The sequence below is a fragment of the Candidatus Nitrospira bockiana genome (assembly GCF_965152565.1).
On the sequence record NZ_OZ224215.1, the window covers coordinates 110,188 to 163,869 of the forward strand.

Annotated in this window: 59 protein-coding genes and 2 tRNA genes (2 of these 61 cut by a window edge); 21 read left to right on the plus strand and 40 right to left on the minus strand. The window is 65.1% G+C overall.

Annotation, left to right across the window (positions count from 1 at the left end; translation table 11 throughout):
* The 8 genes from ACWHYV_RS00580 to ACWHYV_RS00615 form a co-directional block, all read right to left on the minus strand.
* Window positions 1-624, minus strand: the 5' portion of a protein-coding gene (locus tag ACWHYV_RS00580; protein WP_447978723.1) for a prephenate dehydrogenase. The gene continues 288 nt to the left of window position 1, outside the view; only the first 624 of its 912 coding nucleotides appear in the window; it begins with the start codon at window positions 622-624; the stop codon falls past the left edge of the window.
* A gap of 92 nt (window positions 625-716) precedes the next feature.
* Entirely contained in the window at window positions 717-1,730 is a 1,014-nt protein-coding gene (gene aroF, locus ACWHYV_RS00585; RefSeq protein WP_447978724.1) for a 3-deoxy-7-phosphoheptulonate synthase, read from the minus strand.
* A gap of 18 nt (window positions 1,731-1,748) precedes the next feature.
* A complete protein-coding gene (gene hisC, locus ACWHYV_RS00590) occupies window positions 1,749-2,828 on the minus strand; it encodes a histidinol-phosphate transaminase (RefSeq protein ID WP_447978725.1) in 1,080 nt (359 codons plus the stop codon).
* 3 nt (window positions 2,829-2,831) lie between these two features.
* Window positions 2,832-3,914: a prephenate dehydratase gene (gene pheA, locus ACWHYV_RS00595; protein WP_447978726.1), complete on the minus strand. Its 1,083-nt coding sequence runs from the start codon at window positions 3,912-3,914 to the stop codon at window positions 2,832-2,834.
* Between the two features lie 172 nt (window positions 3,915-4,086).
* Complete coding sequence (gene ruvB / locus ACWHYV_RS00600; protein ID WP_447978727.1) at window positions 4,087-5,091, minus strand: Holliday junction branch migration DNA helicase RuvB; 1,005 nt, start codon at window positions 5,089-5,091, stop codon at window positions 4,087-4,089.
* An 11-nt stretch (window positions 5,092-5,102) separates the two neighbouring features.
* On the minus strand, window positions 5,103-5,621 hold the full coding sequence (locus ACWHYV_RS00605) for a hypothetical protein (RefSeq protein WP_447978728.1): 519 nt from the start codon (window positions 5,619-5,621) through the stop codon (window positions 5,103-5,105).
* A 2-nt stretch (window positions 5,622-5,623) separates the two neighbouring features.
* A complete protein-coding gene (ruvA, locus tag ACWHYV_RS00610) occupies window positions 5,624-6,229 on the minus strand; it encodes a Holliday junction branch migration protein RuvA (RefSeq protein WP_447978729.1) in 606 nt (201 codons plus the stop codon).
* 95 nt (window positions 6,230-6,324) lie between these two features.
* Complete coding sequence (locus ACWHYV_RS00615) at window positions 6,325-7,077, minus strand: YebC/PmpR family DNA-binding transcriptional regulator (protein WP_447978730.1); 753 nt, start codon at window positions 7,075-7,077, stop codon at window positions 6,325-6,327.
* A gap of 208 nt (window positions 7,078-7,285) precedes the next feature.
* On the opposite strand from ACWHYV_RS00615, the gene ACWHYV_RS00620 reads away from it, so the two are divergent.
* Window positions 7,286-7,423, plus strand: coding sequence for a hypothetical protein (locus tag ACWHYV_RS00620; RefSeq protein ID WP_447978731.1), 138 nt, complete (start codon window positions 7,286-7,288; stop codon window positions 7,421-7,423).
* A 19-nt stretch (window positions 7,424-7,442) separates the two neighbouring features.
* On the opposite strand, the gene ACWHYV_RS00625 is transcribed toward ACWHYV_RS00620, so the two are convergent.
* From ACWHYV_RS00625 to ACWHYV_RS00675, 11 genes are all read right to left on the minus strand, one after another.
* On the minus strand, window positions 7,443-7,580 hold the full coding sequence (locus ACWHYV_RS00625; protein WP_447978732.1) for a hypothetical protein: 138 nt from the start codon (window positions 7,578-7,580) through the stop codon (window positions 7,443-7,445).
* On the minus strand, window positions 7,580-8,338 hold the full coding sequence (locus ACWHYV_RS00630; RefSeq protein WP_447978733.1) for a hypothetical protein: 759 nt from the start codon (window positions 8,336-8,338) through the stop codon (window positions 7,580-7,582). The genes ACWHYV_RS00625 and ACWHYV_RS00630 overlap by 1 nt, the downstream gene beginning before the upstream one ends.
* 81 nt (window positions 8,339-8,419) lie before the next feature.
* Window positions 8,420-9,163, minus strand: coding sequence for a PCP reductase family protein (locus ACWHYV_RS00635; RefSeq protein ID WP_447978734.1), 744 nt, complete (start codon window positions 9,161-9,163; stop codon window positions 8,420-8,422).
* A gap of 21 nt (window positions 9,164-9,184) precedes the next feature.
* A complete protein-coding gene (locus ACWHYV_RS00640) occupies window positions 9,185-10,105 on the minus strand; it encodes an Mrp/NBP35 family ATP-binding protein (protein ID WP_447978735.1) in 921 nt (306 codons plus the stop codon).
* A 111-nt stretch (window positions 10,106-10,216) separates the two neighbouring features.
* Window positions 10,217-12,061 carry a GTP-binding protein gene (locus tag ACWHYV_RS00645; RefSeq protein ID WP_447978736.1) on the minus strand — a complete coding sequence of 615 codons (1,845 nt, stop codon included), beginning with the start codon at window positions 12,059-12,061 and terminating at the stop codon, window positions 10,217-10,219.
* Between the two features lie 141 nt (window positions 12,062-12,202).
* Window positions 12,203-13,000 (minus strand): sulfate adenylyltransferase subunit CysD, encoded by a 798-nt coding sequence (cysD, locus tag ACWHYV_RS00650; RefSeq protein ID WP_447978737.1) that lies wholly within the window; start codon window positions 12,998-13,000, stop codon window positions 12,203-12,205.
* Window positions 12,997-14,103: an anthranilate phosphoribosyltransferase gene (gene trpD, locus ACWHYV_RS00655; protein WP_447978738.1), complete on the minus strand. Its 1,107-nt coding sequence runs from the start codon at window positions 14,101-14,103 to the stop codon at window positions 12,997-12,999. Before trpD ends, cysD begins: the two co-directional genes overlap by 4 nt.
* Before the next feature lie 32 nt (window positions 14,104-14,135).
* Complete coding sequence (locus ACWHYV_RS00660) at window positions 14,136-14,549, minus strand: DsrE family protein (protein WP_447978739.1); 414 nt, start codon at window positions 14,547-14,549, stop codon at window positions 14,136-14,138.
* A 58-nt stretch (window positions 14,550-14,607) separates the two neighbouring features.
* Complete coding sequence (locus ACWHYV_RS00665) at window positions 14,608-15,354, minus strand: phosphoadenylyl-sulfate reductase (protein WP_447978740.1); 747 nt, start codon at window positions 15,352-15,354, stop codon at window positions 14,608-14,610.
* 14 nt (window positions 15,355-15,368) lie between these two features.
* On the minus strand, window positions 15,369-17,849 hold the full coding sequence (locus ACWHYV_RS00670; RefSeq protein ID WP_447978741.1) for a sulfurtransferase TusA family protein: 2,481 nt from the start codon (window positions 17,847-17,849) through the stop codon (window positions 15,369-15,371).
* Between the two features lie 26 nt (window positions 17,850-17,875).
* A complete protein-coding gene (locus ACWHYV_RS00675) occupies window positions 17,876-18,328 on the minus strand; it encodes an RrF2 family transcriptional regulator (RefSeq protein WP_447978742.1) in 453 nt (150 codons plus the stop codon).
* A 165-nt stretch (window positions 18,329-18,493) separates the two neighbouring features.
* Between ACWHYV_RS00675 and ACWHYV_RS00680 the strand changes: the two genes are divergently transcribed.
* The 6 genes from ACWHYV_RS00680 (at window position 18,494) to rplT (ending at window position 22,535) form a co-directional block, all read left to right on the plus strand.
* Window positions 18,494-19,069: a helix-turn-helix domain-containing protein gene (locus ACWHYV_RS00680; RefSeq protein WP_447978743.1), complete on the plus strand. Its 576-nt coding sequence runs from the start codon at window positions 18,494-18,496 to the stop codon at window positions 19,067-19,069.
* A 110-nt stretch (window positions 19,070-19,179) separates the two neighbouring features.
* Window positions 19,180-19,254: transfer RNA gene (locus ACWHYV_RS00685), tRNA-Val, on the plus strand.
* A gap of 121 nt (window positions 19,255-19,375) precedes the next feature.
* Window positions 19,376-21,316 carry a threonine--tRNA ligase gene (gene thrS / locus ACWHYV_RS00690; protein WP_447978744.1) on the plus strand — a complete coding sequence of 647 codons (1,941 nt, stop codon included), beginning with the start codon at window positions 19,376-19,378 and terminating at the stop codon, window positions 21,314-21,316.
* Between the two features lie 39 nt (window positions 21,317-21,355).
* Complete coding sequence (gene infC, locus ACWHYV_RS00695) at window positions 21,356-21,847, plus strand: translation initiation factor IF-3 (protein WP_447978745.1); 492 nt, start codon at window positions 21,356-21,358, stop codon at window positions 21,845-21,847.
* 46 nt (window positions 21,848-21,893) lie between these two features.
* A complete protein-coding gene (gene rpmI, locus ACWHYV_RS00700) occupies window positions 21,894-22,100 on the plus strand; it encodes a 50S ribosomal protein L35 (RefSeq protein ID WP_447978746.1) in 207 nt (68 codons plus the stop codon).
* 81 nt (window positions 22,101-22,181) lie between these two features.
* On the plus strand, window positions 22,182-22,535 hold the full coding sequence (gene rplT, locus ACWHYV_RS00705) for a 50S ribosomal protein L20 (RefSeq protein WP_447978747.1): 354 nt from the start codon (window positions 22,182-22,184) through the stop codon (window positions 22,533-22,535).
* A gap of 52 nt (window positions 22,536-22,587) precedes the next feature.
* Here the strand turns inward: rplT and pheT are convergent, their stop codons facing one another.
* The 5 genes from pheT to fmt all read right to left on the minus strand — a co-directional run bounded on the left by pheT (window position 22,588) and on the right by fmt (window position 29,043).
* Window positions 22,588-24,324 (minus strand): phenylalanine--tRNA ligase subunit beta, encoded by a 1,737-nt coding sequence (gene pheT / locus ACWHYV_RS00710; RefSeq protein ID WP_447978748.1) that lies wholly within the window; start codon window positions 24,322-24,324, stop codon window positions 22,588-22,590.
* A 75-nt stretch (window positions 24,325-24,399) separates the two neighbouring features.
* Window positions 24,400-25,965: a phenylalanine--tRNA ligase subunit alpha gene (gene pheS, locus ACWHYV_RS00715; protein ID WP_447978749.1), complete on the minus strand. Its 1,566-nt coding sequence runs from the start codon at window positions 25,963-25,965 to the stop codon at window positions 24,400-24,402.
* A gap of 2 nt (window positions 25,966-25,967) precedes the next feature.
* Complete coding sequence (gene rpe, locus ACWHYV_RS00720) at window positions 25,968-26,681, minus strand: ribulose-phosphate 3-epimerase (RefSeq protein ID WP_447978750.1); 714 nt, start codon at window positions 26,679-26,681, stop codon at window positions 25,968-25,970.
* Between the two features lie 4 nt (window positions 26,682-26,685).
* Window positions 26,686-28,089 carry a 16S rRNA (cytosine(967)-C(5))-methyltransferase RsmB gene (gene rsmB / locus ACWHYV_RS00725; RefSeq protein ID WP_447978751.1) on the minus strand — a complete coding sequence of 468 codons (1,404 nt, stop codon included), beginning with the start codon at window positions 28,087-28,089 and terminating at the stop codon, window positions 26,686-26,688.
* A gap of 3 nt (window positions 28,090-28,092) precedes the next feature.
* Window positions 28,093-29,043, minus strand: a complete 951-nt coding sequence (gene fmt, locus ACWHYV_RS00730) for a methionyl-tRNA formyltransferase (protein WP_447978752.1) — start codon at window positions 29,041-29,043, stop codon at window positions 28,093-28,095.
* Window positions 29,044-29,129: 86 nt separating this feature from the next.
* Between fmt and ACWHYV_RS00735 the strand changes: the two genes are divergently transcribed.
* A tRNA-Met gene (locus ACWHYV_RS00735) sits at window positions 29,130-29,206 on the plus strand.
* A 113-nt stretch (window positions 29,207-29,319) separates the two neighbouring features.
* Here the strand turns inward: ACWHYV_RS00735 and ACWHYV_RS00740 are convergent.
* The 6 genes from ACWHYV_RS00740 to ACWHYV_RS00765 all read right to left on the minus strand — a co-directional run bounded on the left by ACWHYV_RS00740 (window position 29,320) and on the right by ACWHYV_RS00765 (window position 32,518).
* Complete coding sequence (locus ACWHYV_RS00740) at window positions 29,320-29,991, minus strand: MEDS domain-containing protein (RefSeq protein WP_447978753.1); 672 nt, start codon at window positions 29,989-29,991, stop codon at window positions 29,320-29,322.
* Complete coding sequence (locus tag ACWHYV_RS00745; protein ID WP_447978754.1) at window positions 29,972-31,036, minus strand: response regulator; 1,065 nt, start codon at window positions 31,034-31,036, stop codon at window positions 29,972-29,974. The genes ACWHYV_RS00740 and ACWHYV_RS00745 overlap by 20 nt, the downstream gene beginning before the upstream one ends.
* A 437-nt stretch (window positions 31,037-31,473) precedes the next feature.
* Window positions 31,474-31,698: a hypothetical protein gene (locus ACWHYV_RS00750; protein WP_447978755.1), complete on the minus strand. Its 225-nt coding sequence runs from the start codon at window positions 31,696-31,698 to the stop codon at window positions 31,474-31,476.
* Between the two features lie 49 nt (window positions 31,699-31,747).
* Window positions 31,748-32,113 carry a response regulator gene (locus ACWHYV_RS00755; protein ID WP_447978756.1) on the minus strand — a complete coding sequence of 122 codons (366 nt, stop codon included), beginning with the start codon at window positions 32,111-32,113 and terminating at the stop codon, window positions 31,748-31,750.
* Between the two features lie 23 nt (window positions 32,114-32,136).
* Entirely contained in the window at window positions 32,137-32,304 is a 168-nt protein-coding gene (locus tag ACWHYV_RS00760) for a hypothetical protein (RefSeq protein WP_447978757.1), read from the minus strand.
* Window positions 32,291-32,518: a hypothetical protein gene (locus ACWHYV_RS00765; RefSeq protein ID WP_447978758.1), complete on the minus strand. Its 228-nt coding sequence runs from the start codon at window positions 32,516-32,518 to the stop codon at window positions 32,291-32,293. The genes ACWHYV_RS00760 and ACWHYV_RS00765 overlap by 14 nt, the downstream gene beginning before the upstream one ends.
* 215 nt (window positions 32,519-32,733) lie before the next feature.
* Between ACWHYV_RS00765 and ACWHYV_RS00770 the strand changes: the two genes are divergently transcribed.
* Window positions 32,734-33,126, plus strand: coding sequence for a hypothetical protein (locus ACWHYV_RS00770; protein ID WP_447978759.1), 393 nt, complete (start codon window positions 32,734-32,736; stop codon window positions 33,124-33,126).
* Window positions 33,127-33,312: 186 nt separating this feature from the next.
* On the opposite strand, the gene ACWHYV_RS00775 is transcribed toward ACWHYV_RS00770, so the two are convergent.
* Together ACWHYV_RS00775 and ACWHYV_RS00780 are read right to left on the minus strand one after the other, a co-directional pair.
* A complete protein-coding gene (locus tag ACWHYV_RS00775) occupies window positions 33,313-33,546 on the minus strand; it encodes a hypothetical protein (RefSeq protein ID WP_447978760.1) in 234 nt (77 codons plus the stop codon).
* Between the two features lie 118 nt (window positions 33,547-33,664).
* Window positions 33,665-34,222 carry a hypothetical protein gene (locus tag ACWHYV_RS00780; protein ID WP_447978761.1) on the minus strand — a complete coding sequence of 186 codons (558 nt, stop codon included), beginning with the start codon at window positions 34,220-34,222 and terminating at the stop codon, window positions 33,665-33,667.
* Window positions 34,223-34,475: 253 nt separating this feature from the next.
* On the opposite strand from ACWHYV_RS00780, the gene ACWHYV_RS00785 reads away from it, so the two are divergent.
* The 8 genes from ACWHYV_RS00785 (at window position 34,476) to ACWHYV_RS00820 (ending at window position 43,977) form a co-directional block, all read left to right on the plus strand.
* Window positions 34,476-34,736, plus strand: a complete 261-nt coding sequence (locus tag ACWHYV_RS00785; protein ID WP_447978762.1) for a hypothetical protein — start codon at window positions 34,476-34,478, stop codon at window positions 34,734-34,736.
* 184 nt (window positions 34,737-34,920) lie between these two features.
* Entirely contained in the window at window positions 34,921-35,865 is a 945-nt protein-coding gene (locus ACWHYV_RS00790; RefSeq protein ID WP_447976880.1) for an IS110 family transposase, read from the plus strand.
* Window positions 35,866-35,886: 21 nt separating this feature from the next.
* Window positions 35,887-36,834: an outer membrane beta-barrel protein gene (locus ACWHYV_RS00795; protein ID WP_447978763.1), complete on the plus strand. Its 948-nt coding sequence runs from the start codon at window positions 35,887-35,889 to the stop codon at window positions 36,832-36,834.
* Between the two features lie 165 nt (window positions 36,835-36,999).
* The gene (locus tag ACWHYV_RS00800) at window positions 37,000-37,692 is read left to right on the plus strand and encodes a tetratricopeptide repeat protein (protein WP_447978764.1); all 693 of its coding nucleotides are present in this window, start codon (window positions 37,000-37,002) and stop codon (window positions 37,690-37,692) included.
* A 395-nt stretch (window positions 37,693-38,087) separates the two neighbouring features.
* The gene (locus ACWHYV_RS00805) at window positions 38,088-39,746 is read left to right on the plus strand and encodes a tetratricopeptide repeat protein (protein WP_447978765.1); all 1,659 of its coding nucleotides are present in this window, start codon (window positions 38,088-38,090) and stop codon (window positions 39,744-39,746) included.
* Window positions 39,746-41,143, plus strand: a complete 1,398-nt coding sequence (locus tag ACWHYV_RS00810) for a FecR domain-containing protein (protein WP_447978766.1) — start codon at window positions 39,746-39,748, stop codon at window positions 41,141-41,143. Before ACWHYV_RS00805 ends, ACWHYV_RS00810 begins: the two co-directional genes overlap by 1 nt.
* Before the next feature lie 95 nt (window positions 41,144-41,238).
* Window positions 41,239-42,516: a hypothetical protein gene (locus ACWHYV_RS00815; RefSeq protein ID WP_447978767.1), complete on the plus strand. Its 1,278-nt coding sequence runs from the start codon at window positions 41,239-41,241 to the stop codon at window positions 42,514-42,516.
* A gap of 39 nt (window positions 42,517-42,555) precedes the next feature.
* Entirely contained in the window at window positions 42,556-43,977 is a 1,422-nt protein-coding gene (locus tag ACWHYV_RS00820) for a S1 family peptidase (RefSeq protein ID WP_447978768.1), read from the plus strand.
* On the opposite strand, the gene ACWHYV_RS00825 is transcribed toward ACWHYV_RS00820, so the two are convergent.
* Window positions 43,978-44,523, minus strand: a complete 546-nt coding sequence (locus tag ACWHYV_RS00825) for a hypothetical protein (protein WP_447978769.1) — start codon at window positions 44,521-44,523, stop codon at window positions 43,978-43,980.
* Between the two features lie 128 nt (window positions 44,524-44,651).
* On the opposite strand from ACWHYV_RS00825, the gene ACWHYV_RS00830 reads away from it, so the two are divergent.
* On the plus strand, window positions 44,652-45,113 hold the full coding sequence (locus ACWHYV_RS00830; RefSeq protein ID WP_447978770.1) for a DUF4112 domain-containing protein: 462 nt from the start codon (window positions 44,652-44,654) through the stop codon (window positions 45,111-45,113).
* Between the two features lie 9 nt (window positions 45,114-45,122).
* Here ACWHYV_RS00830 and ACWHYV_RS00835 read toward each other — a convergent pair whose 3' ends face one another.
* From ACWHYV_RS00835 to ACWHYV_RS00855, 5 genes are all read right to left on the minus strand, one after another.
* Window positions 45,123-46,274, minus strand: coding sequence for an outer membrane beta-barrel protein (locus tag ACWHYV_RS00835; protein ID WP_447978771.1), 1,152 nt, complete (start codon window positions 46,272-46,274; stop codon window positions 45,123-45,125).
* Between the two features lie 50 nt (window positions 46,275-46,324).
* A complete protein-coding gene (locus ACWHYV_RS00840) occupies window positions 46,325-46,582 on the minus strand; it encodes a BON domain-containing protein (RefSeq protein WP_447978772.1) in 258 nt (85 codons plus the stop codon).
* Between the two features lie 184 nt (window positions 46,583-46,766).
* Window positions 46,767-47,213 carry a DUF421 domain-containing protein gene (locus tag ACWHYV_RS00845; RefSeq protein WP_447978773.1) on the minus strand — a complete coding sequence of 149 codons (447 nt, stop codon included), beginning with the start codon at window positions 47,211-47,213 and terminating at the stop codon, window positions 46,767-46,769.
* Between the two features lie 73 nt (window positions 47,214-47,286).
* A complete protein-coding gene (locus ACWHYV_RS00850) occupies window positions 47,287-47,820 on the minus strand; it encodes a hypothetical protein (RefSeq protein WP_447978774.1) in 534 nt (177 codons plus the stop codon).
* Between the two features lie 238 nt (window positions 47,821-48,058).
* Window positions 48,059-49,015: a hypothetical protein gene (locus ACWHYV_RS00855; protein WP_447978775.1), complete on the minus strand. Its 957-nt coding sequence runs from the start codon at window positions 49,013-49,015 to the stop codon at window positions 48,059-48,061.
* Window positions 49,016-49,389: 374 nt separating this feature from the next.
* On the opposite strand from ACWHYV_RS00855, the gene corA reads away from it, so the two are divergent.
* The 3 genes from corA to ACWHYV_RS00870 all read left to right on the plus strand — a co-directional run bounded on the left by corA (window position 49,390) and on the right by ACWHYV_RS00870 (window position 52,032).
* Window positions 49,390-50,490, plus strand: coding sequence for a magnesium/cobalt transporter CorA (corA, locus tag ACWHYV_RS00860; protein ID WP_447978776.1), 1,101 nt, complete (start codon window positions 49,390-49,392; stop codon window positions 50,488-50,490).
* A gap of 310 nt (window positions 50,491-50,800) precedes the next feature.
* The gene (locus ACWHYV_RS00865; protein ID WP_447978777.1) at window positions 50,801-51,400 is read left to right on the plus strand and encodes an outer membrane protein; all 600 of its coding nucleotides are present in this window, start codon (window positions 50,801-50,803) and stop codon (window positions 51,398-51,400) included.
* A gap of 38 nt (window positions 51,401-51,438) precedes the next feature.
* The gene (locus ACWHYV_RS00870; RefSeq protein WP_447978778.1) at window positions 51,439-52,032 is read left to right on the plus strand and encodes a tetratricopeptide repeat protein; all 594 of its coding nucleotides are present in this window, start codon (window positions 51,439-51,441) and stop codon (window positions 52,030-52,032) included.
* Between the two features lie 91 nt (window positions 52,033-52,123).
* On the opposite strand, the gene ACWHYV_RS00875 is transcribed toward ACWHYV_RS00870, so the two are convergent.
* Both ACWHYV_RS00875 and ACWHYV_RS00880 read right to left on the minus strand, forming a co-directional pair.
* A complete protein-coding gene (locus ACWHYV_RS00875; RefSeq protein WP_447978779.1) occupies window positions 52,124-52,660 on the minus strand; it encodes a DUF2726 domain-containing protein in 537 nt (178 codons plus the stop codon).
* Window positions 52,657-53,682 carry the 3' portion of an anhydro-N-acetylmuramic acid kinase gene (locus ACWHYV_RS00880; protein ID WP_447978780.1) on the minus strand. It continues 141 nt past the right edge of the window, so only the last 1,026 of its 1,167 coding nucleotides appear in the window; its start codon lies off the right edge, out of view — the gene reads right to left on this strand; its stop codon occupies window positions 52,657-52,659. Before ACWHYV_RS00880 ends, ACWHYV_RS00875 begins: the two co-directional genes overlap by 4 nt.

A 53,682-nucleotide genomic window follows, 5' to 3' on the forward strand; every position in this document is an offset into this window, starting at 1 on the left:
ATCGACGAGCGCGTTGATCAAAGCGAAGGCCGCCACGTGCGGGAGATGGCTGACCGCCCCCAACACGCGGTCGTGCAGGTAGGGATCCATCGAAAAGACGCTCGAGCCGGCCGCTTCCCAGAGGGCGCGGACCTTCCCGGCGGCGTTCGCATCGGTGCGGCTGGTCGGCGTGATGATGCACCGGGCGCCTTGGAAGAGATCCACCGAGCCGGCGGCCACACCGGTCTTCTCGCGGCCTGCGATGGGATGAGCCCCGACGAACCGCACGCGTGCCGGAAGGAGCTGTTCCGCTTGCTCGACGAGCGCTCCTTTGACGCTGCCGACGTCGGTCACGATCGCCCCCGAGGCGAGTCGCGGACCCCATTCCTTGAGGTGCCGCTCGTACGTGTCGACCGGCGTGGCGAGCACGATCAGGTCCGCGTCGGTCACCGCGTCCCTGGCGTCACCGACATACGCGTCGATCGCGCCGAGCTCGACGGCCGTCCGCAGGTTTTCGATCCGCCGCCCGACTCCGATGATCGAATCCGCGAGACGGTGGCGCTTCATCACCATGCCGAGGGAGCCGCCGATGAGGCCCACCCCGATGATGACGACGCGGTTGAAATGAAGACGGGATGCAGTCATGCGGGTCGGTATGGCTCAGGCGGCGGAGCGGCGTGGGGTGATGACGGGCGCATCGGCGGGCGCGATCGCCGCAAAGCGCCGGTTGGCTGCTCTCATACTTCCCGCCCGACCGCCTCGGCGATTTTTTTCACGTCGTGCATCAATTCCTTGAACTTCGCCGGCTTGATCGATTCCTCCCCGTCGCAGAGGGCACATTCGGGGTTGGAATGGACCTCGATGAGCAATCCGTCGGCCCCCGCCGCGATCGCGGCTTTGGCCATCGGCGCCACCAGGTGCCACTTGCCCGTCGCGTGGCTCGGATCGACGATGACCGGCAGATGCGAAAGCTCCTTGAGCGAGGGAATGGCGGCCAAATCGAGCGTGTTCCGATATTGGGTCTCGAAGGTGCGGATGCCGCGCTCGCACAGCAGCACATTGCGGTTTCCGCGCGACATGATGTATTCGGCCGACAGCAAGAATTCCTTGATCGTCGAGCTCAGACCTCGCTTGAGCAGCACGGGCTTGTCGTAGGCGCCCACCTCCTTGAGCAGCTCGAAGTTCTGCATGTTCCGTGCACCGATCTGAATGATGTCCACCTTCTGGAGGAAGAGCTCGATGTCGCGGGTATCGAGAATCTCGCTCACGACGGGCAGGCCCGTCTGGCGCTTGGCTTCCAACAAATAATCCAAGCCTTCCCGGCCGACGCCCTGGAAGGAATACGGCGAGGTGCGGGGCTTGTAGGCGCCGCCCCGGAGAATGCTGGCCCCTCCGGCCTTGACCTCATGGGCGATCCCCACGGTCAATTCGAGTTTCTCGACCGCGCAGGGCCCCGCCATGATCGTCAATTTCTTGCCGCCGATCTTCACGCCGCCGACATCGATCACGGTGTTCTCCCGGCGGAACTCCCGGCTGACGAGTTTCCATGGCGCCAGGATCGGGGTGACGCTCTCGACACCGGGGAAGGCGGTGAGCGGCTGGTTTTGAAGGATGCGATCGTCGCCGATGACCCCAATGATCGTCCGTTCCTCTCCGGTGGAGATGTGCGACTTCAGGCCCAGCTCGCGAAGCCGGTCCAGGATGTGATCGATCTCGCGTTCCGTGGCGTCAGGCTTTAAGACAATAATCATAATTGCCCTCTCGGTACTTCAGCCCAAGACGACCTTCTTGAGCGCATCTAAAAAGTGACGATTCTCGTCCGGCAGGCCGATCGTCGCCCGCAACAGAGAGCCTTCGATGTGGCGTACGATGACGCCCTGACGGAGCAGGGCCTCGAAGACCCGCCGGCCGTCGCGGCGCACGTCGAAGAAAAGGAAATTGGCTTCGCTCGGCACCGGATCGAATCCCAGAGCCCGCAGCCCGTCTCGCACGACGGTCATTTCCGAGGCATTCAAGGCGCGGCTCCGCGCCACGTGATCGTCATCCGACAACGCCGCTTCCGCGGCGCGCTGTGCCATGCTGTTCGCATTGAATGGGGGGCGGATGCGGTTGAGATAGCCGGTGATCTCGGGCGTGGTCACGCCGTATCCGATCCGCAGCCCCGCGAGCCCATAGATCTTGGAAAAGGTACGGAGGACGATGACGTTGCGACCCTGGGCGAGGAGGCCGAGACTGTCCGGGTACCGGCTGTCCCGGACGTACTCGACGTAGGCTTCGTCGAACACCGCGATGACGTCGTGCGGGACCCGGGCCATGAACTCGTCGACCTCCGCCGCGGTCACGATCGTCCCGGTGGGATTGTTGGGATTGCAGACGAACACGAGCCGGGTCCGGGGCGTCACCGCTTCGGCCATCGCGGGCAAGTCGTGACGCCAGCCGTTCAGCGGGACGACGACAGGAACGCCGTGGGCCGCGGTGACTTCCATGCGGTAGATGACAAAGGTCTGGTCGGCCATGACCGCCTCGTCGCCCGGGGCGAGGAAGGCGCGGGCCAAGAGACCGAGGAGCTCATCCGATCCATTGCCCAAGATGACCTGCTCGGGCGCCACCTTGTGGCGCTCGGCCAACTTCTGTCTCAACCGGTATGCCCCGCCGTCCGGGTAACGGTTCAAGGTCGCCGCCGTGTCGCTCAATACGGCGAGCGCCTTGGGTGAGGGCCCCAGCGGGTTCTCGTTGGAGGCGAGCTTGATGGCGCGCGGGATGCCCAATTCCCGCTCGAGCTCGTCGATCGGCTTCCCGGGGACGTACGGGGAAAGGCCGGCGATGTCTGGATGAACGCGCAAGCTCATAGGCTAGGAGTGGATCGGGTACGATCCGAGAATCTTGAGAAAGAGACAGCGGCCCTTGATTTCCTCGATCGCCTTCCTGATGCGATCCTCTTCCGTGTGCCCTTCGATGTCGACGAAGAAAATATATTCCCACGCCTTGCGGCGAGACGGCCGGGACTCGATCTTCGTCATGTTGATGCCGTAGGACGCGAAGGGGCGGAGAAGCTCATACAGCGCGCCGACCTTGTCTTTGACGGACAACATGATCGACGTTTTGTCCTTGCCGGTTCGTTCGGGAGCTTTCTGGGAGAGCACCAGAAAGCGCGTGAAGTTGTTGACATTGTCTTCGATCCGGGACCGGACCACCTTGAGCCCGTACAACTCGGCCGCCAATTCCGAGGCAATGGCGCCGGCGGTCGGATCTTCCGCACATCGCTCGGCCGCCCGGGCCGTGCTCGGCACTTCCGCCACGGGGATCTTCGGCACGTTCACCTCGAGCCAATTGCGACATTGGGCGATGGCGTGCGGATGGGAGTAGATGGTCGTGATGTCTTCCAGACGCCCGCTTTTCGACAAGAGATGATGCGAGACCTCCTGGAGCACCTCGCCGTAGATGACGAGGTTCGAATCGATGAACATGTCCAAGGTATGGTTGACCACCCCCTCGGTGGAGTTCTCGATCGGCACGATCCCGAAATGCGCCCGCCCGCGCTCGACCTCATTGAAGACGTCCTTGATGCTGTTCACCGGCACGTATTGGGCCGAGGTGCCGAATTTCTGGATGCAGGCGAGATGCGTGAACGTCGCGCGCGGGCCGAGGTACGCCACCTTCTGCGGTCCCTCCAGCGACAGCGAAGCCGACATGATCTCGCGATAGACGGATCGGATCGCCTCGTTCGGGAACGGGCCCGTGTTGGCGTGCATGAGGCGCTCGACGATCTCCGCCTCACGACGCGGCGTGTGGAGATTTGCCTCAGTGTCGCTTTGTTTCTTGAGCTTGCCGATCTCGATGACGTTGCGGGACCGCTCATTGAGCAGTGCGAGAATTTCGTCGTCGATGCGGTCGATGGCCTTGCGATAGGCCGCGATATCTTTTCCGTCCGCCATGGGTTGCGACTCAGGTAATGGCTGCCTGATGACGACGTAAGAGGATGAGGAAAGTCAGATCATACAGAAGAGACGCTTGAACTTTCAAGGATATGAAGAGGATAGCGACGATCCACCCGAAGGGAATCTGCCCGGGCGCCGACCGGACAGGCGAGGCCACGCTGATCGGCCGTCATCCGAGCAAATCCTTCATGATTCCAAAATGTTGAAACGCGAGCCGGGTCGCCTGCCGTCCACGGGCCGTGCGCTCCATGTAGCCGGCTTGGATGAGAAAGGGCTCGTAGACGTCTTCGAGGGTCGCCTTCTCTTCGTTCACCGCGGCCGCCAGCGACTCCACCCCGACCGGTCCCCCTTTGAACTTGTCGATCATCGTCCGCAAGATCTTCCGGTCCATGTCGTCGAACCCGGCCGCATCGACCCCCAACCACGTCAGCGCTTCCTGGGCGACCGCCCGCGTGATCTGCCCTTCGGCCTTGATTTCCGCAAAGTCCCGCACGCGTTTGACCAGGCGGTTGGCGATCCGCGGCGTGCCCCGCGCGCGCGTGGCGATTTCAGCCGCTCCGTCGGCCTCGATCGGGATGTTGAGCAGCCCGGCCGAGCGGACGATGATCATCTGAAGATCGGAGGCGGAATAGAAGTCGAGCCGATGCACGATGCCGAATCGTTCGCGCAATGGAGAGGTCAAGGCGCCCGCCCGCGTCGTCGCCCCGACCAGTGTGAACCTCGGAAGGTCGAGCTTGATCGTCCGGGTCGAGGGTCCCTGCCCGACGACGAGATCGAGTTGATAGTCCTCCATGGCGGGATACAACGCCTCTTCGACCGTCGCCGGGAGCCGGTGGATCTCATCGATGAACAGGACGTCGCCCTCCTGCAGGTTCGTCAGAATGGCCGCCAGGTCGCCGGCGTGGGCCAGCACGAGACCGGAGGTCGAACGAATCGCCACGCCCATTTCCTTGGCGATGATGTGGGCGATCGTGGTCTTGCCGAGGCCGGGCGGCCCATAGAAGATCGCGTGGTCCAAGGCTTCGCCCCGGCGTTTCGCGGCGTCGATGCAGACACGCAGCGCCTCTTTCATCCGGTCCTGCCCGATGTACTGTTCGAGGCGTTGCGGCCGCAAGGCGGCCTCGAGGCTGCGATCGTCGTCGGAAACCTGTTGGCTGACCACGCGTTCGGGCATGGGGACCATAGCTACTCGGGCTTCTTTTCCAAATGGCGCCGATACGTCGGGGGCGGCGGAAGCGCACCTTGCCCGGGAGCCGCCGTCGTTCCACAGTCGGGAGGACAGGTCACACCGCCCTGCTTCGGATCCGGAAGGGCGGACTCCATCTTCTGCAACTGGCACTGGCTCAGGCGACCGCCTTCGAGGGTCCCGCAGCGAGCCGGCAGAAGCGAACTGCCGACCTCTCGATATCCTTCCGGGCAGGAGCCACAAACGGCCAGGATGTTGGCGCCGAGCGGGACGCACTGGACGAGGGTCGGGTCGCCCTCTTTACAGATCTTCGGGTCCGCCGTCACCCCTGTCGTCGCGTAGCCCTCGGGGCACGACCCGCAGGTCAACCGCTGACTCTTGGGCTCCGCGGTCTCCTCCGCCTGCCCGATCAAAGGCGTGCTGATGAGGAGCGCGAGCGCGACCGCGAGCAGCGACGCCCCCGAAGACCGCACGAGCGGACGAACGGATCTTCGAATCAACGCGGGCCTCCATCCCATGGCTACCCCCTTGCCAAGTCCTTCAGCGCTTCACGGATCAGGTCTTTGAGCGGCATCGAGGCATGCGACTGTGCGATGCGCCGAAGGGCTTCCTTTGCCTCCGGCCCCTTGTATCCTAGGTTCACGAGCGCGGAGAGCGCATCGTCGTGGATCTTCCCCCCATGGTCGTCGGTGCGCGGGGTGGCGGCTGAGGGAAGCGCAGCAAGCTTGTCGACCTTGTCCTTCAACTCGAGCGCGATACGCCCCGCCGATTTCTTGCCGATCCCCGGCACCGTCGCCAGCTTCGCGACGTCCCCTGACTCCACTGCGGAGACGAGGTCACCGACGGTCAGCGTAGACAGGACGCTGAGCGCAAGCTTGGGCCCGATGCCGGAAATGCTTGTCAGCAGGACGAACGCTTCTTTCTCCGCCCCGCTGAGAAACCCGAAGAGCTGGATGGCATCCTCGCGCAGGTGGGTGTGCACGCGGAGGGACACGGATTCGTTCAGCTCGGGAAGGGAATAAAACGTGCTCAGGGGGATCGCCACTTCATACCCGACGCCGTGCACATCGAGCACGACCGACGAGGGGGATTTTGCGGCGAGCCGGCCCGTCAACGCCGCGATCATTGAGCCCCGAACGATGAGGGAGCGGTGCTGGGCGATGAGTGAACAGCGGTGTTCGGCAAGATCTCACCGGGAAGTGGTCACATGGTCCGCATGGCTCAGCCGGCTGCGGCGACTTTCTCCATGATCGCCTCGGGGATGTCGAAATTGGCATGGACCTTCTGAACGTCGTCGTGCTCGTCGAGGATCTCCATCAGCTTGAGCATTTGTTCGGCCGCCTTCTCTTCGAGCCGAACATAGTTTTGGGGGACGAACGTGACCTCGGCGACCGTCGTCTCGATATGCGCGTCCGCAAGGGCCTTCTTGACGGATTCGAAGTCATGGGGTGATGTGATCACCTCGAACGTCTTCTCATCGCTCTTCACGTCTTCCGCACCGGCTTCGAGCGCCAGCGACAAGAGCTTGTCTTCATCCACCTTCCCCTTCTCGACCGTCAGCAGGCCCTTCTTGTGGAACTGCCAGGCGACGGCGCCAGCTTCAGCCATGTTCCCGCCGTTCTTCGTCAGGAGGCTGCGAATCTCCGCGACGGTCCGGTTACGGTTGTCCGTCGTGATCTCCAAGAGGAGGGCGGTTCCACCCGGCCCGTACCCCTCCAAGGTGAACTCCTCATAGCTCACACCCGGGAGCTCTCCGGTCCCGCGCTGGATCGCCTTCTTCAGCGTGTCGCCCGGCATGTTGGCGTCCTTGGCCTTGGCGATGGCCAGCCGGAGCCGCGGGTTGCCATCGGGGTCCCCACCGCTGCGTGCGGCAATCGTCAGCTCGCGAATCAACCGCGTGAAGATTTTGCCTCGTTTGGCGTCCTGTGCGGCCTTGTGCCGCTTGACGGTGGCCCAGTGACTATGGCCGCCCATGTCTCCCTCCTCTACCAGCTGCTGTCGGTCTTCAGCGGATCGACCTGGAAGCCCCGCCTATGCCTATGGTACTGGGCCTCGCTGGCGTGTCGCCTTCAGCCGCCCTACCGGGCGGCGTCTTTGAGCAGCCTGGACGTGCACGAGATGTGTAGTTTGACGGTGGTCTAACACAGTCAGAAGAGGGGTGTCAACGCGACGGCGCCGTGCGGTGAGGACGCGAGGGCGAGTCGCCGCGGATGGCGTCCGCGGCGCTCCAGAGGGCAAGGGCGCCAAGCGGAACGACCTGGAGGAGCAGGGAGCCGATCGGCGGACGGCCCCGGCCGGCAAGCACGTGTGTCTGGCCTGAAGGGTCTCCGCGCTGGATCCTAGTGAAACGTCGAGGCCATGGCGGTGCTCAAAAACGCCGCTCCCTTGAGCCATTGCCTTCGGTCGAGCCGCCCCAGGCCGGGTACCAATGCCGAGGGGAAGCCGGCGATCCTGGACGAGCCGCTCGCACGCGCCATCAGGACTCCGAATAGACGAGCAGTTGGATTCCGATGAGCAAGACGAACGCGGCCCAAGCGAGGTCTCCGGCCGGCCGTATTGTAGGGGTGGTCGGGGACCTTCGCCCGGACATCAGCTTGCTCGACCCGGCTGTGACGGCCATGGCCCCCATGATGGCATGGTGCATGGCGATCGCATGGGCCGCGGGATGCGCCCCGTGGCTATGAAAGAAGAGCGAGAGTCCGCCGAGGATCGCAAAGATGGGAAGAGGGAACCGGGTCCATGGCCGCGTCGCCTTGCCGCTCCGGCGGATCCCTTCGACGACGGCAATCGCCAGGAGCAGGATGCCAAACCACTTGTGCTGGACGGTTTCCCACTCGCCGGTGAGAAACGTGTCGCGGACGCTCATCGCTCCGATCGGCCAGGCGTTGTGATCGCTCCAGATCAACAGGAAGATGCCGGCCCCCGCCATCGAGGCGGGCAGGAGAACACGCAGCCAGCCCAATGAACGCGGGTGCCACCAGGTCCCCGCCTCGCTGAGGCCGATCACGATGACGAAGACGCCGGCCAAGTGGTGATTGAACTCCGAGTACGCGGTGCCTGCCGGGCTCCCCTCCCACTGGTCATGCCGGTCAGGAGTGCCATGGCCATGGGCGGCGTCGTGCCCGTGACCGGCCGTCTGATCCATCCCGTCATGGGCGTCGAGATAGGAAGCCGGGAGCAGCAACAGGGCGCTCGCCAACGCGAAGCGGAGCGCGGTTCTCGTAAGGGATGTCATCCAGGAGCCGCTCTGACCAGTAAAAAGCCCATCCGGCTTTATACCGGATGGGCCTGTGGTAGGCAAGGGAGTCAGCGGTGGTTACATGAACTTCATGAACTTCTCTTTGGCTTCATCCATGACGTCGGCGGTAATCGTCGCCGCACCGCGTTCCTTCGCGAGGCGTTCGATTTCACGTCGGGCCATCGGGCGAATGAAGTCCGGAATGTTCTCCAACCGCTTTTCGGCCTCGGGCGTCCACGCGACCCCATTGGAGTCGTTCTTGGAGTCGTCCATGACCTGGAGGTTGATGGTCTTGTACCCGTGTTTGCGCGCGTAGGCTTCGACGCTGCTCTGGACCATCGGCCGGACGAACGACGGCAAGGCATCGAGCTTTTCCTTGGCGTCCGGTGTCCAGATGAGGTCGGAGGCTGCCGCGTGCCCGGGCTTGCTTCCGGTCGTCAGCCCCATTTGGGCGACCATGGCGGAAAACGGGCAACCGCCGGAAGATTTTTCGCCTTCTTTGGGTGTCGCCGTCTTCCCCGTCGGCGCCGCTTGACCGGCTTGAATCTTCTCATTGAGGTAGGCCGCCATCTGACCGGAACCCGCCAGCGCTTCGTCTTTCAGCGTGCCCCGGGTCATTTCGAAGGGTTCCGCGGCGGTGGTTCGTCCGCCGAGCTGGACCCCAAGGGAGCTGACCATCTGGGTCTCACCGGGGTTGGTGACCATGGAAAATTTCGCTCCACACGACGGGCAGCCGAAGAAGACGCCCAAGGAGCCTTCTGCCGGCTTCTCGACCTTCTCGAAGCTCATGTAGGTTTCACAGTTGAGACATACGAATTTCATGGCGTCTCCTCTTGGACCGGCTCACAGTTGTTCGGCGAGGACCTTCTTGTAATCCAGCAGCGCGCGGATCCGTCCGGCGATCTCCTGGTAACGCTGAATCGTCGGGTAGTCGGCATCGAGCAGCGGCGCACCCTTGTCGAAGGTCCGGGCAAGCGTGCGGTCGAAAGGAATCCGGCCCAACAATGGCAAATCCAGCGCCTCGCACAGCGCCTCGGTATTGCCGTCGAACAGCTCGTGTTCGGCCCCGCACGATGGGCATCGGTACTGACTCATGTTCTCGACCATCCCCAGCACACGGATGCCCATGTCCCGCGCGTAGGTCACGGACTTTTGGACGACGTCCGAGGCCACTTCCGATGGGGTGGTGACCACGATGGCCCCGGCGAGATCGGGAATGAAGCCGGCGATGACCGGCGGCTTGTCGGCGGCGGCGCCCGGCGGGAGATCGGTGAGCAGGTAGTCGAGCTGGCCCCAGGCGACATCCGCCAGGAACTCCCGGATGACGTTCATTTCCATCACGCCGAGCCAGACGGGACTGACATCCATGGGCCCCTTCCACCGGACGGGGGAGGCCGGGTCGAGGAAAAAATCCATCGAGGCCACCTTGACGCCGAGCGGACCGACCGGCGGGATGGCGCCCTCGGACGTCAGGGTCATCGATTGCCCCGTCATGCCCAGCATCCGGGGCACGCAGGGGCCGTTCAGGTCGACGTCGAGCAGGCCCACGGCGGCGCCCTGGCGCGCAAATGCCAAGGCCAGGTTCACGGTCGTCATGCTCTTTCCGACGCCGCCTTTCCCGCTCATGACGACCAGTTTGTGCTGAATCCCGGCCATGCGAGCCTGCACCTGGCGCATCTGCTCGGTGATCTGCTGAACCACCTTGGCGTCGTCGGAATATTGCAGCTTGCTGAGGATGGCCTTCAGGTCTTTTTCAGGTGCCATGGCGAGTCACCGTAGCATAGCGATTTCGACCGACGCAAGCGCGGGCCCGGCGCCGGCGTGGTTCCGCGTCCGCCGCCCTCACGGCGGGGCCGTAGGCCGCCGGGGCCGAGGCTAGATCGAGTATTGAAAGGTCGGCTTGGCCCCGATCGCGTGGGCGAGGACCCCTTTCCGCTTCAGCTCTTCCAGAATCCGTCGGGCGGACTCGTCGAAGTCCTTGGGACCCGCGAAATGGAGATCAGTCTTGGGCGGCGGATCCTCGTCGGTCTTGCTCATATGGACGGCGATGACGGGCGTCGGGTGGACGAGGGTGCGGATCGATTCCACCACCTGATCGATGGGGAGCCCGAAGGGGTTGGTGGTCGAGACTACGATGAGGCCCGTGTCTACGAGCAGCCGGGCGACTTCTCCGTAGCGCCGGACCATTTCAAGGGCATGCGCGGTGTCCGTCTGGGACAAATCCGCGTCCAGGCCGCGCCGGAGATTTTCCGCGTCGAGCAAGTAGGCGTGGCGCCCCTCCGCCACGAGCATGGCTTCGAGCTTCCGCGCCAGGAAGGACTTGCCCGTATGCCGGCCGCCGGTCAACAGGACGATGGCCGCGCGATGCCCGTAGTGCTGCGCGCGGTCCTCCAGCCCGACTTCTCCTTTGATCCATGCAAAATCCCGGCGGCGCGCCTCGTCCCGCAGGACCTCCTGCTCGTCACGCACGAGCTCCGTGACGATCCCGCCACCCGCGATGTCGTACTCATCGACGATCACGAACCGTCCGGTGACTTCGAAGGCCCGCGAGAGGTCAAACGCGATCGGCGCCTTCAGACGCAGCGTCACCTCCGCCACCTGGTTCTTCTCGACCGTCTGGCCGCCTTGGAGCTGGTTGAGGTCGGCGGTATCGACGATGCGGTGGACCGCCGCCACTTCGCACCCGACCTCCCGAGTCGCCAATCGCATGAGGTATTTCTTCCCCCGCTCGAGCGGCCGGCGTCCGAGCCAAAACAGATTGCCGCGAAAGGCCGTCGAGACCAGCGGAATATCGTCCGGATGGGAGGCCACCTCTCCACGTTCGATGAAAATCTGCTCGTCGAGCGTGATGCCGATCGACTGGCCGGCGTGGGCCTCCACGGGGGGCGGCTCGACGTTGAAGGCTTCGATCGTCTTGATGTTGGCGGTCTTGTTGGAAGGAGAGAAGACCAGCTTGTCCCCGACCTTCAGGCGCCCGGCCGTGAGCCGGCCCGCGATGATGCGGCGGGCGTCGAATTTGTAGACGTCCTGAACCGGGAAACGCAGCGCCTGCTCCGCGCGTGCCGTCTCCTTGGTGAAGAGCCCAAGGGTCTCCAGGACCGTGGGGCCCGTGTACCAGGGCATGGACCGGCTCCGGGTCGCGATATTGTCGCCGAGCTTCGCGCTGACCGGAATGATCCGCTCCGGCGTGACCTTCACCTGGGCCAGGAACTCCCGGTACTCTTTTTCGATCCCGTCGAAGACGTCCTGACGATAACCGACGAGATCCATCTTGTTGACGACGACCGCGACCTGCTTCACGCCCAGCATCGAAAGGAGGTACCCATGCTTCTGGGACTGCTCTTTGACGCCTTCCAATGCATCGATGACGAGGAGGGCCGCCTCCGCCCGCGCCGCCCCCGACACCATGTTCTTGAGGAACTCCTTGTGCCCCGGCGCATCGATGATGATGTACTGCCGGCCGTTCCAGCTGAAGAACGTCCGAGCGGTGTCGATCGTGATGCCTTGCTCCTGCTCTTCCAAGAAGGCGTCGAACAGGAACGCGTATTCGAATTCCTTCCCCTGTTGCCGGCAGATGGCCCGGACTTTCTCGATCTTGCCCTCGGGCAGCGAGCCGGTGTCGGCGTACAGCCGTCCCAACAAGGTGGACTTCCCGTGATCCACATGCCCGACGATCACGATCTGCATGGTCTCGGAGGCTTTGGTGTCTATTGTTCCCATGCCGTTCTCATACGGAAGAATGCTCAAACGGGCAGGCAGCGAGGCCGCAGGGGAGAAAAAACCGGAGGCGTAGCCTCTGGGCTACGTTGAGGATTTTTTCGACCCGAGAACGAAGCTGGATGCCCGTTTCAGCATTCTTCGTCACATGTAGCCTTCTTTGCGCAATAACTCCATGCCCCGCCCTTCGTCCTGGGCTCGCCCGGCCCGTTCCGCGACGGTGGTATGGCGCAATTCCTCGATGATGTCGTCGACCGTTTTCGCCGTCGATCGGATCGGGGTCGTGCACGGTGCACAGCCCAGACTGCGATACCGGGTGCCCTCGCCCTTGTCGAGGTAGAGATCGATGAACGGGATGTTCTCGAGCTTGATGTATTCCCAAATGTTGATCTCGGTCCAGTCGAGCAAGGGATGAATCCGAATATGCGTGCCCTCAGGGAACGTGGTCTTGAACTGGTCCCATAACTCGGGCGGCTGATCCCGGAAGTCCCAATCGCCATGCTTGTCACGAGGCGAGAAGTAGCGCTCCTTGGCGCGCGTCCCTTCCTCGTCGGCCCGGACGCCGAGGATGATCCCCGTGTAGCCCTTCTCCTCGATCAACTGCTTGAGCGCGTTCGTCTTCAAGGCGGTGCAGCAGGTCACGCGCCCCATCGTGTGATTCATCCCCGCCGCGAGGGCTTCCTTGTTCTGTCCGACGACGAGGTTCAAGCGCCATTCGCGCGCGAGACGGTCCCGGTACTCGATCATCGCGGGAATCTTGTAGCTTGTGTCGACGTGCAGCAATGGGAACGGGACGTGCCCGAAAAAGGCCTTTCGTGCGAGCCAGAGCAGGACCGTCGAGTCCTTGCCCATGGACCACAGCATCGCCAGATTGTCGAAGTGCTTGTAGGCTTCGCGAAAGATATAGACGCTCTGATCTTCCAGTTGGCGTAAGTGTTTCATGCCGCGGACTCCTTCGCTGAAGACGACCCGCTCAGGAGCGACAAGGTGCGGCCGGCCGCGCCGGTCTCGATCGTCTGCTGCGCCGTGGGGACGGCGGCCGAGATGGAGGCGCTGAGCCCGGCGGCGTAGATGAGCAACGCGGCGTTGGCGACGACCCAATCGCGTTGAGGACCACGAAGTTGGTTGGTGAGGATCTTGCGGAGCAATCCCGCCTCTTGGTCGAGATGCGCCGGGGAACACCCCGCCATGTCGCGAAAGGCGCCGGCGGGGAGGCCGATGTCCCTGGGCCCGAGCGACAGCGGGAGGATCCGTTCGTCCTTGAGCTCCAACAGCCGGGTGGCGCCGGTAAGCGACAGCTCGGGGTCGCCCTCCACCCCCCGCAGCACCAATGCCCGTCGGCTACCCAACATGCGGAGCGCTTCGGCCGTCTTCTCGAAGTACGGGGGATGGGTGACGCCGATCAGTTGGACGGCGGCCCGCGCCGGGTTCAGCATCTTGGCAACCGGGTGAAAGAAGCTGCGCACGCCGAGCTCCTGGCGGAGCTGAAGAAAGCGTGACACCGGCGGGTGATACAGCGCGACATCCAAGTAAGCGAAGCCGTTGGCGGCGAGGTCCTGCGCCACCCGGTCGGGCGCGCGATCCGTCGGGATGTTCAGCGCGGAGAGCACCGCGGCGCTGCTTGCACGGCCGGCGATGCCCTCGTGGCCGTGCATCAAGACCCCCGCGCCCGCCGCCGCCGCAACGATCGCCGCGCCGATGAGGGCGTGGAAGGTATCCTGCTTGCCGGCATAGGTCGCCACATCGACGAGCGGTCGGGTCGACGTGACGCGCAAGGGCGGGACGTACTCGCGCGCGGCGGATGTCAAGCCGGCGAGCTCCGATACCGACTCGAGCTTGACCCGCATGGCCAGCAGGAAGGCCCCGACCTGCACGTCCGAGGCCTTACCTTCCACCAGGAGGCGCATCGCCTGCTTGGCTTCATCCCAGGTCAAGTCCTTGGACGTCTTGGGACCCTTGCCGATCTTGGCAATGAGCGCCTGCATCGTCATGGGCGTCTGTGTCGCCGTCGGTCGGCGTCCTCGATCATCCGTCATCGTCGTCATGCCTCTTTGACTCGGTGCGGCCGCAGGCTCTCTCAGAAGGTCAACACCTGGTCGGCGGTCGCGACTTCTTCCTTCCAGAAGGCCTCGGCCCGCTGGACCTCGTCCAGCTCCGCGATCAGTTTTTCGACCGAAATATCGAAGTAGTCGAGCGAGTCCCGGCACACCGAAAGCTTGACGTCGCCCTTCTCTTTCAGCTCGCGCAACAGCAACGGGAGATCGTTGAGCTTGCGCTCGCGCAACAGGGTCCGCACGCGGACCTCGCGCCCCCGATAGCCGTCTGAAAACGTGAGCTCGTGGATCTTGTCGAGCGTCAACTTGGATGCGGCTTCGTCTCGGAACAGCATGCTGACCTGAGCGCCCGCCTCGACGGCCATGCGCGCCAACTGGCACGCCTGCAGCAGATTATTGTAAGCCCCTCGGGTGACGATGACGGCGAGTTTTTTCATGACCGCGATCCTCTACTCCTCTCGAAGACGGCCCGCACGCGAGACCGGACAGGCCGGCTCATGGACGCCGGACCGGAGCCGGCGTGCCGGGATGCAATCCACATTCGGTCTTGCCGAACTGCTTCCAGCGGCCGGAACGAGGGTCCTCTCCGGGCGCGACCGGCGCCGTGCAGTACGTGCATCCGATACTCGGATAGTTTCGGTCGTGGAGCGCATTGTACGGAACGTCGTGGAGCCGGATGTAGGTCCAAACGTCCCCGGCGCTCCATCTCGCCAGCGGGTTGAATTTGACGAGCCCGAACCGCTGATCCCATTCGACCAGCCCGGCGTTCGCTCGGGTGGGCGCTTGGTCTCGCCGGATGCCCGTGATCCAGGCGGCGTAGCCCTGGAGCACACGGGCGAGGGGCTCCACCTTCCGGAGCCGGCAGCACTCGTCGGGGTTCCGCGCCCACAACGCGTCGCCGTATTCGGCCGCCTGCTGCTCGGGAGTCAGCCGCGACTTCACCTGAATCACTTGGCTCGGCGGCAGTTGATAGGTCGCCACGATGCGGTCGCGCACTTCGTAGGTTTCAGGGAACAAGAAATCCGTGTCCAAGTAAAAGAGCGGCACGTCGGGGTCGAGCCGATGGATCATATCGACGAGTGCCACGTCTTCCGCACCGAAGCTGCACGCGAGGATGAGCTTCGGCGAATAGTGTGCGATCGCATAGGCCAAGACGTCCCACGGCTGCTGGGACTCAAACGCATCGCTCAAGGCCTTGAGGGCCTCGGGGGATGGTCGGGTGGTCGGAGCGTCCGGGTTCACGGGTGAGTGCCTCGTTACCCGTCCGCTTTCTGGACGAGGATCTTGAAATGGGCCGCCGCGGGCTCCAACGGCTCCTGCGCCAGGATTGTATGCCCGTCGTTCCGGAGGCTCATGGGCACGTTCTTGATGGGCTCACCGGCATCCAACCACACCTCGAGCCGCTCGCCGGCTTCCATCATTTCGAGCTTGAGCTTCGTCTTCACGTAGTTGAGCGGGCAGGCGACGCCGCGAAGGTCATAGACGGGCGCGGCGGTCGTCTCCGGCGCCCGGCCCTGCTCGCGGTGGCCGTCCCCTGGCTGGCCCGGCGCCTCCGACGCCCCCGAGTCGGATTTCAGTTTCAGATCCTTGCCCATCTGCTCGGTGGCCGCTCGGCACGCCTCCACGAATCCCTGAGCGAAGGCGATCTTGCCCCGCACGAAGTCGGGGGAGGGTTCTTTGGGCCCCAGGTCGCCGATGTCCGCCGCCAGCGTCCGATAGGTGGCCGGCAGAATCCCGCGCGGCGCCAAGCGCCGCTCGAACTCGGTCAGGGTATCGGCGTCGGTCGCCGGGTCCAGCCCCTCGGTCACGAGCAGGGCCTTGACCGCCGCGAGCACGGCGCGATAGGCCTTGTTCACCGCGATACCATACTGATGCTTGTCGGTCAGCAGGCGGGCTTGATAGAGCTCCTGTTCCGCCTCCAGCATTCGGTTGTCGATCATCTCCAACGCGCCGCCCGCGCACTCGCCCGGTCCGAGATCCTCCAGCACGAATTCGTGCTCCCCTTCCCAATCATAGTAATAGGAAGGATCTTCTTCGAACGGGGGGACGATGGTGAACCCGATCAGCTCGTCTTTGAGCGCCGCCTTCCCGGCACGGTCGATGAAAGCGGGAAAGGACTCCCCCTGGCGACGGTCTCGGCGGTAGACCGCGAGCAGGTGGGAAACGGCTGCTGGAACGTTCTTCGCCGGCAGTTTCACCGTCATCTGCCCGATCTTCGCCGTGCCGTTGACCCGCCCGCCGAGGTGCAGCTCGTAATGTGGAGCGAAGTGGTCTCCGATCCGCTTCCCGACGCCGTGCAAACCGATCGTCGCAATGTGGTGTTGGGCGCACGAGTTGTGGCAACCGCTGATCTTGACGCTCACGCCGGCGAGATCGTCCGGGACGTGGCCCGGCGGAAAGATCTCGGCCATGGCCCGCGCCAGCCCTTTCGAAGAGGTGATCCCCAGCCCGCAGGTATCCGTGCCCGGGCACGCGATGATGTCCTCCACCAGCTCGGCTCCGGGATCGCTCAGACCATGGGCGGCCAGCTCGTGGTAGAGATCCTCGACGCGACCTTCCGGCACCCACCGAATGATGAGGTTTTGATTGATCGTCGTGCGGAGATTGCCGTTTGAATAGGTCTCGGCGAGGTCCGCGACGGCATACATCTGCGACGCGGTGATGTCGCCCATCGGCAGTTTGATCATGACCGCGGCATAACCGTCTTGTTTTTGGCGGAGGACGTTCGTGCGTTTCCAGGCCTCATAGGCCCCGTCCTGACCTGCGCCGTTCCCGTTCCCCGCGGCGTCCCCGTTCCCGGACGCCTTCGCCGAGCGCGGCATGATCAGCGGGGTGGGATGATCCTCATGCGACAAGAGGCGCACGGGAGCGCCGTTCGGCCGGGCATGGCCCATCGCGACGTAGGCCTCTTCCCAGCGGCGCTTGAATTCGGGAAATCCCAATTTGTCGATCACGAACTTCATGCGGGCTTTGTTGCGGTTCTTCCGGTTACCCAGCGCGTCGAACACCTTGAGCACCGCTTCAATGCTTGGGATCAGTTCGTCGATCGGAACGAAGTCGCGCAGGACCTGGGCGATGCGGGGAGCGGAGCCCAAGCCTCCCCCGACCGCCATGCGGAAGCCGATGGCCCCGTCGTCGCGGCGCGCCGCCAGGAGGCCGATGTCGTGGATCGGCGTGAGCGCGCAGTCGTGGCGGCAGCCCGAGAACGCAATCTTGAATTTCCGCGGCAAGCTTTGATTCAACGGATTGCGGAGCAGGTGCAGCGCAACGGTCTTGGCATAGGGGGTGACGTCGAACACCTCACCGGCACAGACACCGGCCAGATGGCAGGCCGTCACGTTCCGAACGGTGTTCGCGCACGCCTCGCGGGTAGTGAGCCCCACCTCTGCCAACTGCCGCATCATGGTCGGCACATCGTCGAGAAGGACGAAATGCAGCTGAATGTCCTGCCGAGTCGTGACATGGGCCACGCCGGTGGCATAGCGGTCGGCAAGCTCGGCGACGCGCCGGAGCTGGTTGGCCGTGAGGCCCCCGAACGGAATCTTGATCCGGAACATTTGAGCTCCGGGCTGCCGTTGGCCGTAGATGCCGTGTTGCAGGCGGAAGGGCTTGAAGACGTCGGCCGGGACTTCCCCGGCTTTCAGTCTCCGGACCTCCCCCTCGAACGTCTCGATTTCGTCGAGAATCTCCGGTGGTACGGGCTGGGTCTTGATCTCGGTGGTGGTTAGGGGAGCCATGGCATCTCCGTGGGATTGGTCTCAGATCAAATGTGGTACATCAACGCATGCTGCTGCTCGAGCTCGTGGTAGCGTTCCATCAACTCATGGACGGTCACGGCCGAAAGGACCTCGAGTTCAGCCCGGCGGACCCGTTCCCACACCGGCGCGAGCAGCGATTCCAGCTTCGTGCGCTCAGGGAGACGGCGCCCATCACGACGCGGATCGCGCGGCACCGAAAGCGGGCCGTCGAGAGCTTCGACGATGGCGGCCAGCGACAACTCGGAAGCGGGCTTGCTGAGGATGTACCCGCCTTGAGCCCCTCGTGTGCTCTCGATGAGGCCCGCCTTCTTCATCGCATGCAGGACCTGTTCGAGGAAACGCACCGGGATGCCTTGCCGTCGGGCAATGGACTTGGACTGAACGGGCAGCGCTCCGTTTTGGAGAGCCAGATCCACCGCGGCCATGATTCCATACGTGGCTTTGAGCGAGACCCGCATATTTGAGTATTCCGATAGGAATAACTTAATGAGCCAGTTTATTACACGGGAAACGACGACGTTGTCAAGAGGACTGGCCGAGAAGTCGGCCTTTCTGTGAGCAGGAGATCATCATTGACATCATCCAGGCCTTGGTGGATAATCCGCCCCTCTTCGGTGGGACCCATGACGACCCGGTCGGCTTCCTTCACGGTTCTGGTTCTCAGCCAGGATCAAGACCTCCAAAGCCACCTCAAGAAGAACCTCAAAGACGTCACGCTGGTGATGGCCAAGGATCTCGGATCCATCCCCAAAAGTAAACGTCCGTTCGATGCGGTCTTGGTCGAAGCCAAGCGCGGCGCGCTGACCGAGCTGGCGCAGGTGCAACGCGCGGTCGACCCGGCTCAAAGCATGGTCTTGACGGGCCCTGCGGACTTTCTCCGGCACGCCTGCGGCTTCCTCAACGGTATCCGCACTCAGAACGGGTACGTCGGCGCGAACAGCGAGAAGGTCTGCCTGGAGCACTACATCGAATCGAAGTTGGGCGAGTTCGTCAAAGGCATGAAGAGCACGGCCGGCCGGGATCTGCACCCCATGCTCATTTCAGCGGTCGAGCGACCGCTGATCACGTTCGCTTTGAAGGAGACGAACGGGAATCAGATCCAAGCGGCCCACCTGCTCGGGATGAATCGGAATACGCTGCGCAAGAAGATCAGCGAGCTGCGGATCGCCGTCAAACGGGAAAAAGGGCGCAAGGATTAACCCGCCTGCCAGCGACATCCTCCCGGTGAGCTCACCAGCGACGGGGTATGCTGTAAGCGTTTCAAATTCTTGACAGTATGGGCGGGCCTATATTAGCATGGCACCACATTAGGCGCGTAGCTCAGGGGGAGAGCGCTACCTTGACACGGTAGAGGTCGACGGTTCAAGACCGTCCGCGCCTACCATCCCGCCACAGGCATCGGACCGCCTTGCGGTGTGATGCCTTTTCTTTTCGTACAGGCGATGCGCAACGACGTTGCAGGCCCGTGCTCAGAGGAGCACGCAGGGTGGAAAGTTTGAAAGCGTATGAGCACGACGGCGGCTGATCGAGAGATCCAGGTGACGCTGAAAGGCGGGCGGAGCCAGCGCGTTCCGGCAGGGACGACGGTCTCGGCGGCCTTGAAGGCAGCAGGCGCGTTGTCGGACGCGGTGATTGCGGCTTTGGTGAACGGGGCGCCGATGGATTTGAGCGCGCCGTTGACGGAGGATGCGAGCATCGAGCCCCTCACCTTCGAGTCGCCCGAAGGCAAAGAGGTGTATCGGCACAGCAGCACTCACATCATGGCCCAGGCGGTCAAAGAGGTGTTCCCCACCGCCCAGTTGACGATCGGACCGGCGATCGAGGACGGCTTCTACTACGATTTCGCCTTCGATCGTCCGTTTACGCCCGAGGATCTGGAAAAGATCGAGGCCCGTGCGCTCGAGATCATCAAGGCCGACCGACCGTTCACGCGGATCGAGATGCCCAGGGAGCAGGGCATTCAGTTCTTCCGCGAGCGTGGAGAGCACTACAAGGTCGAGATCATCGAGCACTTCGAAGACCGAACCGTCTCGCTCTACGACCAAGGCGCCGGATTCGTCGATCTCTGCCGCGGGCCGCACCTCCCGAGCACGGGGCGCGTCGGCGCCTTCAAGCTGCTGACGACCGGGGGGGCCTACTGGCGCGGCGACGAACGGAATCCCATGCTCCAGCGCATTTACGGGACGTCCTTCCCGACCCGTGCCGAGCTGGACGCGTACTTGAACCGGCTGGAAGAGATCAAGCGGCGGGATCACCGGAAGCTCGGCAAAGAGCTCGATCTCTTCACCATCCAGGATGACATCGGTCCCGGCCTGGTCCTTTGGCATCCCAAGGGGGCCCTGGTGCGCCTGCTGATCGAGAATTTCTGGCGGGAGCAACATCTGAAGCACGGCTACGAAATCGTCTACTCACCGCACGTCGCCCGCCTGGACCTCTGGAAGACCAGCGGCCACGTCGACTACTACCGCGAGAACATGTTCGTCCCGATGAAGGTGGAAGCGAGCGAATACCAATTGAAGCCCATGAACTGCCCCTTCCACATCATGATCTACAAGTCGCACCTGCGGAGTTATCGGGACCTCCCGACCCGGTACGCCGAATTGGGGACCGTCTATCGGTACGAGCGTACGGGCGTGCTCCACGGGTTGCTCCGCGTGCGCGGCTTCACACAAGACGACGCGCACCTCTTCTGCCGCCCGGACCAGATCGAGGCCGAGGTCAGCCGGGTGCTCGATTTCACCTTCTCGATGCTCAAGACCTTCGGGTTCTCCGACTTCGAGGTGTACCTCTCGACACGGCCCGACAAGGCGGTCGGGTCGCTCGAGCGATGGGAACAGGCCACCGGGGCCCTGGAGGCAGCGCTCAAGAGTCGAGGGATCGCGTTCCGGATCGATCCGGGCGAAGGCGTCTTTTACGGCCCGAAAATCGACATCAAGATCAAGGACGTCCTCGGCCGGGCCTGGCAGTGCTCGACCGTGCAGGTCGACTTCAACAACCCGGAGCGGTTTGAGTTGGCCTATACCGGGGAGGACGGGAAGCCCCATCAACCGATCATGCTCCACCGGGCCCTATTGGGCTCCATCGAGCGCTTCTTCGGTATCCTGGTCGAGCATTTCGCCGGAGCGTTTCCGACGTGGCTCGCACCCGTCCAGGCCAGGATCCTCACGATCACGGACAAGCAACGCGACTATGCCTGCTCGGTCGAAGCCCAGCTCAAGGCGGCGGGACTGCGGGCGGAGGCGGACCTGCGCAACGAGAAGATGGGGTTCAAGATCCGGGAGGCCGAAAAGGCCAAGATCCCGTACATGCTGGTCGTCGGCGACCGCGAGATGGAGGGAGGGGCCGTGTCGGTGCGCGGGCGAAGCGGGGCCAACCTGGGCAGCATGACGGTGGCGGCGGTGATCGAACGGATCCAGTCGGAGATCCGGAAGAGTTTCGACGCGTAACATTCATCGAGGAGGTGGCTTATCGTTCCGAAGCTGAGGGTGAATCGGGAGATCCGTATTCGGGAAGTTCGGGTTATCGGCCCTGAAGGAGAGCAGTTGGGCATTCTCCCCACACCGGACGCGCTCCGAAAGGCGCAGGACATGGGGTACGACTTGGTCGAGGTCGCTCCCACGTCGCAGCCGCCGGTGTGCCGGATCATGGACTACGGCAAGTACAAGTATGAACTCAGCAAGAAGGAACACCAGAGCCGCCGACATCAAAAGTCCACGCAGGTCAAGGAAATCAAGCTGCGTCCCCGGACCGACAAGCACGACCTGGAGATCAAGATCCGGCAGATCAAGGAGTTCTTGGCCGAGGGCAACAAGACGAAGGTCACGGTCACGTTCCGCGGCCGCGAGATGGCGAACCAAGAGCTGGGCCGCGCGGTGATGAATACGGTGGTGGAGCAGTTGGCGGAATCCGGGACGATCGAGTATGCGCCCAGGATGGAGGGGCGCAGCCTGATCATGATCGTCGCGCCGAAGAGTTGACGGCGTCGCGCGGCGGAAACGAGCGAACAGGAGAAAGGACGCGAACATGGCCAAGTTGAAACTGAAGTCCCATTCGGGAGCGAGCAAGCGGTTCACCCGCACCGGCAGCGGCAAGCTCGTGCGACGAAAAGCCGGGCGGAGGCACCTCTTGACGAGCAAGGCCCGGGATCGCAAGCGCAGGCTCAAAGGCCTGGTGCCGGTGCAAGACACCGGGACGTACGCGATCAGCCGCCAGTTGCCGTATCAGGCGTAACACACCATCAGCTCAGGAACCAGCAGCCTTCACCTCTCGATGGCGGATGAGGAAGGCGTTCAGGTCAGGAAGGAGTGACAGATGCCACGCGTCAAAGGCGGTCCGAAAACCAGGCAGCGACGGAAGAAGCGGATCAAATTAGCCAAGGGGCAGTACGGGGCCAAGAGCCGGCTGTTCCGGACGGCGACGGAATCGGTCGACAAGGGGCAGGCGTACGCCTACGTCGAGCGGAAGAAGCGCAAGCGGAACTTCCGGCGGCTCTGGGTGACGCGGCTGAGCGCCGCGGTGCGCGCGCACGGCCTCACCTACAGCCGCTTCATCGCCGCGCTCAAGAAAGCCGATATCGGCCTGGATCGGAAGATGCTGTCCGAGATGGCCATTCACGATCCCGCGGGCTTCCAGAAGCTCGCCGACCTTGCGAAACAGCCGGCCTGAGCGGCCGCCAGACCATCCGAGGCTGAGGACGTGAAGCGGCAACCGCTTCCCCTCAGCCCGGGCCTCGCCCTTCCCGGTCATCCGCCTCGATCAGCCCTTCGATCAGCAGCTCGAACGCCGCCGTCGGCATGGCGATCTGCCAGCGTTCGAGCACTTCGGGGTGCACCTCGCCGATGACGCCCGCCATCCGTTCGCCGATGAAGAAACGGCCGGCCCGGCCCTCGAGGAACGACGGGTGCTCGACGGGCTCCAGGCGATAGGAGCAGCCGAGGTAGTAGCACAAGAGATCCAGGACCGAATGGATCTCGGAGAAGTTCGCCGTGGCATGCGTCACGACGGCGCCGAGCGAGAGCACGGTCCGTGAGCCGAGGTCGTGCAGCGGGTCCGGGATCGCGATCTCGCCGACCTCGAAGAGCCGATGCGGGTAGAAGGTCCGGGTCGAGACGGACTCGACGCGCAACAACGACGGGATGATCCACTGACGCAGGCAGCTATAGCTCTGCGTCATCACGTTCTCGACCTCGACGACCTGGCCCCAGCTCGTGCCGTCCAGCCGCATCCGTTCCACCAGCTCGCCGCGCGATGAGAGCAGGTTGGACATCATTTCTTGGAACCCGAAACCGACCATGAGGTCCCGCACGCGGTCCGAGAGCTGCTCCGCGCGCGACAACCCGCCGACCGTGAACGCCGCGGGCATGATCGGCGTGAAGCTCGCATACCCTCGGCTGATCGCGACGTCCTCGATGACATCGACCGGATGCATGAGGTCGTTCCGGTAGGGGGGCAGCTTGACGGAGACCTTCTCCCGCGTCACGGTGGCTTCGTAGCCGTAGTTCCGGAGCGCGACCCGGATCTCATCCGGATCGAGCTCTTGGCCGAGGGCCGACTCGATGATCCGGATCGGGATCGGGCGCGGTTTGCTCAAGTCGTAGGGGGTCCGCACGGTCTTCCCGAAGTCGGTCTCGTAGGGATAAGCGACGTCGACGGTCTCCACGGTCGCGCCTCGATCGGCGAGGTTCACGGCCATGATGTTGAGGGTCAACAGCACCATCGGCAAGTCAGTCCCGGTGACTTCGACGAGCAGCTCGCGATCACCGACCCGGACCTCGCCGATCTCGCGGCTGTTGATGATCGGGGGAAGCGAAAGGACCTGCCCCTCGTCGTCCATCAGGAGGGGCACCCGATCGAAAGGGGCGAGAATGGAGCCGTACTCGATCCCTTTGGGGTGGACGGCCAGGATGTCGCGGGCCGTCATCTTCTCCTCGAACCCGAGCGGGGTGAACCGTGCATCGTCGGGCTTGAAGAGCCCATAGGTGATCGGAAAGACGATCGCAGGAAGTCGGTACACGCCGATGGAGACCGTCTGTCGCTTGCGACCGAAGATCTCCGCCAGCTTCTCCTGAACCTGGATGAGTTGGGCGAGGCCCGCCTCCGTGATCTCGTACCCGACCGCGGTGCACGCGGCGACGTAGGGCCGGACGTGCTCAAGCCCGGGGCTCACGGTGAGCCGATGCGGGGACCGGGTCTTCGATCGGAAGAAAGGGTACGGCTGGGCTTCGCCGGCCAGCTTGGTGCGGATCTGCCGGGCGATCCCCTCGCAGGACCAGAGGTCGGGTCGGTTGCTGTCCTGCAGCTCGATCCGCAGCTCCCCGCTGTCGGTGTCGTGGTCCTTGAGCTCGCCCTTCACCAGCGGAAGCCACGATTCCAACTCCTCGACGCTGACCGAGTCCGAGGTCGCGCGCCCCAGCAGGCTGTCCAGATCGTGCCGGTTGATCGAGATGGTCGGCATGCTACGAAGAAAGAGGAGTGTGGACGGAGGATCGAGACGTGGACGGTTGAAAGCGCCAAGAGGCCGAAAGCCGCATCAGAACGTGCCTCGCATGCTCCGGACCAGATCGAGATCGCTGGTGAACAGGTCGCGGATGTCGTGAATGCCCAAGGCGACCATCGCCATGCGGTCGAGGCCCAGGCCCCAGGCGATCACCGGGACCTCGACTCCCAGCGGCAGCGTCACCTCCGGCCGGAAGAGGCCGGCCCCGCCGAGCTCCATCCAGCCCAACCGAGGATGACGCACATGGAGCTCGACCGACGGTTCGGTGAATGGAAAGTACGCGGGGAGAAATTTGCTTTCCTTCGCCTGCGCCACTTCCCGTGCGAAGAGGTCGAGCAGGCCGAGGAGCGTGCAGAAATTGATGTCGACGCCGAGCACGATGCCCTCGACCTGGAAGAAATCCGTGGCGTGAGTGGCATCCACCTGGTCGTAGCGGAAGCATCGCGCGATCGAGAAGTACTTGCCGGGAATCATCGGGCGCGCCGCCAGGGTTCGTGCGGACACCGCCGTGCCCTGGCTTCGCAGCACGAGCCGCCGCGCGCGTTCCCGGTCGTAGGCGTACCCCCATCCGGTGGAGCCGGTCTTGCCGCCGGTCTCGTGAGCCGCCGCCACTTTTTCCAGGTACGGGTCCGGGCTGCTGCGCGCGTGCGACGGATGTTTGACGAAGTAGACGTCGTGAATCGCCCGGGCCGGGTGGAACTGCGGCATGTACAGACTGTCCATGTTCCAGAATTCCGTCTCGACGAGCGAGCCGCGCATCTCTTGAAAGCCCATGCTGACGAGCTTGGCCTTGACGAGGTCGAGAAACTCCCGGTACGGGTGCTTGCGCCCCACCGCGATGCGGGGCGGCCGCAGGCTGATCGAGTACTTTCGGAAGCGTTTCGTGCGCCAGGCGCCGTCTTTGAGCAGGTCGGGCGTCAACTGGGAGACTTCCTCGCCCACCGCGCCTTTCAGCAGCGATTGCACGCTCTGGCCTTCGGGCGTCAGGGTGTACGCGCGTTCGGTCCGATCGTCGAGACGAAACGGTTCTCGGGCGTTCCCTCGCTTGACCGCATGCTGCTTGATCGTCTCCTGAGAGTCGGGGGGGAAGGTCGTCAGGTCCCGGGGGCCGCCGTGCAGCTGGGTGAGGAGCGCCCGCAGCGTTTCCGCCGTTCGGCTGGAGGTCCCCGTCGCTTCGACGATCCCGCCGGGCACGATCCGGATCGCGCCTTCCTTCTTGAGCGCCCCCACGGCGCCGCTCATCTCGGCGGGTTCGAGCCCTTCGCCGGCCTGGATGTCGTGAATCGTGAGCTGCTTGCCGGTCTGCTGCGCGTGGCGGAGGGCGGAGAGAATGCGCTCGATGGGCGCGGACTGCTCGAAATAACGCTTACCGACGTCCGTGAGCGACACGACGGTGCGGGTCTGCTCCTGTTCGATCCGGATGAGCGCTTTGGCGAGCAGCCATCCCACCGCCATACTGACTTGCGACGGGTCGAGGCTCGCGGCGGCCGCCAGTTCCCCTTCCTGGAGCGGGGACGGACCGGGATGGGTGCCGAAGGCCGAGAGGATCTTGACCTCCAGGGGATGCAGGCTGTCGATGAGGCCGGAGGGGTCGAGCATGTCTAGCGCTGCCGGGTCCCGTGGGAGGCCGCCGTTCGCTCCTCCGGCAGGGCCGATTGGCCCGCCTGTCGCAAGGCCGCGATCGTCGCCCGGTAGTCCTCCTGACAGAAGATCGCGGATCCGGCGACGAGCACGTCGGCTCCGGCTGCGATGATCTGGCCCGCGTTCTCCACCTTGACCCCGCCGTCGACTTCGAGCAGGGCCGGGCTCCCTCGGTCGTCGAGAAGCGCACGCGCCCGGCGAATCTTCGACAGCGTCCATTCGATGAAGCGCTGGCCGCCGAAGCCGGGGTTGACCGACATGATCAACAGCAGGTCGGCGTCGCCGAGGATTTCCTCCACGGTGGCGAGCGAGGTGGCGGGGTTGAGCGTCACACCGGCCTTGGCTCCGTGCTCCTTGATCGCGCACACCGTGCGGTGGAGGTGCGGACAGGTTTCGACGTGGACCGTGAGATAGTCGGCGCCGGCTTCGGCGAACTCGGCGATGAAGGCGTCGGGGTTCGTCATCATCAAATGGACGTCGAGCGGGAGCTTCGTGACCTTGCGCAGCGCCTCGACGATCGGCGGACCAGCGGTCAAGTTCGGCACGAAATGCCCGTCCATGACGTCCACGTGGACGAAATCCGCGCCGGCCGCTTCGACGCGCGCGACCTCGTCGGCCAGACGCCCAAAATCGGCCGAAAGGATCGACGGCGCGATGCGCACGTGCCGAGGCATGGGATTAGAGGGCCTTTGTGAGGCGGGCGGCAAAAAATCCATCCATGGACTGGGGTGCGAACATCGTCGAGAGCTCGCCGGCGGGTGTCACGAGCATCCGGCCGGCAGGGGGCACGAACGGCGCCACCGACTGGCGGGAAAACTCGGGATGGGCGGCGCAGAAGGTCTCGATCACCCGTTCGTTTTCCTCAGGTTCCGTTGAGCACGTACTATAGACGATGACGCCGCCGGGCCGCAAGAGATGCGCCGCCTCGGCGAGAATCGCCGCCTGTCTGACGGCGTGCTCCGCGAGCTCGGATGCCGACCGTCGCCATTTCGCTTCGGGATGGCGCCGCAGCACCCCGAGCCCGCTACACGGGGCGTCGACGAGGGCACGGTCGAAGGGCCGGGCGAGCTCCGCGACCTGATCCGGCGGGAGGCGGCTCTCCGCGACGGCGTCGCGCAATCGGGCGGCGTCGACGAGGATCGGCGTGATGATCGAGATCCCCAACCGGCGACAGTTCTCGTCGAGCAGGTGCAGGCGCCGCCGGCTGGCATCGAGCGCGACGAGCGTGCCGCGGTTCTCCATGAGCGCCGCCAGATGCGTGGCCTTTCCCCCTGGTGCGGCGCACGCATCGAGAATCCGTTCACCGGGCCGAGGGTCCAGCAGCGGCGGAACGAGTTGCGCCGCTTCATCCTCGATGTAATACGCGCCCTCGGGAAACAGCGGGAGCTCGGTGACGACCCCGTGTTTGTCGAGGACGATCCCGTCGCGGCTCACCTCCGTGGGGCGGGCACGGAGCCCGAGCGACTCGAATCGCTCGAGCAAGGCGGGCCGCGTGATATGCAAGGTGTTCGTCCGGACGGTCAAGGGTGGCGTCTCGAGCGTCCGGCGGCACAGGTGCGCGGCGCGTTCCGCTCCGTAGCGCTCCACCCACCGCTGGACGAGCCACGGCGGACAGGCGTAGCGAACGGAAAGGGCATGCGCGGGATCCACGGCCGGGTCGGGCCACGGAGGCGCCGGGGTGCGCAGCAGGGCTCTGAGCACGGCATTGACGAACCCACTCCAGTCACGGCCCGGCAAGGACTTGACCAGCTCGACCGATTCATTCACCGCCGCCGAGTCGGGAACGCGCGACAAGTGCAGGATCTGATACGCGCCCAGGCGGAGCGCCGTCAGGACCGCGAGCGGGAGCCCCGCCATCGGCCGGGTGGAGACCTGCTCGAGGCGCCAGTCGAGCGTCAGGCGATGGCGCAGGACGCCGTACACCAGCTCCACGGCCAACGCGCGGTCGCGGGGGGCGAGGGGCGGCGAGGCCGCCGCGAAGGCGCGATGCAGCAGCTCATCGGCGAGCGCGTCGCGGCGCTCGAGCTCTTGAAGGGTGCGAAACGCGACCGCCCGTGCGCCGCGGAGAATCGGCCCCGCCATGGATCAGGGAGACGGGGCGGCGTGCAGCCGGAAGCCGGGCTGGAGGCGATGACCGGCGAGGTACTGCTGAGCCGTCATGCGGCGGCTGTTGGCCGGTTGCAGCTCCAGGATGGCAAGGAGTCCCTTCCCGGTGGCGACGTGCAGCCTGTCTTTGGCGGCGGCGACGACGGTGCCGGGGGGAAAAGATTCCGGTGGCGTCGCGTCGACGGGGACGGCCCGCCAAATGCTCCACCGTTCCTCCCCGGCAAAGGTGAAGGCACCCGGCCATGGGTTGAGCCCCCGGACGCGATTGGCGATGTCCACCGCGGATAAGCTCCAATCGATCACGCCCTGTTCCTTGTCGATCATCGGCGCCATCGTCGCCTGCGTGTGGTCCTGAGGCCGCGGCGTGAGGGTCCCCGCTTCGAGCCTGCGGATCGTCTCGACGAGCAGGCGCCCGCCGACGGCCGCGAGCTTCGTCGAGAGCGAGCCGGCCGTGTCGTCCGGCGCGATCGGGACGCGCTCCTGCAGCAGCATGGCGCCGGTATCCATCCCGGCATCCATCAGCATCGTCGTGATCCCCGTTTCCCGTTCGCCGTTGATGATCGCCCACTGGATCGGGCCGGCGCCGCGGTATTTGGGCAGTAGCGACGCATGGACATTGATGCAGCCTCGGGGCGGGAGCTCGAGAACGATCGGCGGCAGGATGCGGCCGAACGCCGCCACCGCGATCAAGTCCGGCTGCCAGGCCTTCAAGGCCTCGATGAAGGCCGGGTCCTTCATTTTCGTCGGCTGCAGGATCGGAAGCCCCGCCGCGAGCGCGAGCTGCTTGATCGGCGACGGGGTGACCTCGTGGCCGCGCCCCTTCGGCTTGTCCGGCTGAGTGACGACGCCGACGACCGTGTCCTCGGAATCCAACAAGGCCTGAAGCGACGGCACGGCAAACTCCGGCGTCCCCATGAAGACGATGCGCATGCTACCGCTTTAGCATTCCTCCTAGGCGAAAGCAATGCTCGCCGCTTCGCCTTGACGCCGCCTTCTCCGGTTTGTTAGCATCCGCGTGCGGGGTGGAGCAGTCTGGTAGCTCGTTGGGCTCATAACCCAAAGGTCGAAGGTTCAAATCCTTCCCCCGCAACCAACCCTGACACGGAGACAAGGCCCCGGCGATGCGCGTCGCCGGGGCCTTTTTGTTTGGTTCAACAGAGCGATTCGAACGGGTTCGATGGAGATGACGTCGGCGCGGAGGGGCGGTCAGCAGTTACAGCCTTTGACGAGGAGGGCGGCGTTCTTTTTGAGCGTGGTCATCATCCAGTCGATGCGGGCCGCACTCCCTTGCTCGCCGAGCACGAGCGCCGGAGGCTCGTAGAAGACGTTGGGACAGGTCCGATCGCCGACGAGCGCCACCGGGTGGGTCCGCAGGACGTCCTGGAGGATTTGCGGGGGAAATTGGGAGAGATTGTAGTAACACAGGATCGTGAGCTTCCAGTTCGGCGTGTAATCGTTGAGCAGGGCTTCGAAGGCGATGAGTTGATCGCACCCAATGATCAACGCCCAGCTCATGTCGGCGACCACCCGCAAGCCGGTATACCCGCGCTCGAGGGTGTCGCGCACGGCCCGCTCGAGCAGCTCGATCATGAGGATCGGCTCGAACCGCGCATAGCGCAGGAACGTATGGTAGCGATTCAACACTTCGGCGCGACCTTCTTGCCGAAGCCGGGCGAGCTCGAGCCCTTGGCGGGCGAGCTCGTGCTCGAGGCCGATGTCCAATTGCTCATTGGCGATGTAGAGACATCGCTCTCCGCGCCCCAAGCCGTGCTCGATGAAGGGCGCGAGGACCTTCCCTTGCTCGTCGATCGCGCTCGTCAACAGACAGGCGTGATCGCCCGGCTGGAGGTCCTTGAGCTCAAAGACCTGTCTCATCATTCGTCTCCTTGGACGGATCGGGCAACAGATATTTGTGCTCGGCTCCGCGCTGCTGTTTCAGGACCTCGGTCTCTTGCTGGAGTCGAAGGAGGCTGAGGTCCCGGGCCACGACGATCTCCTTCAAGCGCGCGAGGTCGTTCGCTTGGCGTTCCACCACCGAGCGCATCCGTTCGAGGTCGAGGAGCGCCTGCTCACCGAGACGCACGTCCTGCCCGATCGCCATGACGCCGAGAAGGCGGCCCTGCTGATCGCGCAGCGGCGAGAGGTGAAGGGCGAGGCTCATCGGGCCCCCGGAGTCCCGCACGGGATGCACGACGATCTCACGGCGGACCCCCCGCTCCGCCGTTTCACGGACGGCGCCGGTCAAGGTCCATCGCTCTCCCGGGGTGAGCACCGCGGAGGCGCTCAGCCCGATCGGGTGATTCAGTTGAAGCCCGAGGAGCTCGGAGGCGGCCGCGTTGGCCTGCACGACGACGCACTGGGCGTCGCTCAGAAAGGCGGGAAGGGGGGCCTGCTCGATCAGGGCCGCGGCCGCGTGCGAGCGGAGGAAATCCTTCTCGCTCCGTTCCCAAGCGGCCGTTTGGCTCCGGAGCGATTGGGTATGCTTGGCGAGCTCGACGAAGCAGGCAACCTTGGACCGCAGCACATGGGGGTCGGCCGGCTTGAAGATGAAGTCTACGGCCCCGAACGCATAACCTCGCGCGACGTCCGTGTCCTCTTTCGAGTAGCCGGTGACGAAAATGATCGGGACCGTGCGGGTGCGACTTCGCTGCCGGATCAGCGAGGCGGTCTCATACCCACTCAACCCCGACAATCGGATGTCGAGCAGGATCACCCCGACGTCGGCGGCCAAGAGATAACGGAGCGCCTCCTCTCCCGACTGAACCATCACGAGGTGCCGGTCGGGTCCGGCAAGCACTTCCTGCCATGCCAGGAGGCACTCGGCGCTATCGTCGACGAGCAGGATATTGACCTTCTGACCGGGCGAAGGCATCGGGTCGGACGGCTGAAACCCACGGCCTTCGAAGCTCAACTCGGCTTCCACGACCCCTCCTCGGCAAACGCGACAGTCTAGATCGTCGGGGCCCCAACGGTCTGTCCGTCTGTGGCCTACAGATCGGGCGGCGCCCCTTCCCGCGCGGCACCCTGAGGAGTTCGATGAAGGCGAGGAGAAAGAACGTGCTTCCAGGATCTCGAGCCCTCTTCGATGACGCCCTGGAAGGACCGATCCATCGACCAGGCGTGTCCAAGAAGTGGAAAGGATCGTGTTCCGGAGCGACCTCTCGAAGCCCGCCGCGCGACGCGCCGGGCGAGTGGTGGCGCGCCGCTCAGACGGGGGATGGGTCGGGCGAGAGGGAATCGGCGGATGAGCCAAGGCCCGGCAGGGCCGGAACGCCGGCGGCGCGGCGGGCCAGGCATCAAGCGATCATCCGGTACAGCGCCTCGCCGTCCATGGCGGAAGACGGTGAGGGTGGTCGGGCCTCACGACTTCGCGAGAGGAGGCGGCCCCGCAGGGGCATAGCGCTCGGCGACGCGCGAAAGGCCCTCGCTGAGCGTTTCGCCCTGCTTGAGCATGAAGGACGTCCGGGTCCCGGCGGCGTCCTCGAACAGCGCATAGTCCCCTAGGTCGGTTTGCCAGACGCCGCAGAAACGGAGCGCGGTCACGCGCTCCAACTCGCTCCGCAAGGCCAACAGCTCCTCTCTCATCGCGGCTCTCCTCCTCCGGCCACCGCCGCGGGCGGCGGTGCTCCGACCGTCAGGCTTGATTCAACGCTTCACGGACGACTTGGGCAAGTGCATGGCGGTCGACCGGCTTGGAGAGAAATCGGGCGCTGGCGGCGAGTGGGGCCGGCGGCGCTTCCTCCCGATGACCGGAGATCAGCAGGACGGGAAGGGCGGGACGGATGGCTTTGATCCGGTTCAGCAACTCGGTGCCTTTCATCTCCGGCATCCGGACGTCTGAAATCACCAGGTCGTAGTTGAAATAGGCGACGGCTTCGTAGGCGCGTTGGGCCGACACGCACTGCGCGACTTCCACGCCGGGCAGGCGGGACCGGAGGGTTTCAGCCATCGCATCCAGGGCAACGGGATCATCATCGACGACGAGAATCTGTTTCGTCATGGCATGGCTCCTTGGTCACTGTGCTACGCCGCAACGCTTCCGGGCTCCTCCCATCGAATGACGTAGTGGTCTTCACGATAGTAGTGAGGGCCATCGTGATGGAGGGAGCCTTGGCACTGAATCACCGTATGCCGGCCCAGGCGATCGTGGTCATGCCCGGCCGGACAGCGGTCCGGATCATAGGTGTTCATGATCGTGGTCCTCCTTGCGCGGCGTTGTCATCGGTCCTCGCGCCTCGGCCGCCCGGGCGACGAGCTCGGTCACCAGCCGGAGCGTTTCCGGCGACAGGTGATCGGCAAGCACGGTTTGCCAGCGCTGGCGTTCGGCATTGACGGCCAAACGGCCGATCAGCTCCGCCTCACCTGTTCGTGTCCAATACCCCCGCGGATCGGCGACAAGGTCCATGGCGCGCCTCCTTGTAGGTGAAATGGGACAATCAAGTACCAGAAGACCGACACTAAACATGCCTACTATCCTACCTCTATTTGCGAAAAAGAAAATCGGGTGAAGTGTGGGCGTGCGAGTACGTAATCGAAATCGGGTGCCGCGGCGCAGAGCCCGCCGATGGCGGAAGAGGGCCGTCTCATCGAGAATGACGGCAACAGAAACGGAGGTGCGCGATGCCGAACACGAACGCGTCCTTTTCCCCGGCCACCCGGACCGAGCGCTTTCAACGTGGCCTGGACAAGCTCGAGCGCTTGATGAGCCGGCGGCCGCTCGATAGCGCGGCGCTGGCGGCCTTCGACGCCGAGGTCGAAGAGCTCCTGGCGCAGACGTACGGGCCGGCGGACTCCCGTGTTCAGGCCTACAAATATGCCGTGGTGGCGGAGGCCGCCTCCGTGGTCAACATGCCGGAGTCCGCACAAGAGGCGCCGCAGGATGTGCCCATGAAGGCTCTGCAGCAGCGGCGTCAGGTGCTCGAAGGGTGCTTCGCGGAGCTGCAAGAGGCGGAGGCGCAGGAGGCTCAGGCGCTGACCGGCGAGGACCACGAAGATCCGCCCATGAAAAGCTGAGCCGGCCAGGAGGAGTTGGAGATCGAGACCCTGCAACGGCGGCGAGGGAGGGGACATGGCTCTCTTTGGATCGGTTTCGCTGATCGCGGGCATCATCGGCTTGATCGTGCTGTTCCGCGGGCAGCGACGCCGGCCGGGGGCGAAGCGGCTGGAGTGAGGGCGAAGAGTACGGATGAGAAGGAGCGGTCAGGCCTGCGGCTCGTCGGGCGGGTCGATCGGCCCGGCCCATTCCCCACCGGTCACGTGCACGTCATCGAACGAGCCGTCCGGCCATTGAAAATATCCAGCCTGGTCCACTTCGACGACGATCGGGCAGGGGTCGTGGTACGTCCCCCGATGCCAATACCACCCGGGCGTCGCCGGCTTGTCCGTCGACCACTGGAGTCTACGGGCCAGATGGTGAACGGTGCGTTTCGTCATGCCCTCCACCGTACACCAATGTCCCAGAAATGAGAAGAGGCTTGGCGGGCGGGACCGCGCGGTCGGCTCCTACGACGGGATCTCTCCGTCCTGCGGCGGTCACGAGAGGCTCGTGCGCTCACTCGTCGAACGGGCTGAAGCTCCGGGGGAGCTGAAAGAGGGAGTCGGAAAGAGGCCGGAATCCCACGTGCCGGTACTCGACGACCCAGCCGTCGTCCTTGCGTGCGAGCTTGAGCGGAAACTGGATGTCCTCGGCGAGCCATTGATAATAGACGTACGTGCGGCGCTCGGCGCCTTCCTGGGTCGTCACCTCATAGAGCGTGGTCGGATGGCCGTCCAAGACCTCGGTGCCGACCGGCTCGCGCGCGATCTCCCCGTCCATCCGCGCCGTGACCTTCGGCTCGTGCTCAGGGGCGAAGGGCACGGCCTTGAAGTGCTTGAGCCGAGGGAGCAGCAGCCAGATCACCTGCTTGTCCTCTCGGACGATCGTGACCTGAACCGGCCCCGGGTCGTTGTGCTCGAGGCGCCAGCGGTCGTCCCGATAATAGATCGTCGCCTTCCGGACGTGGCCGTCGATTCGTGTGATCTGCTCCGCGGAAAATTCCAGCGCGGCGGCCGGGGCGGCGGCGGTGAGGAGGAAGAGCACAAGGAATCGGCTGACCACGATCGACGGCATGTCCGAGCCTCCCGTCGCTTCTACTGTACCGCGGTCTGGAAATTTTGGTCGTCGGCCGAGTACGCCGGGAGCGCCCGAAACCACCTACGGGTCAATCCCATGGGACGACGTGGTCGTAGCCGGGCAACCGCTTGGTTTTCCTCGTCGCATGTGGTACAGGGTGCAGCCGTCCCGGGGGGCGTCGGGCCTGAGACAGCACGGTCCTGGATTTCCGTCCTCGCGGGGCCCGGACCCGTCGCATGCTGAGAGGACGTTGAGCGTCTCGGTCTCTGCGTTTCGTCGCCTGTCCCGGTCACGACTGCTCCACTCGGTCGCCGCCGGCCTCGTCTTCCTCCTCCTCGAGGCCGCTCCGGCCATCGCCGCCGAAGAGGCCCCCGCCGACGGCCTGTGGCGCTACGGCGCGTTTACGGACCTCGCCTACACGCTCGACTTCAACTTTCCTCAGAATCACCGCTTCCGCAATCGAAGCACCACGCCGCGGGTGAACGAGCTGAACCTTGTATCTTTCACCTGATCTTTTACTATGACGCGAGCATGAACCCCGGACGTGATAGGCCGATGAACCTTCGGTCCCGTAGACCGTGGTTGAGCGTGGTCGTCACGTCCTTGCCTCCCCAAGCTCGTACAGTTGCCTGGGCCGTGAGCCCGCATCGTGGCAAGGCCGAGCGAGTCGGAGGCCTTCACGAGGAGGAGCACCCATGACTGACACGCCTCGCTTTGTTGGCATTGACGTCTCCAAGGAGCAGCTTGACTGCGCCGAGCGGCCGTCGGGGGCGCGGCAGGTGGTGCCGTACACCGAGGCCGGTCTCAAGGCGTTGGTGGAGCAGTTCCAAGCCGCGCGTCCGGTCGCCATCGTGGTCGAGGCGACGGGGCGCCTCGAACTGCCGCTGGTGAGCGCCCTGGCGGCTGCGGGGCTGCCGGTCTGCGTCGTCAATCCGCGGCAGGTGCGCGATTTTGCCAAAGCCACCGGGCGGTTGGCCAAGACCGATGCGCTGGACGCCGCCGTCCTGGCGCAGTTTGCCGAAGCGGTCCGGCCGGCGCCCCGGCCGATCGCCGATCAGGCCACCCAGGAGCTGCGGGCGCTGCTGACCCGCCGGCGGCAGCTCCTGGACATGCGGACCGCCGAGCAGAACCGCCTGGGGACGGCGCCCCGGCGTGTGCAGCGCCAACTCGAGGCCCATCTCGCCTGGCTGGACCGCCACCTTGCCCAGGTCGATGAGGAGCTCTCGCAGTTGATCCAGTCGCTGCCGCTGTGGCGCGCAAAGGAGGATCTGCTGCGCAGCGTGCCGGGCGTTGGCCCGGTGATGAGCCGCACGCTCCTGGCGGAACTCCCGGAACTCGGCACCCTGAGCCACAAACACCTGGCGGCCTTGGTCGGGGTGGCGCCGCTCAACCGCGACAGCGGCACGCTGCGCGGCCGGCGCACCTGCTGGGGCGGCCGCGCCCCCGTGCGGCAGGTCCTCTATATGGCGACGCTGGTCGCGGTGAAGTGGAATCCGGTGATCAAGGCGTTCTATGGCCGACTCCGGGCCGTCGGCAAGGCGCCCAAGGTCGCCCTGGTCGCCTGCATGCACAAGCTCCTGACCATTCTCAACGCGATGGTCAAACATCAATCACCGTGGCGAGTCAGCTCGCCCGCTTGACAATCAAGACAGTTGCTCAACATGGCCGGTGTCGAGATCAAAAAAGACGTCTCCTCGGCGTCGCGATGGGGCATGGACCTCCTGGTGCACGGGGGGGAGGACGCCAAGGAGTTCGGCTTCGCCACGAATGCGCCGCGTGTCGGCGGGGGGAACGTCCTGCGCCATTTCGGTCGCGCCAACGTCTCCTACCTGGCTCCCATCGGCACCGGGCTCACCATCCAGGCCGGGCTGTTCAACAGCTTCATCGGCTACGATGCGTTGTATGCCAAGGACAACTTTTCGTATACGCGTCCGTGGGGCGGCGACTATACCCCGTACCTGATGTTCGGGGTCAACGCCACGTACGCGTTCAACGAGCGGTGGGCGGCCGCCCTCTTCGTCATCAACGGCTATGCGCACTTGGCGCACCCGAACAACGCGCCGAGCTACGGGGCGCAGACGACCTATACGCCGACCGCGTCATGGACCGTGAAAGAGACCATCTACGCCGGTCCCGATCAGGCGAACACGGCGGTGCAATTCTGGCGACTGCTCTCCGATACGATCGTCGAGTGGAAAGGCGAGGCGGCGACCATCGCGTTCGAATATCAGATCGGAACGGAGGAGCTCGCACGGCCCGGCTCTCCCCGCGCCTTCTGGACCGCGGCGCAACTGCCGCTCCATTGGCGATGGACGCCGGCATGGAGCGCGACCGTCCGTCCCGAGGTGTATTGGGACCGGAACGGCCGGCTGACCGGCGGGGAGCAATTCATCCGGGCCATCACGGCCACGGTCGAATATCGCCTGGCGGCGGGACGGGCCAACACGATGGTCAGGTTGGAATATCGTCACGATGAATCGCGTGGCCCAGGCGGAGGCTTCTTCGTCGACGGCGAAATTCGGCCGGGTGTGATCGGCCTCACGCCGGCGCAGCATCTGCTCATCCTCGCTCTGATTTGGACGTTCGACTCCCCTCTTCCTGCGCGCTGACCGCCCGCGTGCATCGGTGGCACGACAGCACCGCCGGCCGCTGCGGCTCTTCGAACCGCCGCCACCGAGAGCGCTCGCGGGTCGTAGCCTGTCGACCCATGGTCTTTCGAAGTACGTGCTTGACCTATCTTGAACATCCAATCCAGCTTACGTACGATCCGGCGCATGACGTGCACCAGGCTCCTCCGGTGGATTCTTCCCCTGGTCGTGCTGGCGTTCGTCCAAGACGCGGGCGCGGATTTTCGATCCGGCGTCGAGGCGTATCGGCGGGGCGATGACGCGACGGCGTTACAGGAATTCTGGCCGCTCGCCGAACAGGGCCATGCAGGCGCCGAGTTCAGCCTCGGAGTCCTCTATGCCAACGGCCGGGGGGTGCCGCGCGACCTCCGCCAGGCGGCCGCCTGGTACCGGCGAGCCGCGGAGCACGGCCACCCGCTGGCGCAATGCAACCTCGGCGCGTTGTACGAGCTCGGCGAAGGCGTGGAGCAAAGCGATACCGAGGCGGTGCGGTGGTATCGTCTTGCGGCGGAGCACGGCAACGCCGGAGGACAAAACAACCTCGCCCGCCTGTACGAATTGGGGCGCGGCGTCCCACAGGATCTCCATCAGGCGGCGATCTGGTACCGGCGCTCGGCCGAGCAGGGAGACCCGCATGCGCAGTCGAACCTGGCCCGCCTCTACTACGAAGGCAGGGGCGTGCCGCAGGACGACGTGGCCGCACACATGTGGTGGAGCTTGTCGGCCGCACGCGGCTCGCGTCAGGCCGTGCTGATGCGGGACCGGGTCGTCCAACGGATGTCGCTCGCCCAGATCAACGAAGCGCAGCGCCGCGCCCACGACTGGGCTCCCACCCATTAGTATTGGATCGATACTCCTAGAATTGGATCGATACTCCGCTGTTGCCCGGCTGCGCCCGATAGAAGCGCCACAACGCCTCTCACCACGCATTCCGTACGAGGCGGGCTGACACTCCCTCGTCGTCATCCCTCGACAGGCTGAACCGATTTCCTCCGATAGTGGGCTGAGGCTCCACGACGGCACAATCAGGCACCCCTAGGGAAGGCTCTTTAGGGAATGGTGCGCCTAGCCCGCATGATCCATGAGCGCTTCTCCTCGAACCGACGAGACGTGCTGCGACGAGCTTGGGTGCGGGCTTCACGCACCCAAGCGCCTGGTGGGGCGGCGGTTGCGTCACGGACCGCCATGAATCGTGCAGGCTGGGAAGGAGGGCAGGCGATGGTCAGGGCGCCGCGATGAGTCGTGGACCGTCGAACGAGAAGACGCGTAACCGGTGGCGGCTTTGGGCCTTCGCCGTGTTCAGCCTGCTCTCCTGGATCGACCCGGCGCTCGGACAGACGACGGTGAACCTTCAGCAGTACGACTTGGCGTTTTCCAAGGGCATCTTCAAGTTCAACCAGGGGAAATACGACGAAGCGCAGCTCCTATTCACCCAGGCCCTGGATGCCAAGCCCGGGGACCCCGAGGCCGGGTACTACCTCGGTCAGTCGCTGATTCGGTCGCGGAACTACTCGGGAGCCGAGCAGACCTTCCGGCGCTTCGTCGAGGCCGATCCTTCCTTCGCCCGGGCCCGTCTCGGCTTGGCGATGGCCCAGTACTATCAAGGGAAGCACCAGGAGGCGTTGGCCAATCTGGTTGCGGCGCAGGCGCAGTTGCCGAACGACCCGCTCGTCTACTACTTCCAAGGCCTCGCGCACATCCGGCTCGGCGCGTATGAGCAGGCGGAGGCGCCGCTGACAAAAGCGATGCAGCTCAGTCCCGACCTGGCCCCCGAGGGACACTACCACCGAGGCATCGCGCTCTACGGCCAAGGACGCGCAGAGGAGGCGAAAAGCGAGTTCGAGGCCGCCATCGCGGCGGAGCCCTCCTCGTCGGTCGCCCAGTCCTCCCGTCAATACTTGGCCCTGATCCGGGACGGCGCGGCGGCGGGAGAGCGCCGGGGCCTGGACCCGACCCAACCGCGACCCGCGCTGCCCCCCGCGGAGCTGAAGCGCTGGGATCTCCTGCTCACGATCAGCCCGCAGTACGACACCAACGTCGTGCTGCTGCCGCTCGGCGTGCAACCCCCGGGAGGCACGACCGGCATTTCGCGCAAGGACGACTATCGGACGGTCTTCACGCTGCGTGGCGAGTACCGGCCGCTACAGACCGAGACCTGGACCGTGGGGACCGCCTATGGCTTCTATCAGAGCTTTCACCGGGAGCTCGATGCGTTCGATGTGCAGAATCACACCCCCGCGCTGTACATCCAGCACCGGTACGGCCGCCTGCAATCTCGCGTCGACTACCTATTCGACTACGTGACGGTCGGCCGGGAGCCCTTCCTGGTCTCGAACGCCGTCCGCCCAGTATTTACGGTCCGCGAAGGGACGAGTTGGTTCACGCAGGTGCAACTGGGCTATCAATACAAGGATTTCAAGGAGGATCGCTTCGCGCTGAACTCGACACGCGACGGCATCAATTGGCTGTTCGGCGTCACGCAGTTCTTCCACTTCGCCGAGAACGCCGGGGTGGCGCGCATCGGGTACATCTTCGACACCGACCGGACCGGCGGGGAAGGCCAGCCGATTGCCCGGGTCGCGAGCCACGCCGACTGGTCCTACAAAGGGCACCGCCTGTCTTCAGGAGTCCGCCTTCCTCCGATATGGACGCTCACCCCGGACTTGACCTTCGACTATTACCGCCAAAACTACGACAACCCGAACTCCTTTTCGCCCGACGGACGAACGGTCCGACAAGACGATATCTTCATCGTCACCGCGGGTGTCTCCCGCGCGCTGACCACGAACCTCATCGTCGGGCTTCAGTACAGCTACACCCGGGACAAATCGAACGTCCCGGTGTTCGATTACGAACGCAACGTCTTTTCCCTCACGCTGACCGGTAGCTTCTGATGACGCCGCTTCTGTTCGCCCGCACACTGGCCGTCTTGTGCACCGTCCTCCTGGCGGTCCCGGCGCAAGGACGGGACGTGGCCCGCAGCCCGGTGGGCACCGTCACCGCCCTCGAGGGGAATGCGTATGTCGCCCGTGAGCAGGAGCCCAAGCCGGTCCCGCTGGCCGTCCAAGCGCCCGTTCAGCGGTACGACGTCATCGAGACCCAGGCGCAGTCCCGCCTGCGCGTCTTGCTTCGCGACAACACCCTCGTGACGATGGCCCAGAACACCCGGCTCGCGCTGGCGGGCAGCCATGACCTGGCCGTCCGGCTCGACCGAGGGACGATTCGCGCCGCGATCGACGGGGAGGTGAAGGGCAGCGCGGTCTTGGAAGTATCGACGCCGACCGCGCGGATCGAGGCCCAAGACGCGTATTTCACCGTCTGGGTCGAAGAGGACGTTCCGGCGCTTGCGCGCGACCCGGGACCGGCGGTCATCACGGCACTCGAGACACCGCCGCCGGCTCCTGTTCCTCCCCCCATTCAACAACCAGGGCGCACGGGGGTCGCGAATTTCGGTCAGTTCGGCCGGGTGCTGATGACGACGGCAGGCGGGGACACGATCGTCGTCGAGCCCGGTCAATTTGCTCTTGCCTCGTCGCAGGCGGCGCCTCTTCCTCCGGCGCCGATCGGATCGCCGCCCCCGTTCGTCATTGCCGAACAGGTCCGTGCCACGGACTTGAAGGAATCGCCGAAACGGGAGACATCGAAGGAAACGCTGCAACTGGTCGGTGGGGCCGGTGAGACGGTGCCCCCTCCGACCGGGGAAGCGTCGGCGTTCATTCAGCCGCCCATCGTCGGTGTGCAGATCCAGTCGAGGCAGGCGACGATGACGCCTCCTGCCGTGATCTCCGGCGCGGCGCCGGAAGCCCTCATCTCCGGCACGCCAGCCGCGCCCCCTGCGCCACCACCGGCCCCACGACCGACCCCGCCTCCGGCGCCTCGGCCGGTTCCTCCTCCGGCCCCACGGCCGACGCCACCACCGCCGGCGCCGCCGCCCGCGCCGCCGCCGGCACCGCCGCCCGCGCCGCCGCCGGCACCACCGCCCGCGCCGCCGCCGGCACCACCGCCCGCGCCGCCGCCGGCACCACCGCCCGCGCCGCCGCCGGCACCACCACCCGCGCCGCCGCCGGCACCACCGCCCGCGCCGCCGCCGGCACCACCACCCGCGCCGCCGCCGGCACCGCCGCCCGCGCCGCCGCCGGCACCACCACCGGAGCCTCCTCCGGTGCCGGTACCGCTCCCTCCACCTCCGCCGCCTCCGGGCGGTCCGGGGCCGAACCCCGGCCCGCCGCCCCCTCCGCCTCCACCGGCGGAGTTGGAGCAGGGGTTGTTGAAGGGCTTGTTCAAGAAGTAGAGGAAGTAGGTGTAAAGGGGTATACCGCAAGAGGTAGGTGTTCAAGAACAGGAAGTAGGCGAGAAAGAGAACGTCAGCAGGGAAGGAGGAGGACGATGCCAGGAGCAACCGCCACAGGACCGTCTCGCTGGAGCGCAGCGCGGATCTGTCTCCTCGTTCTCGTCGTCGCGATCAGTTGGCCGGCCGCCTTACCGGCGGGAGCGTCGGTGCAAGCGGTCAGCACCGTCGAGCTGATCGCCGCGTGCCAGCCGCAACAGGGCCGGCAGAAGTTCGGCTGTTATGAAGACGGCTTCTTGGCCCTCGTCAAGACGGCCGGGGCCGGGACGGCGATGGATGTGCTCGTCGTGGCCGGTGCGTTCGACCGCGATGTTCAACGGGACGGGCACGTCTTTGCGCACGCAATCGGGATCGCCGCGTATGAGACGCTCAAGGACCCGGTCCGCGCGTTCCGTCACTGCTCGGAGGTATTTCAATCGGGTTGTTACCATGGAGCGATCCAGGCCTATCTCGAAGATGTCCTCGATCCCTCGCTGGCCGCCGACGCGGACCGGCTCAACGCTGTCTGTCGGCCGTACCGCGAGAACCCAAACAGTCATTGGCTGCTGTTTCAGTGCCTTCACGCTCTGGGCCACGGGCTCACCGGTTTCTATGACCACGATCTCCCGAGGGCCCTCGGCGCTTGCGACCTCCTCAGCGAGGAATGGGACCGCCATAGCTGCTACGGCGGGGCGTTCATGGAAAACGTCGTGTACGGGACGAACACTCAGCACCCGAGCCATTTCAACACGCACCCCACCTCCACGAGGCGCGATCCCGCAGGCTCGTCCTTCGTGCCCGTCAAGGCCGATGATCCTCTCCACCCCTGTTCGGTCCTCGACGAGCGCTACGCGGCGGACTGTTATCAGATGCAGACCTCCATCATCCTGTATCACAATCACGGCGACATCGGAGGCGCCGCGCGGACCTGCGACGGAGCCCCGGTCGCGATGCGCCATGCCTGTTATCAGAGCTTGGGCCGGGACATCAGCTCCTACACGCTGCAGCAGCCCGCTGAATCGATTCGGCTCTGCTCGCTCGGCTCACCCGCCTATCAACCGTGGTGCTATGTCGGGCTGGTGAAGAACTTCATCGATGTGACGGCCCGAGCGGAGAGCGGGCTGTCGTTCTGTCCATTGGTCCCCGGTCGCGCGAATCAGGCCAAATGCTACGAGGCGATCGGGGAGGAGCTGTGGGCGTTGATGTCATCGGACGGCGCCCGGGCTGCCGTGTGCGAGCGGCTCGACCACGATGCGCGGCAGGCGTGCCGGTTCGGCGCCAGGCTGACGGACGAACCGCCGCAAGGGCTGCCGATGGCGGAAGGCCCCCATCAATGAGCGGCGCGCCTGACGCGCAGCCGCTCGCAGGAGAGATCCATGCAATCACGATCCATCATCGAACGCGGTCTTCTCGGTCTCGTCCTCGTCGTGGCGGTCTTGTCCAGTGTCTCGTGCGTCGCACGGACGCGGTATCTCACCGTCCGGATCCCACAGGTGCCGCCCGCGGAGGCGGCGCCGTTACCGCTGCATGCCGCACTCGTGTTGCCCGATGCCATTCGCACGGCCAATGAGCAGGAGCAGGTCAACTGCCCGTTCAGCACGACCTACTTCGTGTTCCAAACGGGGACCGGCTTTGAAAAGGGCGCGGTGCAGGCGCTCACGCAGTCGTTCTCCAAGGTGGACGTCTTGCGCGAGCGCCCGAAAGCCGGGCAGTTCGACCTCGTGATCGAACCGACGGCGCCGGACATCGAGCTGGAAGGCCATTGCGCCCTGTTCAGCGGAGAGAAACCCTCGCTCGATGCCCGGGCGACCGTCTCCGTCAACGTCCTGGACCGCAACGATCGCCCCTTGCTGGCGGCGAGCTTCACGTCCAACACCCATACGGAAGAGCGGGTACTGGACGGGGTCGGCAAGGCGATGACCGATCTGCTGCAGGCCATGGCCCATGGGCTGAGCACGGCCCCGAAGATCCTGTCGTACGCGGGGCAGCCGGTCAGCCAGCCTGCGGCGCAGGCGCCGGCTCCTTCGCCCCCGAGTCATCAACCCACACCCACACCCACTCCGTCCGGCGAGCGGCACGTGGACGTCCCCAAGCGGGCGCTGACGCCGTTGCCGATGGTTCCGACCACGGACGAAGCCAAAACCGCCTTGACGGGGGCCGGGTTTGCCGTCGGGTTCGGATACATCGTCACGGCGTACCATCTGGTGGCCGGGATGTCCTATTTGACGGTGTACCACCAGGATCGGGCGCTTCCGGCCGCGCTCGTGCTCCGCGATCGGTTGAGCGACGTCGCCTTGCTCAAGGTGGACGACGGGTCGGGAGCACAAGGCTTGGGAGGATTGCGGCTGGCGGAGTCCGGGAAGGTCAAGACAGGGGAGCGGGTCTGGGTGTGCGATCTGGCGGCCGGGGGGGGCGGCGACAAGCCCGTCTGGCGGGAAGGACGGGTACGGAGCTACCCTGGGAATGCCACGCCCGATCCGCGGCTGTTGCCGCTCTCACTCACCAACGGCATTCAGTACAGCGGCGGTCCGGTGCTGAACGAACAGGGCGAAGTCGTCGGGATCACGATTACGCCGGCGGACGCCGAGCAAATGTTTCCGCAGTTGAGCCAGTTGGCGAGCGACGGCGCCGTGGCCGTGCGAATCCAGTACGCGAAGTGGCTCCTGTCGATGCTACCCGAGTCGGAATTCATCCTCCCGGCGCCCGCGCCGCGCTCGTTGCCGGTCTCGACGTTGATCGAAAACGCCCGGCCGCAGGTCGTCGTGCTCAAATCGGCGGCCCGGGAGGTGCTGCGATGATCAGCGGAGCGTGAGGCTCTCGGCCGCGTTCGCGGCCTGGAAGGCTTGGACGAACCGGTCGACGTACTGACTCACCGTCCGGCGCATGTCCTGCGCGTCGAACGGCGTCATCACGCCCATGGCGTGGACCGACCAGGTCGGGGCAAAGGTCGAGGTCGACGGGGCACGGGTGAGGATGACCGTTTGGTTGAGGCTGACCTCGAGCACGTAGGAGGACGCGGGCGCCGTGTGCAGCAGGCTCAAGCGGACGTAGAGATACGGAAAGCCGGGTTGCCCCAGCCGCTCCTGTCCGTGCAAGACCCGGATCCCCGCCGTCTCCAATTGGGCTTCCACATCGGCCTTCAAGGCGTCGCTCGTGAGCGGGCCGTCATCGAGCGCTTCGACCACGACCTCGACGCCCGTCAACTCCCGCAGCGTGTCGCGTTTGCCCTCTCCCACGAGGATGGGCTCGCGGTCGGGCTCGGCCCCGACGGGCAAGCCGAGGAGGAGCAGGAGGCCGAGCTGAGCCAGCACGAGATGAAACAGGGGCCTTCGCCGTCGGATCATCAGGACCTCCCTCAACGTCCACATTGCAAGGGAAGCGAGTATAGCATGGCCGTCCCGGAGGTGATGTCGGTGGCTGAGGAACGGCGAGCATCGTCCAGCCGTGGGCCGGGGAGAGCGGCGACGGCGGCATGACGCGTGCTGAGGCCGCACGAGTGGCCCGCTGGCTGGCCGACATCCTGGACGCGCGGATACGGGTCCCGGGAACCGACATCCGCGTGGGGATCGATCCGCTCATCGGGCTGGTGCCGGGGCTCGGCGACGCCCTCGCCTCCGTCCTCGGGTCGCTGCTCCTCGTGCTGGCGGTGCACTGCCGGGTCCCGCGCATCGTCCTGGTACGCATGGCCAGCCACATCCTGCTCAATGGGGCGCTCGGCGCCGTTCCGGTGCTCGGCGACCTGTTTTCCGTCTGGTTCAAGAGCAATCTCCGCAACGCCGAGCTTCTCGAGCGCCATGTAGCCGTCGAGCGTGCGTCCACGGTCGGTGACTGGCTGTTCGTGATCGGCCTGGTCGTCGTCATGCTCGCGCTTCTCGCCGGCGTCGTCGTCGGGCTGATCTGGGTGATCGCCGCGCTCTGGCGATTCGTCGGCTGACGGGCCGGCTCATCCCGAGTCGAACGCCCAGATGAGGCCGAGAAGGACGAGGTGCTGGGCGGCTGCGAGCCGGGGCATGCCGTCGGAGCGAAGACCGTCGTGGAAGAAGCCGCCCTCGGATCCCGTCGAATGATCGTACCGGTGCTCCAAGCGCACGATCGCGAGGTGTCGCCCCAGGTGCTTCTTGTATTCCAGTGTCGTCGTCGTCGCCCAGATGATCTGTTCCGCCTGCGTCATCCGGCCTTGGGGATCCCAATAGAATTCCGGCCGCACGGCGACGCTCCAGGGGCCCGTGAGATGCCGCTGCGTAAACAGCGCCGCGCCCATCCAGACGGCGCGAGGCGCGCCGGGTCTGTCCGCCACCTGCTCCGTCCCCACGTCATACGAGAGCGCGATACGCGAGAGCGGCGTGCGCCACTCGATCGTGGAGTCGGAAAAGGCCCGCCAGAATTTGATCGCGGTGGCCTGTTGGTCGGGCCCGTAGTAGAGGTTCTCGTAGAGGGTGATCCGCCTGGCCGCGCGCCATTCCATCTTCGCCACGTAGCTCGGGAGATCGTTGGCATGTGAGAGGTGCTGGTACTCGTTCACGACGTACAGGCCCAATTCGAACGACTTGGTGAAGGGATAGGAGGCCCCGAAGCCGATCAGGAAATTCGGGTTGTAATCGGTGAGATAGGCCCGCGTGTAATTGAAATTGTACTTCGCGTAGAACTCCTCGTACGTCTTCGTGCCCTTGAAGAGCCCGCCCGTGAACGTGAGGCCGCGGCCGATCGGGGCCAGGTAGCTGACGTTGGCGCGGGCGACGTGACGCAGCGTGTCGGCCCCGTCGATGGGCTGCGGGCCTCCGGGTCTGGGATCAGGGACCAGGTTGCGCGTGTCGTACCCGGCTTGAAAGGCCAATTCGACGCCCCACCGTGACGGCTCGGTCGGGTCTTTGCGCAGGTAGACGAGCCCCATGTTCGGGGCGGGCTCATTGGTCCGCGGGGTGGTTTGCTTGCTCCGCCATTGATGGTTCTCCGGGAAGTTGAAGTTCAACGGATAGGCGGCGTCCGCAAACCCGCCGTATTGCCAGGTGTCGACGGCCTGGACCTCGACGGGCGCCATGAGCAGGCACAGCCCGAGGAGAGCGGGAGGGCCGCTGATCCACCGTTCAGTTCCCACTGCCTTGCTCGCGATGCAGGGGGCCCGCCGCACGTCGCCGGCGCGTCCCGCTAGAAATCGACCTCGATCTTGTTGATGACCCGCTCGACGCCGGCGATGGCGCCCGCTTCCTTCTCGGCGTGCACCTTGCTTTCGTGGTCGTCCGCCATCCCGCTCAAATACACGACCCCGTGCTCGACGTTGGCGTCCACGCGGCTGAGATTCAGCTCCTCGGAGGCGAGGAGCACCGAGTTGACCAGTCGCGCGAGCGCGTCGTCGGACCGTTGCCGATCACTGAGACACCCGGAGGGTCCCGCAGGGACCGTCAAGACCACCACGATCAGCAGGAAGGAGGGAACACGGCGAGAAGGTTCAGGTTGAGGCTGAGGTTGAGGGTGAGGGTGAAGAGAAACGAGATCTCCCTTCGAGGATTGAACCATTCGTCTCGATCTGCATATGCGTGGCTTTCCCCTCAACCTGAACCTCAGCCTCAACCTTCCCCTGTCCCCATGCCTACTGCGCTTTGGGAACGATCGAGATCCCGCCGCTCTTCTCGAGCACGGCGTACTTGATTTGGTCCATTCGCTCCAACCCTTGGAGCTCGCGCGCGGCGGCGAGGATGTCCTGATGATCCACGCGAGCTTTGTCCATGAGCTCTTGACGCGGCCGACCCTCCTCGACCAGGACCACCGGAAGCCCGTCGAACCACCGCTCCAGGGACGGGAACTGCTGCTTGACGAGGGAGAGAAAGATATCGAGCCCCACGAGCGTCAGGACGACCAGGAGGCCGTTGGTAATGGAAAAGTCGTTCCCGATCATCGCATTTTGCGTGGCCTCGCTGATGATCAGGAGGAGGATGAAGTCGAAGTTGGTCATTTCGGTGAGCGTGCGACGGCCGGCGATGCGAAAGACCACCAACAAAAAGCCGTACACGACCAGGGCACGGAGCACTGCGTCCATAGTCCGATCCTCCGCTTAGAGTGTGTCCGTATGATCCTCCCGGGCGAAGGCGGTGCGGGCAGAGCACGGCCTCCTACGGCCAGACGAAATGAGTGACGACGAGCGGGGTGCCCTCATCCACTCCAACCCGCCCGGTGACGACGCCGATCGTCTGGAATTGACCCGACAACTTCACCGTGACGGGCCGTCCCCGGTCTCCTCCATGAGTGAAGATGAACGCGCGGCCGTTCGCTCGAGCTTCGCCGCGAAGCGGCGGCGGTGAGACCCCGGCAAAGTCGAGCACGTCGAGGTAGGTCTGATCGAACCACAGGCCGAACTCTCGGGCCGTAGGGCCCGGATCCACGGTGATGACGAATTCCACACTGCTTTGGTAGCGGGCCAGCCGATCGTATTCGATGGCCAGACGTCGGTCGGCCGTCTCAACCGTGGCTCTCGTGAGCGGACTGTGGCCGAACAGGCCGGCAAGCGCGGCAAGCAGGATGAGTCCGATCACCACCCATCCGATGCGCTGCCACCGCCAACTGCGATATTGAAACTCGAGATCCTGCTCGATCTCTAAACGCGGCGTTGATGCGGGCGGCGATCGCGTGGAGGTGGCCTTGCTCATCGCGTGCTCTCAGACTGCGGGGCCGGTGCCGGGGCCGGCGGGATCGGCCGGGGTTGCGGGGCCGGCACCGGCGACGGCGGTAACGGTTCGGGCGGCGGGGCCGGCACCGGCGCGGGTGGGATGGGCCGCGGTTGCTCGGTGGGTTGCGCAATCACCGTGAGAGTGAGCGCTCCTGCGAAGAGCGCCCATGTGCCCACGAAGAGGAGCAACCGCGGCCGCCTCTCCATCCCGATCGTGCTTATGACGCCGTCCTGCGGACGTCTCGGACCGCCTGACTTTGCATCTCCAATCCCGGCTCCTCGACCACCCCGAAGGCGCCGCCTCCTGCCGCCGCGCCGAGCGTCAAGAGGGCGAGCAGGAAGAGCCACCATGCGGCCGACCCGATTCGATCCACCGCGGTATTCGCCATGCTGACCGACTGTTCCTTGACGTTCTCGACCGTCCTCTGGATGGGACCGATCAAGCCGATCGTCGAGTGCACCACTTCCTCGGCCTGGGCCCGACTCATCCCGAGCTTGTTGACCATGACGTTGATCGCCGCATCCCGGTCGAGCGCGGCGAGCTTTTCCCGGATTTCACGGAGCGCCGAATCGGAGACCTCGCCGATCGGCTTGCCCGACTGGGCTTGATTCGTGATCTGCCCGGCCTCTTCCCGGATCTGGCCGGGTTGCAACTCCTTCTTGCCGGTGGCCTGGAGCACCGATTCGACCTGGCGCCGCACGTCCTCCATCGACAGGTTGACGTTGGTCGATTGCGCCAGCCGTGCGACCGTGGATCCGACGCCCTGACTCAACGACTGGATCGCCGATCCGAACACGTTGAAGACGCCGCCGATCATGAAGGACATCGCGGTCGTGGCGAGCCAGGCAAAGACCAGCCAGTTGAAGCCCCACACGACCGCGCCGTGATAGAGGCCGTCGCCGCGGTCGGTCGCACCGGCCATCCGGGCCGCCACGTAGCCGCCGATGAAGGCCGCGACGAGCATCGAGATTCCGCTCCACACGGCCGTGCCGATGGGGATGCTCCGTGCCGCGTCCGTGTCTTGGACATCGACCGACCAGGCCCCGATGGCCAAGCCGAGCAGGGTGAGCATCATCTGCACCGCGACGCCGACCACGAAGCCGGCGAAGATGGCGCCCCATCTGATGCGTGCTCCGCCGAATGACCACTGCTGGACGGTTCGCTCGAGTTCCATGAAAGCCTCCTTACTGCACCTCGTTTGCGACGAGGGTGTTGCCAGTGACCTGTTCTGCTCATAGTTCCATGCGCCTTCGCGTTGCAATCACCGAGCCAATTCCGTGGAGCCGGACGTTCATTGGACTCCTCAAAAAACCAGAGACCGAGCCCAAGGGAGACCTCGATGTAGGCCTTCTTGGTTCGTTGTAGGTGGAGGAAGCGGCCATGACTCTGTCAGCCAGGCGCGCGGCCCGAGGCGGGCGAGCACTGTGTTCTGGCGGGGGACACGCCGTCCAACGGAGCGAGCGCTGATTGCGCCGCACAGCCCCCTTTGTTAGGCTCGGCGACGTGATCAGCCCGAGACAAGGATAGGCTGCCGGAGCAAGAGCACCGATGAAGGACCGCGAGACGGGTCGTCCCGCCAGCGCACGAGGGCGCCGCCGCTCGGCCAAGGCCGGGTTACCGCCGGGGACGCTGATCTATATCGGCGAGCGGGGCGCCGAGCGCGTCCGGCTGACCATGCTCCGCTACGCCGAGGACCTGTTCGAAGAGCAGGAGGTCAAGAGCGTCGAGGACTTCCTGTCGGTGTGCCGCACGTCGCCGCCCGGAACGGTCACATGGCTCGATGTCGGCGGCATCCATGACGTCGGTGTGGTCGAGGCCTTGGGCCAGGGCTTCCAGCTTCATCCGTTGTTGCTGGAAGACATCGTCAACACCGAGCAGCGCCCGAAGCGCGAGGACTACGGCGGCTATCTCTACGTGGTCGTCAAGATGTTGTCTACGGATGCGAGCCGTACGCGTATCCAGGCCGAGCAGGTCAGCCTCGTCGTCGTCGGTACGGTCCTGCTCTCCTTTCAAGAGAACGGGACGGACGTGTTCGCCCCGATCCGCGAGCGGCTTCGGACCGGCAAGGGGCGCGCGAGGAGCTTCGGCGTCGATTATCTCCTCTATTCCCTCATCGATGCGATCGTCGACAATTACTTCGCGGTGCTGGAAGTGTTGGGCGAGCGGATCGAGGGCGTGGAGGACGCGCTCCTGGAGGCCCCCACCCCGCACAGCATCCGGGACCTCTATGCGCTGCGGCGCGAGCTGCTCTTCGTGCGCCGGGCGGTCTGGCCGCTCCGGGAGGTGCTGAGCGGCTTGGAGCGCGGCGATGCGGGCGTGATCACCCCCGCGACGCGCCTGTATCTGCGTGACGTCTATGACCACAGCGTGCAGGTCATCGATACGCTCGAGACGCTCCGAGAGACGGTCGCCGAGATGCTCGACGTCTACCTCTCGAGCGTCAGCAACCGGATGACGGGCGTGATGAAGGTCCTGACGATCATCACCACGATCTTCATGCCGCTCTCGTTCCTCGCCGGCCTGTACGGTATGAATTTCCCCTGGATGCCGGGGCTGCACGAGCCGTGGGGCTATCCGCTCGTGCTCGGTTCGATGTTCTTGGTAGCCCTGCTGATGATCCTCGTGTTCCGCAAGAAGCGGTGGCTGTAGGCGTCCTCCCTTCCCCGGATGCTCCTCCCACACCGACGGCGTACGCGGACGGGCTGTCCGAGCAGGGACAAGCTGCATCCAGTGACCGGGAGACCGGTCCGCTGCTTATGTAGCGTCGCTTAGCGAAGTCTCTCGGCGACCGGCGGAGACAAGGCGTCCCGTCCACCACTCGCGTCCACGCCATCCTGCGGCGCATCACCGCTGAATATGCCGTCGTCGGGCCCTCGCGCGATGGAGAGAGCGCGGCCCACCGCTTGCTTTCTTCCTCGCCGCGGCCACCGGATTTACGTGGCCGGAAGGAGGCATGAGTATGTGGTACACACGCATGGCCGGCGGCGCACTGCTGGTGCTCGCTGCGGCCGTCGGCGTTCAAGGCCTGCCCGTGAGCCCCGCTCACGCCGCCGACGGCGGCTATCTGTTCGACGACGTCGATCCCGGTCGGTTCTCGATCGGCGGTCGCGCGACCTGGTTCGATCCGAACGACGGCGACTCACGGTGGTTCGGCGGGGCTCAAGCTCGGCTCTATCTGTTCAAGGGCTTTGCGATCGAAGGGTCGGTGGACTATCGGCGGAACGATTTCGACGGGACCCGGGTCCATACGTACCCGGTCCAAGTCTCGGGGCTCATCTATCTCCTGCCCGGGAAGCGGTTGACGCCGTTCGTGCTCGGCGGCGGCGGCTGGTACTACACGACCGTCAAGGGCCCGGGCGGATTCGAGGACACCCAGAACCGCTTCGGGCTCCATGCGGGCGGCGGGTTGCAATTCTGGCTCACGAACTCGGTGTCCATCGATGGGACCTATCGCTACGTCTGGCTGGAGGACGTGAATTCACGGGATCGAAACATCAAGGACAAGGACTTCCGCGACAGCGGCCAGATGGTGACGATCGGGCTCAACTTCCACTTCTAGCCGTCTCGGGCCACCGTGTGATTCCTGGCGCGGCTCCGGTGACATTCACACCGGCCGCGCGGCTCCGCGTATTGCGCACGGCGCGAGCGGCCGGACCGGATCCGGAATCGGGCGGGCGAACGGTCCTCGGCCGTCGAGGGGGCCGGTGGTTGCGGCCTCCGCTCGACGGCCCCGGCTCGGCGCTGTACAATCGCGCGATGCACTGGCTGTGTTTCGTGTGGCTGGTGCTGGTCCCCGGTCTCGCGCTCGGCGCTCAGGAGGATCAGGCCAAGCACCTCTACGATCGGGTGATGGAAGAGTTCCATCGCCAGGACTACCCCGCCGCGCTCGCCGGCTTCCGACTGTTCCTGGAGCTGCACGGCGAGAGCCCGCTTGCTTCCAGCGCACAATATTGGATCGGCGAATGCGAGCTGCGACTCGGGCGCTATCATGAGGCCGTCCGCTCGTTCGAGCGCGTTCTCGATCGGTATCCGCGCAGTCCGAAGCTGGCCGCCGCGACCCTGAAGAAGGCGCTGGCCTACGACAAGCTCGGCATGGCGAACGAGTCGCGGATTCTACTCGAGCGGGTCATCATCCAGTTTCCGCACTCCCCTGAGGCGGACCTGGCGAGGAAAGCCCTCGGAAAGGGATAGAGTGATAGAGAGGTAGAGAGGTAGAGAGGTAGAGGGGAAGGGGAGTCTCCGACCCCTTATCCCTTAACCCTTTATCCCATATCCCTACGCTCTATTCCGGCGCTTCGATATCGAGGAGGGCGGCGAGCTCCGGGATGGTGTACGCCTTCTTGGCAGACAGCCGGACGAGGTCGATCCCGGCGGCCTTGAGAGTCTCTTCCACCAGCTTGTTGCGCGCCTGGCGCTGCGGCGAATCGGGCGAGCCGTCGAGCTCCACGACTTTGACGACCGTGAGTGTCCCGGGATGCACCAGGACGAAGTCGACGCGCTTGAGCGCGATCTGGGCGAGAAAGGCCTGGCGCGCCTGCGGCCGGTGCGCCTGCACGTCGACCAGGCACCAGAGCGGAATCTGCGCAAACAGCAGATAGTCGTCCTGGACCGCCAGCGTCAGCACGTTATAGAGCTGGGCCTCTTCGGGGGTCATGAGCGGTTGCGCCGTGATCGTCACGCCGACGGGGATGGATGGGGCGGCCGCCTTGCGAGCGGACAGGGCGGTGAGCAAGATCGTCAGCCACCAGATCAGCAGCACCGTGAGGAGGCCGCCCAAGGCGATCGCGATGGGTGCCGCGTAGTCGAAGAGCAGGGTCACCAGATCGTTCCTTCGCGCCCGGGCGTGATGCTGCCGAGGACGACCGGCCGTTTCGCTCCGGTCACGGCCGGCAGGTTGGCGGGTTCGCCTTGGGCGCTCTGATAGGCAAAGACGGCAAAGGCGATCGCTTCGAACGACTTGCTGGCCCAGCCGAGGTCTTCGAAGCGTGTGACGGGCGTGGGGGCGAAGACTTGGGCGAGGTCCTCCATCAGCGTGCGATTGTTCACACCGCCGCCGCCGACGATGACCTCGTCGACCGGCCCGCGAAGCCACCGGCGCGCGCTGCCGATCGTGACGGCGGTGAGCATCGAGCAGGTGGCCAGGAGGTCCGCGGCGGAGCGCCGACGCCCGGCTTTGACGACCCGGGCCACAAAGGACTCACCGAAGTCCTCGCGTCCGGTCGTCTTCGGCGGGCGAGCCTTGAGGAAGGGGTGAGCCAGCAGTCGGGTGAGGAGGGTGAGATCCGCCTGTCCCCGTGCGGCGAGGCGGCCATCGCGGTCCATGGCCCTGCGGCCGTGGCTGAGGCGCTGGACCAGTGCGTCCAACACCATGTTGCCCGGGCCCGTGTCGAAGGCGCGCACGGCCTGCAGGCTGCCGCCCGCGGGAAGATAAGTGACGTTCCCGATCCCCCCGAGGTTGACGACCAAGCGGTGACGGCGTGGATGTCGAAAGAGGAGGTAGTGGGCGTACGGGGTGAGGGGAGCGCCCTGTCCTCCGGCTGCCACGTCGCGGGTGCGAAAGTCCGCGATCGTCGTGATGCCGGTCCGCTCGGCGATCACGGCGGGGGAGCCGATCTGAAGCGTGGAGCGGATCGCTCCGAGGCCCGGCTCGCGGACCGCCCGGGGCAGGTGGTGGACCGTTTGCCCGTGAGAGCCGATGAGCGCGATCTGCGCCGGCCTGAGCCCGCCTTCCCGGATGACCCGTAACGCGGCTCGTGCAAACCATTCGCCCAGGACCGCGTTCAGGTGGCAGAGCTCCGCCACACTTCCGGCGATCGAGGCGGCGAGCACACGCTGCCTCAG

Excerpts from the sequence above, each read along its gene's own strand:
- aroF (WP_447978724.1), bottom strand. The coding sequence starts at position 1,730 with ATGATTATTGTCTTAAAGCCTGACGCCACGGAACGCGAGATCGATCAC.
- hisC (WP_447978725.1), bottom strand. The coding sequence starts at position 2,828 with ATGAGCTTGCGCGTTCATCCAGACATCGCCGGCCTTTCCCCGTACGTC.
- pheA (WP_447978726.1), bottom strand. The coding sequence starts at position 3,914 with ATGGCGGACGGAAAAGATATCGCGGCCTATCGCAAGGCCATCGACCGC.
- ruvB (WP_447978727.1), bottom strand. The coding sequence starts at position 5,091 with ATGCCCGAACGCGTGGTCAGCCAACAGGTTTCCGACGACGATCGCAGC.
- ACWHYV_RS00605 (WP_447978728.1), bottom strand. The coding sequence starts at position 5,621 with ATGGGATGGAGGCCCGCGTTGATTCGAAGATCCGTTCGTCCGCTCGTG.
- ruvA (WP_447978729.1), bottom strand. The coding sequence starts at position 6,229 with ATGATCGCGGCGTTGACGGGCCGGCTCGCCGCAAAATCCCCCTCGTCG.
- ACWHYV_RS00615 (WP_447978730.1), bottom strand. The coding sequence starts at position 7,077 with ATGGGCGGCCATAGTCACTGGGCCACCGTCAAGCGGCACAAGGCCGCA.
- ACWHYV_RS00625 (WP_447978732.1), bottom strand. The coding sequence starts at position 7,580 with ATGGCGCGTGCGAGCGGCTCGTCCAGGATCGCCGGCTTCCCCTCGGCA.
- ACWHYV_RS00630 (WP_447978733.1), bottom strand. The coding sequence starts at position 8,338 with ATGACATCCCTTACGAGAACCGCGCTCCGCTTCGCGTTGGCGAGCGCC.
- ACWHYV_RS00635 (WP_447978734.1), bottom strand. The coding sequence starts at position 9,163 with ATGAAATTCGTATGTCTCAACTGTGAAACCTACATGAGCTTCGAGAAG.
- ACWHYV_RS00640 (WP_447978735.1), bottom strand. The coding sequence starts at position 10,105 with ATGGCACCTGAAAAAGACCTGAAGGCCATCCTCAGCAAGCTGCAATAT.
- ACWHYV_RS00645 (WP_447978736.1), bottom strand. The coding sequence starts at position 12,061 with ATGGGAACAATAGACACCAAAGCCTCCGAGACCATGCAGATCGTGATC.
- cysD (WP_447978737.1), bottom strand. The coding sequence starts at position 13,000 with ATGAAACACTTACGCCAACTGGAAGATCAGAGCGTCTATATCTTTCGC.
- trpD (WP_447978738.1), bottom strand. The coding sequence starts at position 14,103 with ATGACGACGATGACGGATGATCGAGGACGCCGACCGACGGCGACACAG.
- ACWHYV_RS00660 (WP_447978739.1), bottom strand. The coding sequence starts at position 14,549 with ATGAAAAAACTCGCCGTCATCGTCACCCGAGGGGCTTACAATAATCTG.
- ACWHYV_RS00670 (WP_447978741.1), bottom strand. The coding sequence starts at position 17,849 with ATGGCTCCCCTAACCACCACCGAGATCAAGACCCAGCCCGTACCACCG.
- ACWHYV_RS00675 (WP_447978742.1), bottom strand. The coding sequence starts at position 18,328 with ATGCGGGTCTCGCTCAAAGCCACGTATGGAATCATGGCCGCGGTGGAT.
- ACWHYV_RS00680 (WP_447978743.1), top strand. The coding sequence starts at position 18,494 with ATGACGACCCGGTCGGCTTCCTTCACGGTTCTGGTTCTCAGCCAGGAT.
- thrS (WP_447978744.1), top strand. The coding sequence starts at position 19,376 with ATGAGCACGACGGCGGCTGATCGAGAGATCCAGGTGACGCTGAAAGGC.
- rpmI (WP_447978746.1), top strand. The coding sequence starts at position 21,894 with ATGGCCAAGTTGAAACTGAAGTCCCATTCGGGAGCGAGCAAGCGGTTC.
- rplT (WP_447978747.1), top strand. The coding sequence starts at position 22,182 with ATGCCACGCGTCAAAGGCGGTCCGAAAACCAGGCAGCGACGGAAGAAG.
- pheT (WP_447978748.1), bottom strand. The coding sequence starts at position 24,324 with ATGCCGACCATCTCGATCAACCGGCACGATCTGGACAGCCTGCTGGGG.
- pheS (WP_447978749.1), bottom strand. The coding sequence starts at position 25,965 with ATGCTCGACCCCTCCGGCCTCATCGACAGCCTGCATCCCCTGGAGGTC.
- rpe (WP_447978750.1), bottom strand. The coding sequence starts at position 26,681 with ATGCCTCGGCACGTGCGCATCGCGCCGTCGATCCTTTCGGCCGATTTT.
- rsmB (WP_447978751.1), bottom strand. The coding sequence starts at position 28,089 with ATGGCGGGGCCGATTCTCCGCGGCGCACGGGCGGTCGCGTTTCGCACC.
- fmt (WP_447978752.1), bottom strand. The coding sequence starts at position 29,043 with ATGCGCATCGTCTTCATGGGGACGCCGGAGTTTGCCGTGCCGTCGCTT.
- ACWHYV_RS00740 (WP_447978753.1), bottom strand. The coding sequence starts at position 29,991 with ATGATGAGACAGGTCTTTGAGCTCAAGGACCTCCAGCCGGGCGATCAC.
- ACWHYV_RS00750 (WP_447978755.1), bottom strand. The coding sequence starts at position 31,698 with ATGAGAGAGGAGCTGTTGGCCTTGCGGAGCGAGTTGGAGCGCGTGACC.
- ACWHYV_RS00755 (WP_447978756.1), bottom strand. The coding sequence starts at position 32,113 with ATGACGAAACAGATTCTCGTCGTCGATGATGATCCCGTTGCCCTGGAT.
- ACWHYV_RS00760 (WP_447978757.1), bottom strand. The coding sequence starts at position 32,304 with ATGAACACCTATGATCCGGACCGCTGTCCGGCCGGGCATGACCACGAT.
- ACWHYV_RS00765 (WP_447978758.1), bottom strand. The coding sequence starts at position 32,518 with ATGGACCTTGTCGCCGATCCGCGGGGGTATTGGACACGAACAGGTGAG.
- ACWHYV_RS00770 (WP_447978759.1), top strand. The coding sequence starts at position 32,734 with ATGCCGAACACGAACGCGTCCTTTTCCCCGGCCACCCGGACCGAGCGC.
- ACWHYV_RS00775 (WP_447978760.1), bottom strand. The coding sequence starts at position 33,546 with ATGACGAAACGCACCGTTCACCATCTGGCCCGTAGACTCCAGTGGTCG.
- ACWHYV_RS00780 (WP_447978761.1), bottom strand. The coding sequence starts at position 34,222 with ATGCCGTCGATCGTGGTCAGCCGATTCCTTGTGCTCTTCCTCCTCACC.
- ACWHYV_RS00790 (WP_447976880.1), top strand. The coding sequence starts at position 34,921 with ATGACTGACACGCCTCGCTTTGTTGGCATTGACGTCTCCAAGGAGCAG.
- ACWHYV_RS00795 (WP_447978763.1), top strand. The coding sequence starts at position 35,887 with ATGGCCGGTGTCGAGATCAAAAAAGACGTCTCCTCGGCGTCGCGATGG.
- ACWHYV_RS00800 (WP_447978764.1), top strand. The coding sequence starts at position 37,000 with ATGACGTGCACCAGGCTCCTCCGGTGGATTCTTCCCCTGGTCGTGCTG.
- ACWHYV_RS00805 (WP_447978765.1), top strand. The coding sequence starts at position 38,088 with ATGAGTCGTGGACCGTCGAACGAGAAGACGCGTAACCGGTGGCGGCTT.
- ACWHYV_RS00810 (WP_447978766.1), top strand. The coding sequence starts at position 39,746 with ATGACGCCGCTTCTGTTCGCCCGCACACTGGCCGTCTTGTGCACCGTC.
- ACWHYV_RS00815 (WP_447978767.1), top strand. The coding sequence starts at position 41,239 with ATGCCAGGAGCAACCGCCACAGGACCGTCTCGCTGGAGCGCAGCGCGG.
- ACWHYV_RS00820 (WP_447978768.1), top strand. The coding sequence starts at position 42,556 with ATGCAATCACGATCCATCATCGAACGCGGTCTTCTCGGTCTCGTCCTC.
- ACWHYV_RS00825 (WP_447978769.1), bottom strand. The coding sequence starts at position 44,523 with ATGATCCGACGGCGAAGGCCCCTGTTTCATCTCGTGCTGGCTCAGCTC.
- ACWHYV_RS00830 (WP_447978770.1), top strand. The coding sequence starts at position 44,652 with ATGACGCGTGCTGAGGCCGCACGAGTGGCCCGCTGGCTGGCCGACATC.
- ACWHYV_RS00845 (WP_447978773.1), bottom strand. The coding sequence starts at position 47,213 with ATGGACGCAGTGCTCCGTGCCCTGGTCGTGTACGGCTTTTTGTTGGTG.
- ACWHYV_RS00850 (WP_447978774.1), bottom strand. The coding sequence starts at position 47,820 with ATGAGCAAGGCCACCTCCACGCGATCGCCGCCCGCATCAACGCCGCGT.
- ACWHYV_RS00855 (WP_447978775.1), bottom strand. The coding sequence starts at position 49,015 with ATGGAACTCGAGCGAACCGTCCAGCAGTGGTCATTCGGCGGAGCACGC.
- corA (WP_447978776.1), top strand. The coding sequence starts at position 49,390 with ATGAAGGACCGCGAGACGGGTCGTCCCGCCAGCGCACGAGGGCGCCGC.
- ACWHYV_RS00865 (WP_447978777.1), top strand. The coding sequence starts at position 50,801 with ATGTGGTACACACGCATGGCCGGCGGCGCACTGCTGGTGCTCGCTGCG.